Below are 54,490 nucleotides of genomic sequence, written 5' to 3' on the forward strand. Positions count from 1 at the left end.
GGAGCGGCGGCAGCGCTCGCAGGCGATCGCCGACGCGGCCTGGGCCGGGGACTGGCGCCCGGCGGCCGCCTACGTCGCCGAGCCCGGCGACCACTGGGACGAGCGGTGGTCGCGGCTGGACCTGCTGGCGGCGATCGCCGCCGACGGCGACGGCTGGCTGGGCGCCTGGCGCTCCGCCGAGCCCGGCAACTGCGACGCCGCCACCCTGGAGGCCAAGCTGATGGTGCGCCGCGCGTGGGAGGTGCGCGGCTCCGGCTACCGGCACGAGGTCGGCGACGACGCGATCGAGGCGTTCCGCGAACTGCTGCCCGCCGCGATCGAGGCGGCCCGCCGGGCGGCCCTGCTGGACCCGGCGAACCCGGGCCCGTGGGTGGTGATCGTGACGGCGGCGCGCGGGGCGCAGTTCACCCCGGAGCAGTTCCAGGAGGCCTGGCAGGAGCTGGTGAAGCGGGCCTGGTACCACTACGACGGCCACTGGCAGGCCCTGCAGTACTGGTGCGAGAAGTGGTTCGGCTCCCACCGGCAGATGCTGGCCTTCGCGGAGCGGGCCATGGACGCGGCCCCGCCCGGGAGTCCGCTCGGCGGGATCTACCTGCACGCCCTCGCCGAGCTGGAGGAGCGCCGCGGCATCGCCTCCACGATCGCGGCGGACAGGACCAAGTGGCGCATCGAGAACCTCGCCGCCCAGCTGCGGCAGGTCCGGCCGGACGACGAGCGGATCCCGCAACTGCGGCACCTGCTGGCGCACTTCGCCGGCGAGGTGGAGGCGTACGACGTCGCACTGGAGCAGTTCCGGGCGATCGGGCCGTGGTGCGGGGCACGGCCCTGGACCGCGCAGGACGACCCGGTGGCGGCGTTCGACCTGGCCCGCGCGCTGGCGGTGAAGCGGGCCGGGGCGCAGCCGCTGGCGGCCGAGCTGCGGCCGGCGAAGAACACCGGGGCGGGACAGGGGCGGTAGGCCGGGGAGGGGCGCTCCCCGCGTCGCGCCCCTCCCCGGCCTGCGGCGGCCCCGGACGGCTCAGGAGCTCTCGACCGGCAGGCCGGCCCCGGCCCAGTCCTGGATGCCCTCGCGGTACTTGCGGACGTCGGTGTAGCCGAGTGCGGTCAGCCGGTCGGCGACCTGGCCGCTGTTGGGGCAGGCCTCGTTGGAGCAGTAGGTGACGATGGCGGCGTCGCGGTCCGGGAGCAGCCCGGGCGCGAGGCGGTCGACGTCGGCCCGGACGAGCTCGATCGCGCCGGGCAGGTGCTGCTGGGCGTAGTAGTCGCCGCCGAGGGTGTCCACGACGGTGACGGAGCCGGCCTCGATGGCGGCGGCCAGTTCGTCCCGGGTGATGAGTGCGGTCATGCTGCGGCCTCCTGGGGCTGCGCAAGGATTCGGACTATAGTCCGCTTATGACCCAGGACAGTACCGGACCGCAGTCCGCTTACGCAATGCCCGCGCCGGTCCCGGACGGTCCCGTGCCGCTGGAGCTGCTGCGCACCCCGCCGCCCGTCGAGCGCGCCGACGCCGCCCGCAACCGGGCCGCCGTGCTGGAGGCGGCGGCGCGGCTGTTCGCCGAGCACGGGGTGGAGTCGGTCTCCATGGACCAGGTGGCCGCCGCGGCCGGCGTCGGCAAGGGCACCCTCTTCCGCCGCTTCGGTGACAAGGCCGGGCTCGGCGCGGCCCTGCTGGACGCGCGCGAGCGGGCGCTGCAGGACGCGGTCCTGCGCGGGCCGGCGCCGCTCGGGCCGGGGGCGCCGGACGCCCCGGCCGGGAGCGGCGCACGGCTGGCGGCGTTCGTCACCGCCTATCTGGACTACCTGCTGGAACACCTGGACCTGGTCCGGATGTCCGAGACGGCCGGCCGGGGCTCGCGCTACCGCATCGGCGCCTACCGGTTCTGGCACCGGCACGTCACGCTGCTGCTCGGCGCGGGCGGACACGGCGGGGATCCCGAGCACGACGCGCACGCCCTGCTGGCGGCCCTGGCGGCCGAGCACGTGTCCGCCCTGCTCCCGGAGCTGGGCGAGGAACGGATCCGGGCGGGAGCGCTGCGGCTCGCCGCCCGGCTGGTGTGAACGCCCGGCCGGTGCGGGCGTCCGGCGTCAGCTCTCCGGCCCGTACGCCCCGAAGCCGCGGCAGACCAGGCCGTCGCGGAAGGTCAGCGCCTCCGCGACGGCCACCCCGCGCTCGTTGCGGTAGTCGATCACGATCGTGTCGACCGAGACTCGCACCGAGTCCAGGGTGAAGTGCAGTTCGGGCAGCAGCCCCAGCGCCTTGCTCCAGTACGCGCGCAGCGCCTCCTTGCCGCGCACCTCCCCCGACGGGTCCCCGAGGAAGCTGACGACCCGGGGCGAGACGAAGACGACGTCGTCGGTGTAGTGCGCGAGAACGCCCTCCAGGTCGCGGGCGTTCCACACCGCCACCCACTCCTCGGCGAACCGCTGCGCGAAAGCATGATCGATGGTCATGCCGCCATCCTGCCCGCTACGGAGCCGGCTCGGGGAGGGGCCTCGGGGTCGCGGCCACGGCGCAGGGACAGCGCGTCGGCCGCGGCGTCCGGTACCAGTTCGAGCAACGGTTCACCGATCATGGGGGCATTCGATCACGGAGCGGCCGGCCCCGGTGGCCGGTCCGGAAATCCCCCGCGAGAATTCTCGGGCCGGCTGTCGAAACGGCCGCCGCCCGTTCGACGCAGGGGTGAGCGGCGGGGAGAGGCCCCGCCCGCACACCGACGAGGAGTGAGCCGCCATGCCGCGTTTCCTGTCACTGATCCGCATCAACGAGGAGCAGGCCTCCGAGTTCACGTCCGACCCCGGCTTCGAGGAGCGGATGGGGGCGCTGTTCGAGGAGATCACCAAGGCCGGGGTGATGCTGGACACCGCCGGGCTGCTGCCCACCGAGGAGGGCACCCGGCTGCTCTGGGAGGGCGGGAAGGTCAACTGCACCGACGGCCCGTTCACCGAGACCAAGGAGGTCGTGGGCGGCTACGCGCTGCTCCAGTGCAAGGACAAGGCGGAGGCCGTCGAGTGGACCCGGCGCTTCCTGGAGACCCACCCGGCGCACTGGACCTTGGGCGCCGAGCTGCGGCAGATCGACGACACCGCCACACCGCCGGAGGCGTGACCGCCGGGGCGGTGGTTTGCCGCCGCGGGCGGCGGCTGCTCTGATGGGTGATCGTGACGGAGCGCAACGCGGGAACGGCGGGGCCGGCGCGGGCGGCGGGGGCCGCGGAGACGGCCAGGACGGTCGAGACCGTCTTCCGGATCGAGTCGGCGCGGATCATCGCGGGGGTCGCCCGGATCGTGCGCGACGTCGGCATCGCCGAGGAACTGGCGCAGGACGCGCTGGTCGCCGCCCTGGAGCAGTGGCCCGGGTCGGGCGTCCCGGACCGTCCGGGCGCCTGGCTCATGGCCACCGCCAAGCACCGGGCGGTCGACCTGGTCCGCCGCCGGGAGACGTACGCGCGCAAGCTCGCCGAGGTCGGGCGGACGCTGGAGGACGTCCCGCCGCCGGAGCCGTCCGGGCCGGACGACATCGACGACGACCTGCTGCGGCTGATCTTCACCGTCTGCCACCCGGTGCTGCCCGCGCAGTCCCGGATCGCACTCACCCTGCGGCTGCTCGGCGGGCTGACCACGGCGGAGATCGCCCGGGCCGTCCTCTCCGCCGAGCCGGCCGTGGCCCAGCGGATCGTGCGCGCGAAACGGACCCTGGCGCAGGCCGGGATACCGTTCGAGGTCCCGTACGGGCAGGAGCGGGCGGCCCGGCTCTCCTCCGTGCTGGAGGTCATCTACCTGGTCTTCAACGAGGGCTACGCCGCGACCGCCGGGGACGACCTGCTGCGGCCCGCGCTCTGCGAGGACGCGCTGCGCCTGGCCCGGGTGCTGGCCGCGCTGATGCCCGGGGAGCCGGAGGCGCACGGGCTGGCGGCGCTGCTGGAGTTCCAGGCCTCCCGCACGGCCGCCCGCACCGGACCGGGGGGCGAGCCCGTCCTGCTCGCCGACCAGGACCGCACCCGCTGGGACCGGCTGCTGATCAGGCGCGGGCTCGCCGCCCTGCGCCGGGCGGGCACCGGCCCGTACTCCGTGCAGGCCGCGATCGCCGCCTGTCACGCCCGGGCCGTGCGGTACGAGGACACCGACTGGACGGCCATCGCCGCGCTCTACGGCCGGCTGATGGCGCTGACGCCCTCGCCGGTGGTGGAGCTCAACCGGGCCGTGGCACTGTCGATGGCCGAAGGGCCGGCGGTGGCGCTGGAGGTGGTCGACGCGCTGGCCGCGGAGCCGGCGCTGCGCGGCTACCACCTGCTGCCGAGCGTCCGGGGCGAGCTGCTGGCCCGGCTGGGGCGGGGCACCGAGGCGCGGGCGGAGTTCGAGCGGGCGGCGGGGCTCACCCGCAACGTCCGGGAGCGGGATCTGCTGCTCGCCAAGGCGGCGGAGGCGGCCGAGGCGGCAGCAGCCCGGACGGACGAGGGTCGGGATTCAGCGGGTTAGCGGCCCGGCGGGCCGGGGGATGCGGAGGATTCGAGGAGCGGGAGGGTCGAGGGGGTTTCGAGGGTGCTGATCGTTCGGAGCGTCCCGGACGTTCGGAGCGTTCAGGGCGTCCGGAGCGTTCAGGGCGTTCAGAGGGCGTCGTCGAGGCGCAGCCGGGCGCTGACCAGGCCGAGGCCGTCGGCGAGCACCGTCAGCTGCTCCCGGCTGAGCACGTCGATGAGCAGTTCGCGGACCAGGGCGACGTGCCCCGGGGCCGCCTCGCGCAGCATCTCGCCGCCCTGCTCGGTGAGTTCGGCGAAGACGCCGCGCACGTCGCTGGGACAGGAGCGGCGGCTGACCAGGCCCATCTTCTCCAGCTGGGTGACCTGGTAGGTCAGCCCGCTCTTGGAGGTGACCAGTTTGTCCGCCAGCTCGGTCATGCGCAGCGAGCCGGCCGGGGCGGCGGAGAGGTGGACGAGGATCTCGTACTGGGTGTGGGAGAGGCCCGATTCCTCCTTGAGCTGGCGTTCCAGGCGGCGGTTGAGGAGGTTGCTCGCGGTGACGAAACTCCGCCAGGCGGCCATCTCCTCCTCGTCGAGCCACCGGGGCTCGTGCGAAGAGGCGGCGGAGGGGGGCGCCGAAGGTGCGGACGAGGTGGAGGGCATGGGGTGATCGTACTCCCATTGTTCAAATTCGAACGAAGGTGTACGGTCGAAGCATTGGTGTTCAAATTTGAACTACCCCACCCGCCGAGGCCCGCCACCGAGGGCCGGAGGAGAAGAGCCGCCATGAGCACCGCCGCACCCGGGCGCATGCCCGCCCTCTACCTGTCGCACGGCGCGCCGCCGCTCGCCGACGACCCCGTCTGGCCCGGGGAGCTGGCCGCCTGGTCCGCCGGCCTCCCGCGCCCGAAGGCGATCCTGATGGTCTCCGCGCACTGGGAGGAGGCCCCGCTCGCGCTCGGCGCCGTCACCACCGTGCCGCTGGTCTACGACTTCTGGGGCTTCCCCGAGCACTACTACGGCGTCCAGTACGCCGCCCCCGGCGCACCGGAGCTCGCCGAGCGCGTGCGCAAGCTGCTTCGCGCCCCCGGTACGCCGGTCCAGGACATCCCCGACCGCGGGCTCGACCACGGCGCCTACGTCCCGCTGGTGGAGATGTTCCCGGAGGCGGACGTCCCGGTCCTCCAGGTCTCCATGCCGACCCTGGACCCGCAGCGGCTGCTGGAGATCGGCCGCCGGCTCGCCCCGCTGCGCGACGAGGGCGTCCTGATCGTCGGCAGCGGCTTCTTCACCCACAACCTGCGGGCGCTCAGCCGCGACGGCCGGGTGACCTCGGTGATGGCCGAGTTCGACGACTGGGGCCGGCGCGCCCTGGCGGCCCAGGACCTCGACGCCCTGCTCGACTTCGAGCAGAAGGCCCCGGCCGGCCGGCTCGCCCACCCGCGCACCGAGCACTTCGCCCCGCTGTTCGTCACGCTCGGCGCGGCGGAGCACGAGCTGGGCAGCCAGCGCTCGGTGATCGACGGGTTCTGGATGGGCCTGGCGAAGCGCTCGATCCAGATCGGCTGACGGCTGTCCGCCGACGGCTGACGGCCGGGGCCGGGGCCGGGGGCCGGCGGCAGCTGTTCAGAGCGCGCAGCAGGTGAAGCGCTCGCCGATGTGCTCGGGCTGTTCGATCTCGTCGACCAGCGCCACCGCGTAGTCCGGCACCGAGATCCGGCTCTCCCCCTCGGCGTCGGTGAGCAGCTGCTCCAGCCCCGTGCGGTAGCGGCCGGTGCGCGCCCCGGGACCGATGCGGGCGGCCGGGCTGAGCACCGTCCAGCGCACGTCGGTGACCGTCCGGTAGTACGCCAGGGCGTCGCCGTGCGCGTGCATGATCTGCAGGACCGCCTCCGGCAGGCCCGGGGCGTCCCAGACCCTGGTGCCGGGCGCGGTCTCCAGGCTGCCCGCGCCGCCGACCACGAGCAGCCGGGGCGCCTCGCCGCCGAGCCGGCGCAGCCCCTCCACCAGGCTCCTCGCGGCCGGTTCGATCAGCGCCAGGTGGCCCGGGCCGTCGCCGCCGCCCACCGCGCTCACCAGGGCGTCCTGCCCGGCGGCGACCCGGGCCACGTCCGCCGGGTCCAGCACGTCCCCGGCCTCGACGGACACCTCCCCCGGGTGGCGCGCGGCGTCGAACCGGGCGGGGTCGCGGACGACCGCCGCCACCCGGTGGCCGCGCACGGCGGCCTCCGTGACGACGGCGCTGCCGATGGTGCCGTGGGCGCCGAACACGGCGATCCTGGCCATGGGGTACCTGCCTGTTCTCCGGGAACCGGGTGCGGACGGGGCCGGGTGGGGATCCGGAGCCAGCAGTAGCACCCGGGGCGGGCAGGGCCCTGGCGGACACGCGGGAGCGGATGAGACGGTGGCCCGATGACCGACCGACCGTTGAACGGCGACGACGTCCGGGCCGCGCTCGGCGAGCTGACGGCCGTGCTGGGCCCGGCCGCGGCCGGGGCCGCCGGCGCCCGCTGGGACGCGCCCGCCGGACCGCTGGAGTGGAGCTGCTGGGAGACCGCCGCCCACATCGCCCACGACCTGCTCGCCTACGCCGGCCAGCTCGCCGCCCGGCCCGGTGACCGCTATCTGCCCATGGACCTGGCCGTGCGCCCGGAGGCCGGGCCCGCCGAGGTGCTCACCGTGGTCACGGCCTGCGCGCACCTGCTGGCCACCGCCCTGGACGCGGCGCCGCCCGGGCTTCGGGCGTACCACCACGGGCCGTGCGACCCGGCCGGTTTCGCCGCGATGGGCGTCACCGAGACCCTGCTGCACACCCATGACATCACCCTCGGGCTCGGTCTGGAGTGGCGGCCCCCGGAGCGGCTCACCGCGGCCGCGCTGGCCCGGCTCTTCCCCGACGCGCCGGCCGGGGACCCGGTGGACGTGCTGCTGTGGTGCACCGGCCGCGGGGAGCTCGACGGCCGCCCGCGCCGGACGTCGTGGAACTGGCGGGCGGCCGTCGGGTAGCGGCCGGGGTCAGGAGGTGGCGAGCCGCTCGGCGGCGCTGCGCTCGACGCAGAACTCGTTGCCCTCGATGTCCAGGAGGGTCGCCCAGCCCTTGCCGTCCGGGGTGCGGTGGTCCTCGGACAGCGTCGCGCCCAGGGCGAGGAGGCGCTCCACCTCCTCGTCCCGGGTGCGGTCCTGCGGCTGGAGGTCCAGGTGGACGCGGTTCTTGACGGTCTTGCCCTCGGGCACCCGGATGAAGAGCAGCGAGGCGCCCGCCGAGTCGACCAGCGCCTCCGGGTCCCCCGGGTTGTCGTCCTCGCCCAGGGTGCCGTCCAGGGCCTTCGCCCAGAACTGCGCCAGGGCGTAGGGGTCGGCGCAGTCGATCGTCACGTGTCGTACCAGAGAAGCCATGACGATCACTCTGACCAGGATCGCCGCCCCCGTCCAGTCGTTATCCGGCGGTCCCGGCCGGCCCGCCGGTCCCGGCGGGCCGGCTGTGCCAGTGGCCGTCGAGCGGGTAGCGCGGCGGGGCGGCCGGGACGAGGGCCTCGAACGGGTAACCCGCCTTCTCCGCCACCCGGCACGACGCCGCGTTGTCCCCCTCGTGGAAGAGGTCCAGCCGGAGCAGCCCGTCGGCGGCGAAGGTCTCCGCCGCCCAGGCGGTGAGCGCCGCCAGCGCGCGCGGGGCCACGCCCCGGCCGCGCGCGGCGGCGGCCGTCCAGTAGCCCACCTCGGAGCCGGCGCTGCCCGGGGCGCCGCGCTTGAGCACGACCTGGCCGACCAGCGCGCCCTCCTCCAGGACCGCGAAGGAGTACCGGCTGCCCTCCGCCCGGCCCCGCTCCTCGGCCGCCAGCCAGCGGGCGGCCTCGTCCGGGCCGGTCACCCGGTGGCGGACGTAGCGGCGCAGCACCGGGTCGCGGTGGACCTCGGCCAGGGCGCTCGCGTCCCGGGCCCGGAAGGGTCTCAGCAGCAGCCCCTCGGCGGCGGGCGCGGTCCTCACCGCAGGCCCTCCCAGCCCCAGCGCGGGGTGGGCCCCGGATCGCCGAGGCCGGTGCCGGCCGGGGAGGCGGAGACGTCCTCGGCGATCCTGGTGCCCCAGTCGAAGTACTCCAGGACGCGGGCCCGCAGCAGGTCGTCCGCGGGCAGTTCCTCGCGCACCGCCCCGGCCATCAGCTCCATCCAGCGCAGCCGCTGCTCCTCGGTGATCGCGAGGCCGAGGTGGACGCGGAGCAGCGCCTGGTGGCCGCCGAGGTCGGTGGTGAAGCGGTCCGGGCCGCCGAACACCTCGGCCAGCCAGACGGCGACGTGCTCGACGTGGGTGGGCGTGAACCGGGCGAAGACCGGCGCGAGCAGCGGGTCGGCGAGCACGCCCCGGTAGAAGGTGCGGCTCAGCCGTCTCAGGGCGTCCAGGCCCCCGATCGCGTCGTAGAGGCTGCCGGAGCGGTGGTCTGTCATCGGTGTCTCTCCCCCGTGGGCGGATCTCCTGCCCCCTTCCTAGCAGCGCGACGCCCGGCCCGCCCCCCGCGTGCCCCCTGTTCGCCGCCGGCTCACCAACCGGATCCGGCCCCTCCGCTCCGGGGCGGTCCCGGGCCCCGCGGCGGTGGCGAGCGCCTCCGCCCGGGTGACACCCCCGATCGGGGGTGTGCAGGGAGCGGCGGGCGGAGGACAGTGGGGCCCATGCAGATTCCACTCTCCGTGATGGACTTCCTCGACCGGGCCGAGCTGGTCTACGGCGACCGGGTCGGCATCGTCGACGAACCGGTGCAACCGGCCGAACCCTGGACCGGTCTGACGTACCGTCGGATCGCGCGGCTGGCGCGGGCGCAGGCGGCCGGGCTGGACCGGCTCGGCGTCGGCCCCGGTGAACGGGTCGCGATCGTCTCGCACAACTCGGCGCGGCTGCTGACCTCGCTGTTCGGCGTGAGCGGGCACGGCCGGGTGCTGGTGCCGGTGAACTTCCGGCTCAAGGCCGAGGAGGTGTCGTACATCGTCGAGCAGAGCGGCGCCTCGGTGCTGCTGGTCGACCCGGAGCTGGCCGAGCCGCTGGCCGGGGTGGTCGCCAAGCACAAGTTCGTGATCGGGTCGGACAGCGACGCGCTGCTGTACGACTTCGGGAACGCGCCGCGCCGGTACGCGATCGACGAGAACGACACCGCGACCATCAACTACACCAGCGGAACCACCGCCCGCCCCAAGGGCGTTGAGCTCACCCACCGCAACATCTGGCTGAACGCGACGCTGATGGCCCTGCACTTCGGGGCGAGCGACCGGGACGTCTACCTGCACACCCTGCCGATGTTCCACGCCAACGGCTGGGGCCTGCCGTTCTCGCTCACCGGGCTGGGCGCGCAGCACGTGGTGCTGCGGAAGGTGGACGGCGCCGAGATCCTGCGCCGGGTCGAGCGGCACGGGGTGACCTTCCTGTGCGGCGCGCCGGCGGTGGTGCAGATGGTGCTGGACGCGGCGGCCGAGTGGGACGGCCCGGTTCCCGGCCGGGACCGGGTGCGGATGGTGGTGGCGGGCGCGCCGCCGCCGACCTCGGTGGTGCAGCGGATGGAGTCCGAGCTCGGCTGGGAGTTCATGCAGATCTACGGCCTGACCGAGACCTCGCCGGTGGTGACGGTCAACCGCACCCGCGCCGAGTGGGACGACCTGCCCGCCGAGCAGCGGGCGGAGAAGCTGGTGCAGGCGGGCTCCCCGGCGATCGGCAACCAGGTGCGGGTGGACGAGCAGGGCGAGGTGCTGGTCCGCTCCAACGTCGTGCTGAACGGCTACTGGCAGCAGCCGGAGGCCACCGCCGAGGCGCTGCGGGACGGCTGGTTCCACACCGGCGACGGCGGCGTGCTGACCGACGGCTACCTCACCATCTCGGACCGGAAGAAGGACGTCATCATCAGCGGCGGGGAGAACGTCTCCTCGATCGAGGTGGAGGACTGCCTCTACGACCACCCGTCGGTGGCCGAGGTCGCGGTGATCGGCGTGCCGGACGCCAAGTGGGGCGAGACGGTCAAGGCGCTGGTGGTGCTGAAGCCGGGGGCGGAGACCGGCGAGGCGGACCTCATCGCGCACTGCAAGCAGCGGCTGGCCGGCTACAAGTCGCCCACCTCGGTGGAGTTCAGGGACGCGCTGCCGCGCACGACCACCGGGAAGCTGCAGAAGTTCCGGCTCCGCGAGCCGTACTGGTCGGGGCGCGAGCGCGGGGTCAACTGACCGGTGCGGTCCGGGGGTTCAGTCGAGCAGTCCGGACTCCCGGGCGGTGACGGCGAGTTCGGTGCGGTTGCGGACGCCGAGCTTGTGCATGGCGCTCTTCAGGTAGCCGGTCACCGTGTTGCAGGTCAGCCCGAGCTGGGCGGCGATCTCCGGGTTGGTCCGGCCGGTCGCCGCCCAGCGCAGCACCTCGTGCTCGCGCCGGGTGAGCGGGGTGAGCGGGGGTCTTCGCGCGGTGGCGGCGGTGGCGGCCGGGGTCCGGTGCCAGGCGGCGGCTCCGGCGAGGGCCCGGGTGGCGGCCTCGGCGAGCCTGGTCACCGCGGCGATCCGGACGTCCCCGAACGGGACCACCGCGCGCAGCGAGGCGTACACCACGCCGTGCACCGCGCCGTCGTGCAGCAGCGGCACGGTGAGCATCGCGTAGAGGTCCTCCGCGATGACGGCGGCGTCGTAGTGGTGCGAGATGGTGGTGTCGGCGCGGTAGTCGGGCGCCCAGCTGGGGGCCCGCTCGGCCAGCGCCCGCCCGCCGAGGCCGGTGCCGGCCGGCACCCGGAGGTCGTGCAGCAGGTCCGCCCTGGTGCCCGCCCAGTGCCGCAGCACCATGCCCTCCCCGCCGGCCCGGGCCACGCCCGGCTCGGGCACGCCGACCAGGCCGACGTCCGCGCCGCAGTCGGCGGTCACCCGGCGGGCGAGGTCGCCGAGCACCGCGTCGCGGACCAGCCCGGCGGCCCGGACGGCGAGGTCGTCCGGGGTCTCGGCGCTGCTCTTCGACGCGGTCGGGGCGGTCGTCATCGCGCGATTGTCACACGCGGTTCCGGTGGTGGGGAGGGGTCGCGAAGGTGTTCGGCGGGCGTGTCGCGCGCGGTCGTGCGGGGTCCCGGGCGGGCGCGGGCCGGGCGGCGTAGGGTGCGGGCGCGGGGTTACCGACGGGTCACCACCGAGACCTGCCGCACCTCGTCGTGGTTTCCGTTGTTTCCAAGGTTTCCGACCATTGCTCAAGGGGAGATCCATGGCCGATCCGAACGTTCCCGAAGGCGCGCCCGTCCTGGCCGGGCTGCTGGCCGACCTGCGGGCCGAGAGCGCGGTCCTGGACGGGCTGGTCGCCGCGCTGGAGCCGGCGGGTTGGGCGCTGGACACGCCCGCGCCCGGCTGGACGGTGGCGCACCAGATCGCCCACCTGGCCTGGACGGACGGCTGGTCGGAGCTGGCCGCCCGCGATCCGCAGGCCTTCGTCGCGGAGTCCGGCCGGGTCTTCGGCGAGCTGTCGGCGGCCGGGGCGGACCCGGTGGAGGACGGCGCGGCGCGCGGGGCGGCCGAGGAGCCGGCCGCGCTGCTGGCCCGCTGGCGGACCGGGCGGGAGCGGCTCGCGGCCGCGCTCGCGGCGGCGCCGGCCGACGCCCGGCTGCCCTGGCTGGGCCCGCCGATGAAGGCCGCGTCGATGGCCACCGCGCGGCTGATGGAGACCTGGGCGCACGGGCAGGACGTGGCGGACGCGCTCGGCGTCCGCCGGGAGCCGACGGCCCGCCTGCGGCACGTCGTGCACCTGGGGGTGCGGACGATCGGGTTCGCGTTCACGGTGCACGGGCTGCCCGCCCCGCAGGCCCCGGTGCGGGTGGAACTGACCGCGCCGGACGGCGGGTCGTGGACGTGGGGACCGGCCGGCGCGGCGGACCGGGTGACCGGTCCGGCCCTGGACTTCTGCCTGCTGGTCACCCGGCGCCGGCACCGGGACGACCTCGCGCTGAGCGCCGTCGGCGAGCTGGCGACGGCCTGGCTGCCGATCGCCCAGGCGTTCGCGGGCGCGCCCGGAGCGGGCCGGGAGGCCGGATCGTCGCTTTAGCGGATGATGCGCCGAATACGCCGGATCGCCCGGTAAACCACACGTTCCGGCGATGTACAGGGTTCGTCGGCGAATGGTGGACTTCGGGCATGAAGCGAATGAACCCGCTGCGTACCGCCCTCGCCGGAGCCGCCGCCCTGCTCGCCGTGGGCGCTCTCGCCGCCCCCGCCCAGGCCGCGTTCGGGCTGCCCGCCGGCCCGGCCGGGGTGTCCGCCCCGGCACACGTCCGGGCGGGGACGCCGGCCGCGCACCAGGTGGTCACCTTCGTCGAGGAGTACCGGCGGGCGGTGCTCGGCGAGAGCAACGAGACCCCGCGGGCCGTCCGCGAGCGCTATCTCGCCCCGCACCTGGAGTTCCGCCTCGACGCCTGGGCGCAGCAGCACGACGCCGATCCGGTGTTCCGGGCCCAGAACGTCCCGGCGGACTGGTCGGCCCAGCAGGTGAAGGAGGAGTACGGCTTCGCCTCGGTCCGGCTCACCGAGTTCTGGGGCGGCGGCGGCAGCCAGGAGGTCTGGTACACCGTCCGCCTGAGCGATCTGCGGATCGTCGAGCTGAACGACCAGCCCGCCTTCTGACCGGGCCCGCCGACGGGCCCGGTCCGCACGGACCCCGGCGCGGCGCAGGCACCCCCCACGACTGCGCCGCGCCGGTCGTCACTTCCCGCCGTCCCGCAGGAGCAGCAGCCCGGCGCCCCGCTCCAGGGCGCCCGCCGTCCAGGCCGGGAACAACTCGCCGACCAGCCACTCGACCTCCTCGGCCGCGTCCTCGTCGCCGCCCGGCAGGAGTCCGGGTTCCCGGTGGATCCGGCCGGGGTCGAACCCCGCGAGTTCGGCCCGGACGCGGTCCAGCCCGGGGCCGGCCGTGAAGGAGGGGAAGGGCCAGGGGTCGTCGTCCGGCGCCCCGGATCCCCACGGGAAGGGCCAGGGCCGCGCCCACAGGCCGGCGAGGGACGGCAGCCCCCAGGCCGCGAAGGAGTCCGCCAGTTCGTGCCAGCCCCGGCCGGGCAGCACCGCCGCGCCGAGGTAGTAGCCGGCGCCGGGCAGCAGCAGTTCCAGCAGCCAGGTGTAGCCGGCCGGACGGCAGCGGTCGAGCCGGCCGGCGGCGAGTTCCCGCAGGGCGGGCTCCACCTCGGCCGCTTCGGTGGCCCGGAGCAGGCGGCCGGCGGCCGTGAGCGGGCCGATCCGGCCGAGGGCGGCCCGGACGAACTCCTCGTCACCGGAACCGACCGTGCGCAGCAGGGCGTCGCCGTCGACCGCGAACGCCGAGAGGTACTGTTCAGCCATCGCGCCATTGTGGCGCGTCGTCATCTCCCGTGGCGCCCGGGGGCGTCAGGGCGCCGGTCTGGTCCAGGGAGCGACGCCGAGCGCGCGGGTGGTGCCGAGGTCGAGGTGGGCCGGGACGGTCAGCCGGGGGCGGCCGGGGATCGGGGCGATGTCGAGGAAGCGGCCGTCCTCGGGGCCCCGGTCGCCCGCCGTCACCGTGTTGCGCCAGAGCAGCCGGGACTCGGCGTACTCCTGGGGCTGGAGGATCAGCGGCACGGGAGTGGCGTCGAAGTCGTCCAGGGTGGCGATGCCGGCCGAGCCGCGTTTGACGGTGACGGCGAGCGGGGCGCGTTCGGCGTCGAGGACGCGGACGGCGGGGTGGCCCTTGAGGGCGTAGGGGCGGGTGCCGCAGTTGGTCAGCCGGACCGGCATCACCCGCAGTCCCGTCGCGGCATTGACCTCGCCGACGGTCAGCGCGACGCCCTCGGGGGAGCAGACGGGCGCGGGGGCGGCGGAGGCGGTGGGGGCCTCGGAGGCGGGCGTGACCGGGAGGAGCGCCTCACCGATGGTGCGCGCCGGTCCGGGCGCTCCCCCGCCCGCCCCGGTCGCCGGGGTGCTGCCGCAGCCGGCCGCCGCCAGGGCCCCGGCCGCGAGCAGCAGGCCGGCCCGCAGCGGTCGCGGCGTCCGGCGGGCCCCGTCCGGAGCGGCGGTCTGCGGCGACGGCGTCGAATCCATGGGGACGATCATGGCACGAACCGTTCCCCGCGCCCCCTCACAGCCCGATCCGCAACGGGGTGAGCCGGGTGGCGACCAGGTTGGTGGCGCCGCGGTCGCGTTCCACGTGCCCGTGCACCAGCAGCCCGGCCCGGTCGAGGGCGGTGCGGCGCTGGGACTCCCAGACCGGCCGGCTGCAGATCACATTGATCAGCCCGGTCTCGTCCTCCAGGCTGAGGAAGAGCACTCCGCCCGCCGTCGGCGGCCGCTGCCGGTGGGTGACCAGGCCGCCGACCACCACCGCCGTCCCCGCCGGCACGTCCGGGAGTTCGGCCGCCGAGCGGGCGCCGCCGCGCTCCAGACGGGCGCGCAGGTGCTGGAGCGGGTGGCTGGTCGCGGAGGCACCGGTGGCCCAGAGGTCGGCGATGGTCTCCTCGACCGGGGTCATCGCGGGCAGTTCCGGCGCCCCGGTGCCGGGCGTGGTGCCCGGGATGAGGTCCGCCGAGACGCCCGCGAACGCCCCGGCCGCCCAGAGCGCCTGCCGCCGGCCGAGCCCGAAGCAGCCGAACGCGCCCGCCGCGGCCAGCGCCTCCAGGCCCGGCGCGGGCAGACCGGTGCGGCGGGCGAAGTCCTCCAGGTCCGCGTACGGCTGCCCGGCCGCGATCGCCTCGGCCTGGGCGGCGCCGATGCCGCGCACGGTGTCCAGGCCGAGCCGGATCGCGGGCTGCGGCTTCCCGGCGGTGAGCGGCGGCGCGGGCGTCGGCCCCCGGTACGGCTCCAGGGTGGGCCCGGCGCCGCTGGCGTTGACGTCCACCCCGCGCACCCGCACGCCGTGCCGCCGGGCGTCCGAGATCAGGCTGAGCGGCGCGTAGAAGCCCATCGGCTGGTTGGCCAGCAGGGCGCAGGTGAAGGCCGCCGGGTAGTGGTACTTGAGCCAGGCGCTGGCGTACACCAGGTAGGCGAAGCTGATCGCGTGGCTCTCCGGGAAGCCGTAGTGGGAGAAGGCCTCGATCTTGGTGTAGACGTCCTGCGCCACCTCCTCCGGGATGCCGCGCTCGGCCATGCCGCCGAGCAGCCGCTCGCGCAGCCGGGCGACCCGCTCGTGCGAGCGCTTGGCGCCCATCGCCTGGCGCAGCCGGTCCGCCTCGGCGGGGGTGAAACCGGCGCAGTCGATGGCGAGTTGCATCATCTGCTCCTGGAACAGCGGCACCCCGAGGGTCTTGCCCAGCGCGTTCTCCATCAGCGGGTGCGGGCAGCCGGCCGGCTCCACCCCGGCGCGGCGGCGCAGGTACGGATGGACGGAGCCGCCCTGGATCGGTCCGGGCCGGATCAGCGCGACCTCCACCACCAGGTCGTAGAAGTGGTCCGGCTTGAGCCGGGGCAGGGTGGCCATCTGGGCGCGCGACTCGACCTGGAAGACGCCGACGGTGTCGGCCCGCCGCAGCATCGCGTACACGCCCGGGTCGTCGTCCGGGATGGTCGCGAGGTCGTAGTGCTCGCCGTGGTGCCGGGCGACCAGGTCGCAGGTGTCGTGCAGGGCGGCGAGCATGCCGAGGCCGAGCAGGTCGATCTTGACCAGTCCGGCGCCGGCCACCGACTCCTTGTCCCACTGCAGCACGGAGCGCCCCGGCATCCGCGCCCACTCGGTCGGGCAGATCTCCGCGATCGGCTCCCGGGTGAGCACCATGCCGCCCGAGTGGATGCCCAGGTGGCGCGGCAGGCCGTGGAGCTGTCCGGCGAGCGCGAGCACGTCGGCGGGGATGACGGCGTCCGCGCCGGGCGGCGAGCGGAAGTCGGCCTGCCGGCTGAACGCGTCCACCTGTCCCTGCGGGTAGCCGAGCACCCGGGCGGCGTCGCGCAGCGCCAGCCGGGGCCGGTAGGTGATCACATTGGCGACCTGGGCGGCGTGCTCGCGCCCGTAGCGGCGGTAGACGTACTGGATGACCTCCTCGCGGCGGCGGTTCTCGATGTCCAGGTCGATGTCCGGCGGTCCGTCGCGGGCGGTGGAGAGGAAGCGCTCGAAGAGCAGCTTGTAGTGCACCGGGTCGACGGCGGTGATCCCGAGGGCGTAGCAGACCGCCGAGTTGGCCGCCGAGCCGCGCCCCTGGCACCAGATGGACTCCCGGCGGCAGAAGTCGACGATGTCGTGGACGATCAGGAAGTAGCCGGCCAGGTCGAGTTCCTCGATGACGTCCAGCTCCCGGGCGAGCTGGCGGCGGGCCGGGCCGTTGCCGGGCCCGAACCGGGCCGGGCCGCCCTCGGCGACCAGGGCGCGCAGATGGCCGATCTCGGTGCGGCCGGGCGGGACGGGGTAGCCGGGCAGCTCCGGGTCCAGGGTCGCGAAGTCGAAGGCGCAGGCCCGGGCGAGGTCCACGGTGGCCTCGCGCACGCCCGGGAAGCGGGCCAGCCGGGCCGCCATCTCGCGGCCGGAGCGCAGATGGGCGGTGCCGGCGGCCTGCGTCCAGCCGGCCGCCTCGGCGAGGGTGCGGCGGTCGTGCAGGGCGGCCAGGCTCTGGGCGAGCCGGCCCTCGGCGGGGCTCGCGTGGTGGGCGTTGGTGGAGGCGACGGTGGTCAGGCGCAGCCGGGCGGCGAGCGCGGCGAGGGCGTCGTTGCGCGGGTCGTCGCCCGGGAGCCACTGGTGGACCAGCTCGACGTGGACGTTCTCGTGGCCGAACGCCTCGGTGAGGGTGCGCAGTCGGTGTTCGGGGTCGGCCGGACCGTGGCCGGCGGCGGCCAGGGCGGCGGGGACGCGGCCGAGGCGGCAGCCGGTGAGCACCGCCCAGTGGCCGCCGTGCGCGTCGGCCAGGGCGGCGAAGTCGTAGACCGGGTTCCCCTTGGCCCCGCCCGCGAGTTGGGCCGCGCCGATGACGGCGGAGAGCCGGCGGTAGCCCTCCGGGTCACGGGCCAGCACCAGCAGGTGCTCGACGCCGCCCTTCTCCTGGCGGAGCGTCAACTCCGCTCCGAAGACGGTGGCCACGCCCGTGCCGCGGGCCGCCTCGGCGAACCGGACCGCGCCGTAGAGGCCGTCGTGGTCGGTGAGGGCGAGGGCCTCGACGTCCAGCCGGGCGGCCTCGGCGACCAGCGCCTCGGGGTCGCTGGCGCCGTCGAGGAAGCTGAAGGCGGAGTGGACGTGCAGTTCGGCCCAGGCCGGTCCGGCGGGAGGCTGCCCGGCGGGCCGTTCGGCGGGGCCCCCGGCGGGATCGCCGGGCGCGCGCGGGTGCAGCGGAACGACGACGTCGCCGCCGTCGCCGGTCAGCCGGCGGTGCAGCTCGCTCCAGGGGAGGGAGGGGTGGCTGGTGAATCCCATCGGGGGTGGTGCCTTCGGTCTCTCGCTGGTCTCCTGCCCCCCTCGGACGGCCCGGCCGTCAGTCGTACCCGGCCTCCACGAACCAGGCACCCCCCTCCACCGTGAGCAGCAGCGCCCGCCCGTCCGCCACCGTCACCTGGAACCGGGCCCGGCGGCGGGCGCGCGCCTGGTCCCACCAGTACTCGACGGCCGGCCAGGGGCCGGTCCAGCCGTCCACCGCCAGCTCCCGCCCGCGCACCGCCACGGTGGCCGGCCGGGCCGACACCCCCGCCCTGCCGTCCACCGTCACCGGCCGCCCCTCGCCGTCCAGCACCGCCGCCGGCACCGGGACGCGGTGCACCACGGCCGGCCAGACGTCCCGCAGCCCGCCGATCCGCCCCGGCCAGGGCGCGTCGGCCGGGGCCGCCGGGTCGTACGGCTCGCCCCACGGCACCCGGACCGCCTGGTCCTCCGGCCCCCGGCCGCCGGCCGGCTCGATCCGGCGCAGCCCGGCGTGGCCGAGCACCGCCTGCACCCGGGCCACCGCGCGCTCCACCCGGTCGTCCGCCACCGCCTGCCCCCAGAGGGCGAGTTGGCGGCCCTGGTCGGGGGTGAGGTCGTCGGGGAGCAGGCGCAACGCGGTGAAGCCGCCCGGCTCGGGCGCCTGCGGGCCCCCGGCTCCGGCCCCGGGGCCGAAGGTGCCGGCGCTCTGCCAGGCCTGGAGCTGCCAGCGGACGCGTTCGGCGAGCGCCGTCGCCGAGAGCCGGCCCTCGTGCCGCCAGAGCCGGGCGACCGTCCGGCCGTCGGCGCACTCCACCTCGACGGCGACCCGCTGGCAGGTCAGCCCCGCCCCGGCGAGCCGCCGGTGCAGCCGCTCGGCCAGGGTGCGGGCGACGAACACCAGCGGTTCGGCGAGCGGCTCGGGCGGGTCGAAGCGCTGTTCGACGGAGAGGTCGGGCCCCCCGGTGCGCGGCACCAGCGGGCGCGGCTGCAGACCGCGGGCCAGCCGGTGCGCCACCGTGCCGGCCGGGCCGAAGCGGTCGGCCACCGACTCGGCGGGCAGCGCGGCGAACGCCCCGACCGTGGGCAGGCCCAGCCGGTCCAGCAGTCCGGCCAGGGCGGTGTCACCGAGCGCGGCCACCGGGTAGGGGGCGAGGAACTCCGCCGTGCGCCCGGCGGGGACGAGCACCCCGGCGCGGGCGGCGAGCACGGCGGCGAACAGGCCGTCGGCCACGCCGACCCGGCCGAGGGGCACCGGCGCGGCGGCGGCGGGCGCGGACCCGGGGGCGGGGGCCGGCGGGTAGGCGGGCGGGCGGGCGAAGCCGCCCCGGGCACCGTCCCGGGCGGGGGGCGCGGCGGCGAGCAGTTCGTCCACCCCGGCGGTCCGCCGCCGCCCGGCCCGCCCGGCGTCGGCGGGGTGCAGCGGGACGACCTCGGCCCGCTCCGCGTCCCCCCGCCCGGCAGCGTCGCGGCTCCCGGCCGGTTCCGCGTCCGCCGGATGCGCGTCCGCCGGGTGCGCCGGGTGCGCCCGGGCGGCGACGGCCGCCGCCGAGGCCGCCAGGGCGGCCGTGACCGCCCGCTGGACCTTCGCCGCCAGGGCCTCCTCCCCGCCGAAGTAGCGGGCCGGCCCCTTCACCGGGATCGCGCACAACCCCGGGCGCAGCACCTCCACCCGGGGGGTGAACGCCTCCACCGCCGCGACCACCGGTTCGAACCGCCGGACCTCCGCCTCCGGGTCGCGGTCGCGCAGTTCCAGCGCCGGGCAGAGCCGCTGGGCCAGCTTGAGCCGCTGGCCCTGCCGCACCCCGGCCGCCCGGGCCGCCGCCGAGCAGGCCAGCACCCGGCCGCCCTCGACCACCGCCACCGGGACGTCCGGGCCGTCGCCCTCCGCCGGGCGTTCGACGGCCGCCACCGGCCAGTCCGGACACCACACCACCAGCACCCGGGGGGTGACCGCGCCACCCGCCCCGGTGGTCCCGGCAACCTCGCCGCCGGTCATCTCACACCACCGCCATACGGTCGAGGCCCGCCCCGGCCCCCGACATCGCGCCCTCCCCCGGTACGTCCACGTCCACCGTCCCGGCGCCGGCCGTCTCCTCCACGGTCCGCACCGCGCCGTGCGCGTCCGGCAGCCAGAGCCGGGCCGTCCGCCCGCGTCCCGCCGAACCGCGCCCCTCGGCCACCACCTCCACCTGCCGTCCGGTGAGCCGCCCGTGCCCGTCCCCCAGCCCGAACCAGCGCCCGGAGCGCACGCCCAGCCGCAGTCCGGCCCCCGGCCACGGCCCGGCCACCAGCAGCACGCAGCCGCTGCGCCGCAGCACGGCGGCCAGCCGGGCGGCCAGGTTCGGCGGGACCGGGCCGTCCGGGCGCAGCATGATCAGTTCGACGGCGCCGGCCAGGACGGACACCACCTCGGCCCAGTGCGGCCCGGGGTCGTCGGCCACCAGCAGCCGCCGCAGGTCGAGCCCGTACCCGGCGGCCGCGGCCAGCCCGAGGTCCGGCAGCCCGACCGCCGCGGCCCAGCCGCCGTCGGTCTCCCGCACCCCGGCGGCCAGGGCGAGCAGCAGCCCGGCGTCCCCGCCCGCCACCGACACCGCCGCGCCCCGGCGCAGCCCGCCCTCCGGCAGCAGCCCGCTCAGCGCGGGCACCACCGGCAGCAGTCCCCGGCCGGGGGCAGCGGTCGAGGCCACCGGTCGGAGCGCGGGCTTCCGCTCGACGGTGGATTCGAAAACAGATTCGAAAACGGGCACACCCCCAGGATCGAACATCCGTTCGCAAAGATTCAAGTCCGAATCGTCCGCATCCGATCCGTCACTCTCCGCAATCCCCTCGGGGCGGGCGCGCTCTCGGCGGGCCCCGGCGGCCGAGGGCCGCCTGATGCTGCGTCACCATCCCGCTACGCCTAGGATGTCGATAGTCCGTTGAACGGAGCGTTGGCCGCGTGGGGGTTTCGGTGGCCACGACAAGCGGGTGTTTATGTCCGGCTGGCAGGGTCTGCCGGTGCGACCGAGGGCCGTCCGGCCCCGGCGGCGGTCGCGACGACGAAGACGAGGTCGAGGAGAATCATGCGTGGCACCACGCTCGGTGACCGCTACCGCTTGGACGAGTGGCTCGGGGGCGGCTCGATGGGCGACGTCTGGCTCGCCCGGGACCAGGTGCTCGACCGCCGGGTGGCCGTCAAGGTCCTGAAACCCGCGCTGCTGGACGAGCCCGGCTTCGCGGAGCGGTTCCACGACGAGGCCCGGGTGATGGCCCGGGTGCAACACCCGGGCATCGTCGGCGTGTACGACTTCGGCCCCGGCCGCACCACCGAGGACGTCCCCTCCTGGGGCGCGCCGGCCGGCCCCGCCGCCCGTCCGACCGCCTACCTGGTCATGGAGCTGATCGACGGCGAGCCGCTCAGCACCGTGATGGAACGGCGGGGCCCGCTGACCGTCCCGGAGGCGCTCGGCCTGGCGCTGGAGGTGCTGGGGGCGCTCCAGGCCGCGCACGAGGCCGGCATCGTCCACCGGGACATCAAGCCGGCCAACCTGATGGTGCGCGACGGCCATGTGGTCATCACCGACTTCGGCATCGCCCGCCCCGGCTGCGACCCCCGGCTCACCGTGCCCGGGATGGTGCTCGGCACCGCCGCCTACCAGGCGCCCGAACAGGCCTCCACCGGCACGGTCACCGCCTCGGCGGACCTGTACGCGCTCGGGGTGGTGCTCTACGAGTGTCTGACCGGGCGGCTGCCGTTCGAGGGCGAGACCGCCCTGGAGCTGATCCTCAAGCACCTGACCGACCCGGTGCCGCCGCTGCCGGCCGACGTCCCGGACGCGGTCCGGGCCCTGGTCGAACGGGCCCTGGCGAAGGACCCGGCGCTGCGCTGGCCGGACGCCGCCGCGATGGCCGCGGCCGTCCTGTCGGCCCTCGCCGGCGAACCGGCCGGAGGCCCGGCGGCCGGGCCCTCCTGGGCGGCGGTGGTCCGGTCGACCGGTGCACTGGCCGCGCTGCGGGCCACCGGGTCGGCGGCCCGGCCGGTGGTCCCGGCCCCCGCACCGGCCCCGGCCGGGGCGCCGCCGCGCCGTGCCGCCCGGTGGCGGGCGGCACTGTTCGGCAGCCGGCGCCGGACCCTGCTCACGGCGGGCGCGGCCGCGCTCTGCTGCGCCGTCACCGCCACCACGACCGTCGCGCTGCACCGGGAGGGAGGTGCGGCCGGTGTACGGGCGGCCGGCGCGGCGGCCTCCTCCGACCGGTCGGGCCCGCCGCTGACGGAGGCCGTCGGCCTGCTCCCCGACCCGGGTGCGCCGTCCCCCTCCCCCGGTGCGCCGACGCAGCCGGCGCTCCCCCCGCCGCCGGGGACGGCCGGGCCGGCCGTCCCCGGCGAGCCGCTGCCGGGTGCACCGCTGCCCGGGGCGGGCGGCCCGGCGGGCCCCGGCGGCACGACCAGCGGCACGGGCGGGGGCGCGAGCGGCGGTACGGGCGGCGCAACCGCCGGAGGCGCGGGCGGTGCGGCGGGCGGAACCGGCCGGGACGGCGCCGCGTCGAACGCCCCCGCCAACCCTCCGGGCGCCCCGGCCCCCGGCACCCCGGACACCCCCGCCGGCTCCACGCCCCAGGGCGGCGCCCCGGCCGCGCCGGGCGGCCCCGCACCGGCGCCCGGGCAGCCCTCGGCACCGGACGGCCCCGCCTACACGGCCGAGCCACCGCCGGGCGTCCCGGGGTACACCGCCACGCCACGGCGGACCGTGCCCCCGGCCCCGGACTACACCTACGCGCCCAAGCCGGCCTACACCGCCTCCCCGCCGCCGTACACCGCCTCCCCGCCCCCGCCCCCGCCGCCCGGCACCGTCCCGACGGACCCGCCCATCAAGCCCCCGACCCAGCCCGGCGGCACGCTGCCCACGCTCGCCCGGCTGTCCAACGGCGGGTCCGTGCTGTACGACCAGGCCTCGCTCAACCGGCCGGGCAACCCGGTGGTCCTCTCCCCGGACGACGGCGGCCCCGGTGGCGTCTGGCAGCTGGCCCCCTACGCGGACGGCGGGTACGCCCTCCTCAACGGCGCCACCGAGTACACCAAGGTGCTGAACCTGGAGGAGACCCGCGCACAGACGCAGCTGGCGTACCGGCCGGCACCCAACGCCACCCCGGCGAGCCAGGTCTGGTCGTTCTTCCCGGTGCCCGGGGGCTATGTGGTGACCGTCGCCCGGGACGCGAAGCGCTGCCTGTCCGCCGCCGGTCCGAACGCGCCCGCCACGGTCCGCGCCTGCGCGGGCTCCGCCGACCAGGTGTGGACGGTCTCCGCGGCCTGAGCCGGTGCGCGGTGCGGACGGCCGGGGCCCGCCGGCCGTCCGCACCCGTCCGGCGTCCGGGGCGCGCCGGACGCCGGACCTCCCGCGTCAGGCCGGAAGCCAGGACGGCCAGGACCGCCGGGCCGGGCCGGCCGGGTGGCCGTCGCCGAGCAGCGGCACCAGGCGCTCGGCCTCCGGCGCGCCGATCGGGGCCAGGATGCCGTGCGCCTCGGCCCAGCAGGCGCGGGCCCGGGCCGGGTCGTCCGGATGCCGGTCCGCCAGCGCGTCGCCGAGCGCGGCCAGGGCCAGGCCGCGGCCGCGGTGGTCCCCGTCCAGGGTCAGCGCCTCGACCGCGCGTTCCGCCGCCTCGACGGCCTCCGGGGCGCGACCGGCCGCGCGCAGCGACGCGCCGAGCCGCAGCAGGATCCGGCCGGTGCGCCGGTGGTCCTCCGGGCCGGTCAGGGCGAGGGCCGCCCGCCGGTGGGCGACCGCCTGGTCGTGCCAGCCGAGCTCGTGGGCGATCGAGCCGAGCGAGTCCCGGGCCCTGGCCTCCAGCTCGTGGTCGGCCAGGTCATGCCCGATCACCAGGGACTGGTCGACCACCCGGCCCGCCGCCCCGAACCGGCCCTGCCGGGCGAACGCCCCCGCCAGCTCCAGCAGTTCGACGGCCAGGGCACGCCGGTCACCGATCCGCTGCCAGACCGCGACCGCGGCCGAGAATCCGGCCACCGCCTCGTCCGGGCGGCCGAGTTGGACGAAGCAGGCGGCGAGCGAGCCGTGCGCGAGGGCGAGCAGCGGCTGCGGCAGCCCGTGCGCGGTGCACAGGTCGCGGGCCCGGAGCAGCTCGGTGAGGGCCGGGGCCGCGGAGCCGACCTCGGCCAGCAGCCGGCCGAGCACCAGCCGCGCGCGGGCCTCCGCCGTCCGGTCGCCCTCCCGCAGGGCCGCGTGCAGCAGGGCGTTGGCGGCGTGGCCGAGCGGCCGGGTGGCGTGCCCGGAGTCCGCCGACAGGCAGGCGCCCAGCAGGAGTTCGGCGAGCCGGTCGAGGCCGGGCGCCGCCCCCGGGGACCGGCCCCGGAGCGTCGCGCACTGGCGCACCAGCGCCCCGACGGCCACGTAGTCCCCGACGGCCGGGGAGGCGGCCGGCGCCGCGGGCGACCGGAGCGCGGCCGTCACCCCGGCGTGGTGGTGGTCCACCAGCCGGGCCAGCGCGGCCGCCCGCTCGTCGTCGGCCTCCGTGCGGCCGTCCGGGCCGTCCGGGCCGTTCACACCGTCCGGGCCCGGCCCGTCGACCCGCTGGGCGAAGGCCCGCAGCAGATCGTGGTAGCGGTAGCGGTCGGGGGTCGCCGAGAGCTCCAGCATCGAGCAGTCCACCAGGGACTCGGCCAGTGCCTCGGCCTCCGGCCCCGGCCGGTCCAGGACCGCCGCCACCTGCGCCGCCGAGAGGTCCGGCACCTCGGGAACGGCCAACAGCCGGAAGGCGCGCGCCTGTTCGGCGTCCAGCAGGTCGTACCCGAAGCGGAACGAGGAGTCGACCGCGAGATCCCCGCTGCGCAGCGCGTCCAACCGGTAGCGCTCGCCGCCCAGTTGTTCCACCAGCCGGGCGACGCTCCAGCCCGGGCGGCAGGCCAGCCGGGCCGCGAGGATCCGCACCGCCAGCGGCAACCGACCGCAGAGCCTGACGAGTTCACGGGCCGACGCGTCCTCCGCCGCCACCCGTTCGGCACCCACCACCCGGGTCAGCAGGGTGACCGCCTCCTCGGCGGGCAGCACCGGCAGTTCCGTGAAGCGGGCGTTGGGCAGCGCCCCGATCCGGGTCCGGCTGGTGACCAGGACGGCGCAGCCCGCGCCGCCCGGGAGCAGCGGCCGGACCTGCTCGGCGTCGCGCGCGTTGTCGAGCAGCACCAGGACCCGCCGCCCGGCGAGCAACGACCGGTAGCGGGCCGCCCGTTCGGCCGGTCCGGCCGGGATCGCCTCGCCGGGGACGCCGAAGGAGCGCAGGAAGACCGCCAGCGCCTCCTCGGGGCGGGTCGGGCGGCCGTCCGCGCCGTGCAGGTCGAGGTAGAGCCGGCCGTCCGGGAACTCCTCGGCGAGGCCGTGCGCGACATGCAGGGCGAGTGCGGTCTTGCCCACCCCGCCCATGCCCGCGACCGCCGCCACGGGCACGCAGCCCGGCTGCCGCAGGGCGGCCCGCACCGCCTGGACCTCGGCCGCCCGGCCGGTGAAGTCGGCGACGGCGGCGGGGAGCTGGTCGGGCCTGAGCAGGGCGGCCGGTTCCGGCCCGGCCGGTGGCAGGGGCTGCGCCGCCGGCTCCGGCCCGGGCGCCGCCAGGGTCTCGTCCGCCGCGAGGATCCGCCCCTGCAGATCGCGCAGCCCCGGGCCGGCGCCGACGCCCAGCTCGGTGCGCAGCCGGCGGTCCGCCGCCCGGTACACCTCCAGCGCGTCGGCCTGCCGCCCGGAGCGGTAGAGCGCGAGCATCAGCAGCTCCGAGAGCCGTTCGCGCAGCGGGTGCTCCTCGGCCAGGGCCGCCAGTTCGGCGACCGACTCGGCCCACCGGCCGCCCTCGACCTCCGCCTCCAGGCACGACTCCAGGACGGCGAGCCGGCGCTCCTCCCACTCCCGGCGCTGGCGCTGCACATAGGGCCCGGGCACCCCGGACATCGGCTCGCCGCGCCAGAGCGCCAGCGCCGTCCGCAGCACGGCCGCCGCCTCCGCGGGCCGCCCCTCGGCGCGCAGCGTCCGCGCCCGGGCCAGCAGCGTCTCGCACCGGGCGGTGTCCAGGCCGTCGGGCTCGGCCACCAGCAGGTAGCCGCCGCCGAGCGAGGTCAGCACGTCCGGCCCGAGGATCCGGCGCAGCCGGTGCACATAGGTGCGGATGACGCCGTGTGCGCTGGCCGGCGGGTCCTCGCCCCACAGGTCGTCGATCAGCTGGGCGCCCGACACCTGCCGGCCCGCCCGGAACAGCAGGGCGAGCAGCAGGCCCTGCTGCTGCGGCGAACCGAGCGCCAGCTCCCCGCCGTCCCGCAGGCCGCGCACCGGCCCCAGCACCTCGAACCGCAGCCCTCCCGACCGCGCCTCCCGGTCCACCGATCGACTCCCCCCGTGTCCGTACGACTCCCCCGTCCGCATGATAGCCACCGGCATTCCCGCTGCTCAGCTCAGGCGGAGCGGCGTCGCCGGGGCCGCCGCGGCGATGCTTGACTTCGAGCGGACTCCACCTCATAGCTTCGACGGCACGGCCCACCGCGGACGACCCGGGAACGGAGAACCCCCATGAGCACGGACAGCAGCAGCGACAGCACCGCCACCACGCGCGAGGAGCGATTCGAGCGCGGGTTGGCCGTGCTCACCTCCGTCGACGGCGAGGCCGGGCAGCGGGTGATCGACGCGCTCGCCGACATCCACCCCGAACTCGCCCACCAGGTGGTCGCCTGGGGCTTCGGCGAGATCTACAGCCGGCCCGGACTGTCGCCGCGCGACCGGCAGTTGGTCACCCTGGGCATGCTCACCGCGCTCGGCGGCTGCGAACCGCAGCTCGACGTGCACCTCAACGCCGCCCTCAACGTCGGCCTCACGCCCGCCGAGATCACCGAGGTCCTGCTGCACTCCGCCGCGTACTGCGGCTTCCCCAGGGCCCTGAACGCCACCTTCGTCGCCAAGAAGGTCTTCGGCGAGCGCGGCCTGCTGCCCGTGGAGGGGCGGTGAGCGCGCCGCACTCCCGGGCCCGAAAAGCCGGTGGACGGCGGGCACGGCGGCGGCAGACTGGCCGGCATGACCGATGAGACGCTCGAAGCGTTCAAGAAGGACCTGCTCGTCTATCTGCAGGACGCCCGGGACGCCCTGCTCTGGAAGCTCGAAGGACTGTCCGAGTACGACGTCCGCCGGCCGCTGACGCCGACCGGGACCAATCTGCTGGGACTCGTCAAGCACGTGACGGCGGCGGAGGCCCTGTACTTCGGGGAGACCTTCGGGCGGCCGTTCGACGCGCCCCGGCCGTGGATCACCGGGGACGCCGAGCCGAACTCCGACTTCTGGGCCACCCCGGAGGAGAGCCGGGAGCAGATCGTCGGCCGCTACCGCGCGGCCTGCGCGCACGCCGACGCCACGATCGCCGCGCTGCCGCTGGACGCGGCCGGCCGGGTGCCGTGGGGCGCGCGCGGCGAGGTGACGCTGCACCACGGCCTGGTCCACATGACCGCCGAGACCCAGCGGCACGCCGGACACGCCGACATCGTCCGCGAACTCGTCGACGGCACGACCGGCCAGCGGCGGGGCGGGGAGAACACGGCGCCCGGCGACGCGGCCTGGTGGGCCGGGCACCTGGCCCGCGTCGAGGACGCCGCGCGCGAGGCGGCGGCCGGGGCCGCGCGGCCGTCCGCTCAGGCGTAGTGGCGGGCGACGGCGGTGGCGGCGGCCGCGACGGCCGCACGCAGGCCGGGCGGGCCGAGCACCACGGCCTCCGGGCCCAGTCGCAGGAGGTCCCCGACGGCCACCGCCGTGTTCTCGACGGCGAGGTCCACCTCCACCCATCCGTCGGCCCCGGGCGGCCCGGCCGCGGCCACGGCCCGGGCACCGGCGGCGCCGAACTGCACCGGGAGCAGCTTCCGGGCCCGCGGGGAGACCCGCAGGCGGGCGGTCTGCTGGTGGAGGGCGGCGGTCAGCCGGCGGGCGGTCTCGGCCCAGTGGGCGGCCAGGTCGAAGCCGGCCGGGCGCTCGAAGGTCTCCTCGGCGACCTCGACGGCGAGCAGCCGGGAGACCCGGTAGGTGCGGACGGCCTGCTCGGGGGCGCCGGCGGCCGCCGCGCCGGCGACCAGGTACCAGATGCCGCCCTTGAGGACGAGGCCCAGCGGGTGCAGCTCCCGGTGCACCTCGCCGCGCCAGCGGCGGTAGTGGACGCGCAGCACCCGCTGCTCCCAGACCGCCCGCGCGACCGGGGCCAGGTGGGCGACCGGGTCGGCGTCGCGGAACCACGCCGGGGCGTCGAGGTGGAAGCGGTCCTGGACGCGGCGGGTGCGGTCGGCGAGTTCGGCGGGCAACGCCGCCTGGAGCTTGAGCTGGGCGGTGGTCAGCACCGCGCCGAGCCCGAGGTCGCGGGCCGGCCCCGGGGCGCCGGTGAGGAACAGCGCGTCGGCCTCGGCGTCGGTGAGGCCGGTGAGCCGGGTGCGGTAGCCGTCCATCAGCCGGTAGCCGCCCTCGGGGCCCCGGTCGGCCGTCACCGGCACCCCGGACGCGGCCAGCGCCTCGACGTCCCGGTAGACGGTGCGGACCGACACCTCCAGCTCGGCGGCGAGGTCCCCGGCGGTCATCCGGCCGCGGTTCTGGAGCAGGAGCAGCAGGGCGAGGAGCCGGTCGGCGCGCATGGACCTCATTCTGGCGCCCGTACCTGACAGGAGGTGTCAGGTACGGGCGTCAGAGTGATCACCCGGCGCGCGGCACACCCGCCGCACGCCGGCCCGCACCACCCGGAGGACGACCATGAACGCACCCACCACCGTCACCGGCGGCTTCGGCTACGCCGACTGGACGGAGACCACGATCGGGCCGGCGGAGACCCTGCCCCGGCTGGCCCGGGCCTCCGTCGTCAACACCTTCACCGGCGGCATCGAGGCGGCCGCGACCGTCTGCGAGTACGTCCTCGTCTATGCCACCGCGACGACCGGCGGCTTCACCGGCCTGCAGCGGTTCACCGGCCGGCTGGACGGCCGCGCCGGGGGCTTCGTCGTGGAGGAGCGCGGCACCTTCGAGGAGGACGGCAGCGTCCGCTGCACCTTCGAGGTGGTCCCCGGCAGCGCCACCGGCGAGCTCACCGGCCTGCGCGGCACCGGCGGCTACCACTACCGGCCCGGCGACTCCCCCGTCCCGTTCACCTTCACCTACGAGCTCGGCTGAGCCGCCCCCGCGGCCTCTCCTGCGGATCACGCCGCCCGCCCGGCGTGGTCCGGGAAGGGAGGGCCTACGCACGGCCGGTGAGCAGGGAGATCCGGACCTCCTCCGGGTAGCCGGCGGCGGTGGGCGGGGCGGGGAGGGCGGCGAGCAGCCGGGCGGCGAAGGCCGGCCGGTCGGCGTCGGAGGGGAGCTGCGGGGCGGGGATCGCGGAGTAGAGGGTGCCCAGGAGCCGGTCGGAGGTCAGGGCGTCCTCGTACGCGATCACCGTCTCCCGCACGTCCGTGAAGCCCGCCCCCGCCAGCTCGGCGGCGTAGCGCTCGCGTTCGGCGGCGCCGGTGCCGCAGGTGGCGGTGACCGGGCGGCCGAAGTGCTCCTCCAGCGCACCGCGCAGGGCCTGCGACCAGTCGGTGTCCTGGGCCCAGACCGGCGTGCCGTTGGCGATCACGGCGACCCCGCCGCCCGCGCGGGTGCGGGGGCGCAGGGCCCGGAAGAGCTCCTCGGAGCGCATCCAGTGCAGGGCGTTGCCGATCACGGTGAGGCCGAGCGGGCGGTCGCCGGGCAGCAGGTCCACGAGGGCGGGGACGTCCGCGTCGGTGCCGAGCAGCCACAGCGCGTTGCGCACGCCGGCCCGGTCGGCGGCGGCCCGGGCCCCGCGGAGCATGTCCGGTTCCGGGTCCAGACCGAGGACGGTCCGGACCCGGGCGGCGAGCGGCAGGGCGAGCTGGCCGGTGCCGCAGCCGAGGTCGAGCGCGAGGTCGCCGATGCCGGGGTGGGCGTCCAGGCCGAAGGTGCGGGCGAGGGTGTCGAAGACGGCCGGCGGACAGCCGCGGCGGTACTCGGCGTAGTAGGCGGCCACCTCGCCGGAGAAGTCCGGGAGGGCGGGGGCGGTGGAGGAGGTCATGGCCGGGTACCTGCCCACCCGGGCCGGGCGCAGTCCGCTGATCGCTGTGGGCGGACGGCCCGGGCGGGCAGGGGCCGGGCGGGCAGGGCCGGGGGCTCAGACCTCGACGGGCGGCTCGGACATGATCCGGCGCACCTCGACCGGCATGTCGAGGGGCCTGCCCTGCGGGCCGGGGGCGGCCGAGACCTTGGCCGCGATCTCGATCGCGCGCGGCTCGCCGGCGCAGTCCACGATCCACCAGCCGGCCAGCCACTCCTTGGTCTCCGCGAAGGGGCCGTCGCTGACCACCGGTACGCCGCCGCCGGCGCGCACGATCCGGGCGGTCTCCGGCGCGTCCAGGCCCTGGGCGTCGACGAGTTCGCCGGTGCCGTTGAGCTCGGCGTTGAGGTCCCGCATGTACTGGACGTGGACCCGGACGTCCTCGGCCGGCCACTCCTCGACCTTCGGGATGTCGAGGTCCTTCGAGCTGAACTGCATCAGCAGCATGTACTTCATCGGTGCGCTCCTCGTTCGTCCGGGGCTTTCACAGAGGGGTCGGAGCCGGCCGCGCGATCTCGACATCCCCGGCCCCGTCCGCGGGAAAAAGGTAGCGGCCGCGCCCGCGCACCCCCGGGAGCGACGGCGTTGACCGGCACCGGCCCCGTGCCTAGGTCCTCTCTTTCGGATCACGTCGGACGAGCGGGCGTCGTTGGAGTGCGTGCATCGGCGGTGCGGAGGAGGGAGTCCATGCGGAGCATCGGCGACCGACGACAAGCCGGCGAGGTGCGTGCTCCGGCGGCGACCGCCTGGCGTGATCCGAAAGAGAGGGCCTAGGGTCGGGATCCGTGCAGCGATACGACTGGCTGAAGACGATTCAGCGCATGGACCCGGAGACGCAGTTCACCGAGATCTACCGGATCAGCAGCTGGTACGAATTCCCCTGGGACTACGTCCAGTCACTCGGCTTCGCGCTCTACCGCACCTACGCCGTCCCCAGCATCGGCCGGCTGCTCGCCCGGACCGGCGAGTTCACCGGCCGCACCCAGAAGCGGTACGACGACACCCTGCTGATCCTGGAGGCGGTGGTCGAGCACGGCTTCGACTCCCCCCGGGGGCGCGAGGCGATCCGCCGGATGAACCGGATGCACCACCGGTACGACATCTCGAACGACGACTTCCGGTACGTGCTCGCCACCTTCGTGGTGACGCCCAAGCGCTGGATGGACGACTACGGCTGGCGCCGCCTCTCCGCGCACGAGATCCGGGCGGCGGTCAACTACTACCGCGAACTGGGCCGGCACATGGGCCTGAGCGGCATCCCGGAGACGTACGAGGAGTTCGAGCGGCTGCTCGACGACTACGAGCGCGAGCACTTCGCCTTCGACCCGGGCAGCCGGGCGGTCTCCGACGCGACGCTCGGCCTGATGGCCTCCTGGTACCCGCTGCCGGTGCGCCCGGCGATGCGGCTCTCCTCGGTCTGCCTGCTCGACGACCCGCTGCGCGAGGCCTTCGGCTACCCGGCCCCGCCGGCCGCGGTGCGGAGCGCCGTGCGCGCGGGGATGCGGCTGCGCGGGCGCTTCGTGCGGCTGCTGCCGCCGCGCCGCCGGCCGCACCTCGCGCGGGACGGGCGGCAGGTGCGCAGCTACCCCGGCTATCCGCACGGCTACCGGATCAGCGACCTGGGGACCTTCGAGGGCGAGGACTCCTCCTCCGGCGGCTGCCCGTTCCCGCACTCCCCGGCGGCCGCCGACGGGGCCCGGGGCGTGGACGGGGACGGCGGCTGAGGCGCGGCGATCAGGCCGGCCAGCAGCCGCAGCCCCGCCTCGGAGGGCGAACCCGGCTCGGCGGTGTACACGGCCACCCGCTGGCCCTCGTCCTTCGGCAGCGCCAGGTACTCGGTGGTCAGCTCCAGCCGGCCGACCAGCGGGTGCCGGTACGCCCGGTGGTCGGTCCCGTTGCAGAGCACCGAGTGGGTGGCCCACAGCTTCGCGAACTCCTCGCTCGCCAGGCTCAGTTCGCCGACCAGGGCGGCCAGCTGCGGCGCGCCCGGGTAGTGGCCGGCGATCAACCGCAGGTCGGCGACCGCGGTGCGGGCCTTGCTCGGCCAGTCCTCGAACAGTTCGCGCACATGCGGGTCGAGGAACAGCAGCCGGGCGAGGTTGGGGCGGTCGGCGGGCCGCTCCGGGGCGGCCGGGTCGAGGTGTCCGGCCAGCAGGGCGTGGGCGAGCGGGTTCCAGGCCAGGATGTCGAAGAACCGCCCGATCACCAGCACCGGGGCGCAGCCGAGCGAGTCGACCAGCACCCGCACCGACGGGCGCACCCGCTCGGGCCGCAGCGTGCAGTGCCGCGGCCGGGGCACCGGACGGGCCAGCGCGTAGAGGTGGGCGCGTTCGGTGGCGTCCAGGCGCAGCACCCGGGCGACCGCGTCCAGGACGGCGTCCGAGGCGTTCGGGCTCAGCCCCTGTTCGAGCCGTGTGTAGTACCCGGCGCTCACCCCGGCCAGCTGCGCCAGCTCCTCGCGGCGCAGCCCGGGGACGCGGCGCCGGCCACCGAACGTCGGCAGCCCGACGTCCTCCGGGCGCAGTGCGGCCCGCCGGGAACGGAGGAAGGCGCCGAGTTCGCGGTGGGGCGCCGGGGCGTCCTGCGATGGGGTCATGGCGTCCAGTGTCCCCCGGGCGCACGGGTGTTGCCTGCACCTGGCGGGTGTAGGCACAGCGGATGCCTGGCAGCCGGGCGGCGTCCGGCGCAGGCTGCTCGTCATGACCACCGACGACACCCGCACCCTTGTCCTGCTCGCCCACCCCGATCTGGCGGCCTCCAGGGTCAACGCGGCCCTGGCCGAGGCCGCCCGCAGCGTCCCGTCCGTCACCGTCCACGACCTGTACGCCGCCTACCCGCGCTCCCGGCGGGCGGGCGCGCCGGCGACGCCGGTCGACGCCGCGTCCGAGCAGAAGCTGCTCACCGCCCACGAGCACGTGGTGCTCCAGTTCCCCCTGCAGTGGTACTCCTCGCCCCCGCTGCTGAAGGAGTGGCTGGACGAGGTGCTCACGGAGGGCTTCGCGTACGGCCCGGGCGGCGAGGCGCTGCGCGGCAGGTCGCTGCTGGTGGCCACCTCGACGGGCGGTCCCGCCGCCGCGTACCACCCGGGCGGCAGGGGGCACCGGGCGCTGGCGGACCTGCTCCTGCCCTACGCCGCCACCGCCAACCTCCTCGGGATGGACTACCGGCCGCCGTTCGCCGTCCACGACGCCCGCGGTCTGAGCGGCCCCGAGCTCGCCCGCCACGTGGACCGCTACCGGGAGCTGCTGGCCGCCGGCTGACCCGCCGGAGCCGCCCGCGAACTCCGCCGTCCCGGCCGTACGGGGGCCGGTCGGGACGGCGGGCCCTGCGGTGCGCCGCCCGCGGCGCGGCCCGCACGTGCCCCGGCGGCCGCGCCCTACGCGACGGACGCCCCGGTGAGGTGGCGCAGCAGCGGGCCCGGGTCGTGGCTGCCGCAGGCGGTGCGGACGGCGGCGTCGTGGGCGGCGGCGAGGGCGTCGAGGCGGGCGAGGCGGGCGTGGCCGAGCCGGGAGAGGTGCGCGGTGATGCGGCGGCGGTCCTGCTCGTCCTGGCGGCGGTAGACCCAGCCGGCCTCGGTGAGGGCGTCGACGATCCGGCTGAGGCTGGCCTGCGGGATGACCAGGGCCTGGGCGAGTTCGCCCATCGAGCGGCCGGTGCCCTCGGTGAGGGCGCGCATCACGCGCCACTGGTCGAGGGTGCAGCCCTCGGCCTCCAGACGGCCGGCGAGGTCGCGGGCGAGGCGGCGCTGGGCGATCGTGAGCAGCTCGATCAGCAGGGGCTGGTCGGTGGCGACGGCGTCGGGGGTGATGGCTGGTGGTGTCATGGCCGTGTCTCTTCTCCCCGTCGCTGGTCCTGGTCGCCGGTCCTGGTCGCCGGCTCCGGGCGCCACGCCCTCGTTTGGCCGGATCGGCTGGCCATGACGATACTCGCAAGCGATGAGCGCCGATGTGAAGCTGCTGGAGCCGCTCGACGCGCGGTACTTCCCCCGGGAGGCGCCGGCGCTGCGGGTGGGCCTGGTCGTGCCGCAGTCCGGGCCGCTCGGCCTGACCGGGCCGTCGGCACTGGACGGAGCGCTGCTGGCCGCGCACGAGGTGAACGCGGGCGGCGGGGTGCGCGGACTGCCGCTGGAACTGGTGCTGGTGGACGGCGGCGGCACGCCGGCGGCGGTGGCCCGGGAGGTGGCGCTGCTGCTGGACGCCGGGGCGGTGGACGCGGTGGCGGGCTGCCACTCCAGCGATGTGCACCGGGCCGTGGAGACGGTGACCACCGGGCGGACCGCGTACGTGTACACGCCGCCGCACGAGGGCGGGAACCGGCTGCCGGGCGTGTTCTGCACCGGGGCGGACCCGGCGCGGCAGCTGGCGGGCGCGGTGGAGCGGCTCACCGAACGGCACCGGCTGCGCCGCTGGGCGCTGGTCGGCAACGACTACATCTGGCCGCACGCGATGCACCGGACGGCCGGGGCGGCGGTGGCCCGGGCCGGGGCGCGGGTGGTGCTGGAGCGGCACCTGCCGTTCGGCACCGCGGAGCGGGCGCTGGAGCCGCTGCTGGACGCGCTGCGCGCCGAGCGGGCGGACGCGCTGCTGCTGAGCCTGATCGGCGCCGACCTGGTGCGGTTCAAGCGGGCGCTGCGCCGCAGCGGGCTGGACCGGCGGCTGGTGCGGCTGTCCGGGGCACTGGAGGAGAACGGCCTGCTCGCGTACGGCGGGGACGGCACCGGCACGCTGTACGCCTCGATGCCGTCGTTCGCGTCCCTCACGGAGGAGCGGCGGGTGCGGCTGGCGGAGCAGCACCGGGCGGTGTTCGGGCCGTACGCCCCGGTGCTGGACGCCTACGCGGTCGGGTTGTACGACGGGCTGCACCTGCTGGCGGCGCTGGCGGCGAGCGGGGACCTGGTCGCGGACGACGGGCTGGGGCGGGCGGCGGCGCGGCTGCTGCGCGGGGACGGCGCGGCGGTGCGGCGGGCCTGGGCGCGGGCACCGCTGGGGCCGGCCCGGGACGGGGTGCACCTGGCGCGGGCGGAGGGGCTCGGGTTCACCGTCCTGTCGTAGGCCCGGGGGCCCGGCCGGGGGCGCCCCGGCACCGCGGTCCGGTGTTCGGCATGCGGACGGGATCCACAAAACCCTTCCATTTGGAAATAGCGGGCTCTAGTGTCTCCCCACCACCTCGGGTCGCCCCGCCACGGGTCGTCACGGAAGAGAGCCCCCACATGCCCGAAGCACCCCCCTCCCCCGCCGGCATCGAGAGCTACGGCTACAAGCAGGAACTGCGCCGCTCCCTGCGCTTCACCGACCTGCTGGTCTACGGCCTGGTCTTCATGGTGCCGATCGCCCCCTTCGGCATCTTCGGCAGCGTCTTCCAGGGTTCGGGCGGCATGGTCGCCCTGGCCTACGTGCTCGGGATGGTGGCGATGATGTTCACCGCCCTGTCCTACGCACAGATGTCCCGGGCCTTCCCGATGGCCGGTTCGGTCTACACCTACGCCGGCCGCGGCATCGCGGCACCGGTCGGCTTCCTGTCCGGCTGGATGATCCTGCTGGACTACGTGCTCGTTCCCGGCCTGCTCTACCTGATCGCCGGCGTGGCGATGAACTCGCTGGTCCCGGCGGTGCCGGTGTGGCTCTGGCTGGTCGGCTTCGTGCTGCTGAACACCGCCGTCAACTACCTCGGCGTCGAGATGACCTCCAAGGTCAACAAGGCGATGCTGATCGGCGAGCTCGTGGTGCTGGTGGTGTTCATCGCCTTCGGCGTGGCCGCGCTGGCCTCCGGCAAGGGCCGCGGCTTCGACTTCACCCCGGTCTACAACTCCCAGACGTTCTCCTGGAGCCTGGTCTTCGGCGCGGTGTCGGTGGCGGTGCTGAGCTTCCTCGGCTTCGACGGCATCTCCACCCTCTCGGAGGAGAACCGGGACTCCGCCAAGGCCATCGGCCGGTCGATGATCGCCGCGCTGCTGCTGGCCGGCTCGCTGTTCATCGCGCAGACCTGGATCGCCTCGCTGCTCGTCCCGGACCCGGACGCGCTGATCGCCGACGGCGACCCCGACGGCACCGCCTTCTACGACGCGGCCCGGGTCGCCGCCGGCGGCTGGCTCGCCACCGTCACCGCCGCCGCGACCGCCGTGGCCTGGGGCTTCGCCAACTCCCTGGTCGCCCAGGCGGCCACCTCGCGGCTGCTGTTCGCGATGGCCCGCGACCGCCAGCTGCCCGCGTTCCTCGCCAAGGTCCACCCGCGCCACCGCGTCCCGGTGAACGCGACCCTGCTGACGGCGGGCGTCTCGCTGGTCCTCGGCCTCTACACCGCCTCGCGCGAGGACGGCATCACCCTGCTGTCCACCCTGGTCAACTTCGGCGCGCTGACCACCTTCCTCGTCCTGCACGTGTCCGTCGTGGTGCACTACGTGTTCCGCCGCCGCAGCCGCGACTGGTGGCGCCACCTCATCGCCCCGGTGACCGGGTTCGCGATCCTCGCGTACGTGGTCGTGAACGCGGACATCGCCGCCCAGCGGCTCGGCTTCGTCTGGCTGGCGATCGGCGGACTCGTCCTGACCGGGCTGCTGCTCTCCGGCCGCCGCCCGAACCTGGCGGCGGTGGCCGCCGACGCCGCGCCCGACACCGCGCCCGGCACCACGCCCGACGCCGCTTCCGCCCCCGCTTCCGCCCCCGGCAAGGAGAACCCGTGAGCCTGCCCGACGTCGTCTCCCTCTCGCCCGAGCCCGCCGACTACGCCTACACCTTCGGCGGACGCGAACCCCTGGTGACCGTCCAGCCCGGCACGATCGTCGAGCTGACCACCGAGGACTGCTTCGGCGGCCGGGTCCGCGGCTTCGCCGACCTGCCGAGCGCGGTCTGCGAGTTCCCCTACCTCAACCCGGTCACCGGCCCCATCGCGGTGGCCGGCGCCGAACCCGGCGACACCCTGGCCGTGCACTTCGTGGAGATCACCCCGGCCCGCGACTGGGGCATCTCCAGCACCTTCCCGCACTTCGGCGCGCTCACCACCACCCACAGCACGGCGATGCTGCACGCCCCGCTGGAGGAGCGGGTCTGGGTGTACGAGCTGGACGTCGCGGCCGGCGTCTGCCGGTTCCGCGCCCGCAACAGCGACTTCACCACCGAACTCCGGCTGGACCCGATGCACGGCACGGTCGGCGTCGCCCCGGCCGGCGGCGAGACCCTGATGTCGATCACCCCCGGCGCCCACGGCGGCAACCTCGACACCCCCGAGATGCGGGCCGGCACCACCGCCTACTTCGGCGTCAACGTGCCCGGCGGGCTGCTCGCCATCGGCGACGGCCACGCCCGCCAGGGCGAGGGCGAGGTCTGCGGGACGGCGGTGGAGACCGCGATGCGCACCACGGTGGTGGTCGACCTGATCAAGGGCGGCGGACCGGCCTGGCCCCGGCTGGAGAGCGACCACCACCTGATCTCCACCGGCTCGGCCCGCCCGCTGGAGGACGCCTTCCGGATCAGCCAGCACGACCTCGTCCACTGGAGCGGCGAACTGCTGGGCCTGGACCTCCTGGACGCCTACCAACTGGTCAGCCAGGCCGGCCTGGCCCCCGCGGCCAACGTGTGCGACACCAACTACACGATGGTCGCCAAGCTGCCGAAGTCCGTCCTGGGCCGCACCCGGGCCTACGACGGCCTGCACGACCGCCTCCGGGAGACCGCCGCGACCTACCTGCGGGGGCGTTGAAGAGGAATCAGGTTCCCTGCACAACGGTGTTCTGACTGGCGGTGAGCAGCCACCGGCCGTTCTCCTTCGCCATGACGTACAGCGGGCTGCCCTCCTCCCCGATCTGCCTGCCGTCGCCGTCGAGGTAGCGCTGGCGCACCTTGACGGCGGCGACGTCGGGGCGGAGGAAGAGCACGTGCACCACCTCGTAGGTGGCCGTGCTGCCGGTGCCGGCGAAGGTCCCGGGCAGCACCTCGCGGGTGAACCGCGCGATCTCCTCCCGCCCGCGCAGCAGCAGACCGTGCGCGGTGGTCCAGATCGCGTCCTCGCGGAACAGGCCGATGAACTCCTCGGTGAGCTCGTTGACCTGTGCGTGCTGGACGGTGGCGACCACCTGCCGGACGGCGGCGATCTCGGCCTCGACGGACCCGGCGTTCATGAGGGCGTTCGTGGTGGGGTTCATGCGGCCATGATGGAAGTTCACGTCCGCTTGAGGTCAAGGCCCGGCGCCCCACGGGCTTGAGGTTGCCGCAGCGGCAGCCCCTACCGTCGTCACCGGGGCCGGAGGGACCGGCCCCGGTGGGACACGTGAGGGGGAGCGGATGGCTGCCTGGCCGATCGAGGAGGTCGCCCGGATGTCCGGGGTGACGGCCCGGACGCTGCGGCACTACGACGAGATCGCGCTGCTGCCGCCCGCCCGGACCGGCGCCAACGGACACCGCTACTACGGGGAGCCGGAGCTGCTGCGGCTCCAGCAGATCCTCGTGCTGCGGGCGCTCGGCCTGGGGCTGTCCGAGATCGGCCGCGTGCTGGCCGCCCAGGTGGACGAGCTGGAGGCGCTGCGCGGCCACCACCGGCGGCTGCTCGCCGAGCGCGACCGCCTCGACGAGCTGGCCGCGACGGTCGCCCGCACGATCACCGATCTGGAGCGATCCAGGAAGGACGGTACGCCGATGACCGCGATCAACCGGCCGGAGAACCTGTTCGAAGGGGTCCGGCCCGCCGACTACGAGGAGGACCTGCGCGCGTTCCCGGAGCTGGCCGAGGCCGGCGGGCGGGCCCTGGCGGCGATGACGCCGCAGGAGATCGAGGCGGGGCAGCGCGAGCGCACCGCGCTGATGATCGGGCTCGCCGAGCTGATGGCCGCCGGGCTGCCGGCCGACGCCCCGCAGGTGCGGGCCGCGATCGCCGCGCAGTACCGCGCGCTCACCGCCGTGCAGCCGGTGTCCGCCGCGGAGTTCCGGGCGATGGGGCGCGCCTGCGTGGAGAACGAGCCGTGGCGGGCGGCGTACGAGTCGATCGCCCCGGGGCTGGCCGCGTACCAGCGGGACGCGATCGAGGCGTACGCGGCGACACTGCCGACCACGTTCGCCCACCCGCAGCCGAACGGGTGATCTAGGCTGGTGGGGTGCTCCTTCTCGTTCGCCGCCGCCACGTGGACCTGCTCCGCGTGACCAGCATGTCCTGTCGACGCTCCGGCTGACCCTCGTACCCCTCACCCTCAGCGCGGCCCGCAGCGGCCGCGTCCCCCCTCCCGGCCCCGGGCACACCCGCCGCTCCAGGCGCGTCCCCGGCGTTCCCGGTCACCACCGGAGCCGGCCGGGACGAGACCCAGCGGATGTCACCCATGACGCAGCAGTACCCCACCAGCCCCGCCGATGCCCCCGCCGACGCCCCCTCCGACGCCCTTCCGGTGATCGACCTCTCGCTCGCCGGCGGCAGCCCGGCGGACCGCACCCGCCTGCACGACGAACTGCGGACCGCGGCCACCGGCGTCGGCTTCTTCCAGCTCGTCGGCCACGGGGTCACCCCGGCCGAGACGACCGCCCTGACCGAGGCCATGCGCGCCTTCTTCGCCCTCCCCGAGGCCGACCGCCTCGCCGTCGCCAACCTGCACTCCCCGCACTACCGCGGCTACACCCGCACCGGAGACGAGCGCACCGGCGGCAGCCGGGACTGGCGCGACCAGCTCGACATCGGCGCCGAGCGGCCCCCGCACGTGCCCGCCCCCGGCGAGCCGCCGTACTGGTGGCTGGAGGGCCCCAACCAGTGGCCCGCCGCCCTCCCCGAGCTGCGCGAGGCCGCCCTCGCCTGGATCGACCGGCTCGGCGCGGTGGCCCGCACGCTGCTGCACGAACTCCTCGCCTCGATCGGCGCCCGCCCCGATTTCTACGACCCCGCCTTCGCGGGCCGGCCCCACCTGCGGCTCAAGCTGGTCCGCTACCCGGGCACCGCCCCCGACGGCGCCGGTCAGGGCGTCGGCGCGCACAAGGACTACGGCTTCATCACCCTGCTCCTCCAGGACACCGTCGGCGGCCTCCAGGTGCAGCGCCCGGACGGCTCCTTCCTGGACGTCCCGCCGCTGGAGGGCGCCTTCGTCGTCAACCTCGGCGAACTCCTGGAGGTCGCCACCGACGGCTACCTCAAGGCCACCAGCCACCGCGTGGTCAGCCCGCCCGGCGCCCGCGAGCGCTTCTCCGTCCCGTTCTTCTACAACCCCCGCCTCGACGCCCACATCGAGCCGCTGGACTTCCCGCTCGCCCACCACGCCCCCGGCGCCACCCAGGATCCCGCCAACCCCCTCTACGCCGACTTCGGCTTCAACGAGTGGAAGGGCTACACCCGCGCCCACCCCGAAGTCACCCGCCGCCACCACCCCGACCTCGCCGCCTGAGGCCCCTCGGGCCGCCCGAGGCCACAAGCGCGCACACGGGCCCGCGCTCCCCACCGGAGCGCGGGCCCTTCCACGTCCGGAAGCCGTGGACCCGGTGGGACAGCGGTGTCACACTAGTGGTGTCACAGTGGTGGTGCTACACGTCGGGAGGCGGGGGTGGAGGTGCGGCTGACGGTGGACGAGTTGGCGGCGCGGGCGGGGGTGACGGTCCGGACGGTGCGGTTCTACGGGACGAAGGGCCTGCTGCCGCCGCCGGTGCTGGGGGCGCGGCGGGTGGGGTGGTACGGGGCGGAGCACCTGGACCGGCTGGGGCTGATCGAGGAGTTGCAGCGACAGGGGCTGACGCTGGCCGCGATCGAGCGGTACCTGGCGCGGCTGCCGCAGGGGACCACGCCGCTGGACCTCGCGATCCACCGGGCGCTGGTGGCGTCGTGGACGCCGGAGGCGCCGCAGGAGGCGGGCCGGGCGGAGGTGGAGCGGCGGGCCGGGCGGCGGCTGTCGGAGGAGCAGGTGGACCGGCTGGCCGCGATGGGGGCGCTGGAGCGGACGGCGGATCCCGAGGTGTTCCGGCTGGACCCGGGGCTGCTGCCGCTGGGGGTGCGGATCCTGGACGTGCCGATCCCGCTGGAGACGCTGGTGGCGGCGCGGGCGGTGGTGGTGGAGCACAGCCGGGCGACGGCGCGGGAGTTGCAGCGGCTGTTCCGGGAGACGGTGTGGAAGCCGTACCGGGAGAGCGAGCCGACGCCGGACGACGTGCAGCGGATGAAGGCGCTCACCGACCACATCCAGCCGATGGTGGCGCAGGCGCTGGTCACCGCGTTCCAGCGCTCGCTGCGGGAGGAGCTGAACGAGGGGTCGGGCGGGGCGGCGGCGCAGGAGGAGCGGGCCGCCCCGCCCGAGCGGTGATCAGTCGGTGAAGGTGCGGCCCTCGGCGGCGATCCGCTCCAGCAGGGCGGGCGGCGCGAACCGCTCCCCGTACGCGGCGGCGAGCTCGCGGGCGCGGGCCGCGAAGCCGGCCGGGCCGCCCGGGTAGCCGTTGATGTACTGGAGGACGCCCCCGGTCCAGGCCGGGAAGCCGATGCCGAGGATGGAGCCGACGTTGGCGTCCGCCACCGAGGTGAGCACGCCCTCCTCCAGGCAGCGCACCGAGTCCAGCGCCTCGCTGAACAGCATGCGCTCCTTGAGGTCCTCGAACGGGACGGCGGCGTCCGCGCGGGTGAAGTGCTCGCGCAGACCCGGCCAGAGGCGGCCGCGCGCCCCGTTCTCGTCGTACTCGTAGAAGCCGGCGCCGCCGCTGCGGCCGGGGCGGCCGAACTCGTCGACCATCCGGTCCACCACCGCGTCCGCCGGGTGGGCGGTCCACTCGCCGCCGGCCGCCTCGACGGCGCGCCGGTACTCGTCACGGATCCTGCGCGGCAGGGTGAGGGTCAGCTCGTCGAGCAGCGCGAGCACCTTGGCCGGGTAGCCGGCCTGGGCGGCGGCCTGCTCGACGCTGGCCGGCTCGACGCCCTCGCCGATCATGGCGACGCCTTCGTTGATGAACTGGCCGATCACCCGCGAGGTGAAGAAGCCGCGCGAGTCGTTGACGACGATCGGCGTCCTGTTGATCTGCCGGACCAGGTCGAAGGCCCGGGCCAGCGCCTCGTCCCCGGTCCCCGGGCCGCGGATGATCTCCACCAGCCGCATCCGGTCGACCGGCGAGAAGAAGTGCAGGCCGATGAAGTCGGCGGTGCGCTCCACGCCCTCGGCGAGCAGGCCGATCGGCAGGGTGGAGGTGTTGGAGCAGAGCAGGGCGTCGGGCGCGACGACGCCCTCGATCTCCTGGAACACCTTGTGCTTCAGCTCCGGGTCCTCGAAGACCGCCTCGATGACCACGTCGCAGCCGGCCAGGTCGGCGGCCTCGGCGGTGGGGGTGATCCGGGCGAGCAGGGCGTCGCGCTGCGCCGCGGTGCGCCGCCCGCGCGCCACCGCCTTCGCCAACAGGCCCTCGGAGTAGGCCTTTCCGCGCTCGGCGGCCTCGACGGTGACGTCCTTGAGCAGCACCTCGATGCCGGCCTCGGCGCAGGCGTGGGCGATGCCGGCACCCATCATCCCGGCGCCGAGCACCGCGACCTTGCGGGCCGTCCGCCGCTCCACCGAAGCGGGCCTGCCGGCCCCGGAGTTGACGGCCTGGAGGTCGAAGAAGAGCGCCTGGATCATGTTCTTGCTGGTCTGCCCGCAGGCCAGCTCGGTGAAGTAGCGCGCCTCGATCACCATCGCGGTGTCGATGTCCACCTGGGCGCTCTCGACGGCGGCGGCGAGCACGTTGCGCGGCGCCGGGTAGGGGGCGCCGCCCAGCTGCTTGCGCAGGTTGGCGGGGAAGGCGGGCAGGTTGGCGGCGAGGGCCGGGGTGCTGGGGGTGCCGCCGGGGATCTTGTGGCCCTTGACGTCCCAGGGCTGGACGGGGGCCGGGTTGGCCTCGATCCAGGCCCGCGCCCGGGCCGACAACTCCTCGGGGGTGTCGACGAGTTCGTGGACCAGTCCGTGTTCGAGGGCCTGCGCCGGGCGGTACTGGCGGCCCTGCAGCAGGAACTTCAGCAGGGCGTCGGTGATGCCGAACAGCCGGACGGTGCGGACGATTCCGCCGCCGCCGGGCAGCAGACCGAGGGTGACCTCGGGCAGGCCGATCCGGCTCGCGGGGGTGTTCAGGGCGATCCGGTGGTGGCAGGCGAGGGCCAGCTCCAGGCCGCCGCCGAGCGCGCTGCCGTTGACCGCGGCGACCACCGGCCTGCCGATGGTCTCCAGGGTGCGCAGGGCGCGCTTGATCCGCATCGACTTCTCGAAGACGGCGGCCGCGTCCTCGGGGCGGGCCGCGGAGAGCATCCGCAGGTCACCGCCGGCGAAGAAGGTCTTCTTGGCGGAGGTGACGACCACGCCGCGCAGTCCGCCGGCGGCGGCGAGGCCGGCCAGGCGGGCGACGACGGCCTCGAAGTCGGCGGTGAACGCCTCGTTCATGGTGTTGACGGACTGGGCGGGGTCGTCGAGGACGAGGGTGACCACGCCGTCCTGGTCCTGCTCCCAGCGGATGGTGGTGGTGTCGCTCATGGGTTCGGCTCTCCGGAGGAGGTGGGGAGGAGGACGGGGTCAGACGCGCTCGACGACGGTGGCGATGCCCATGCCGCCGCCCACGCACAGGGTGGCCAGGCCGTAGCGCAGCTCGCGCCGCTCCAGTTCGTCGACGAGGGTGCCGATCAGCATCGCGCCGGTGGCGCCGAGCGGGTGGCCGAGGGCGATCGCGCCGCCGTTGACGTTCACCTGCTCCGGGGAGAAGCCCATCTCGCGGATGAAGCGCAGCGCGACGGCGGCGAAGGCCTCGTTGATCTCGACCAGGTCGATGTCGGCGGCGCTCAGCCCGGCCTTCGCGAGTGCCTTGCGGGTGGCGGGCGCGGGGCCGGTGAGCATGATGGTCGGCTCGGAGCCGGAGACGGCGGCGGAGACGATCCGGGCGCGCGGCCGCAGCCCGTAGCGCTCGCCGGTCTCGCGGTTGCCGATGGCGACCAGCGCGGCGCCGTCGACGATGCCGGAGGAGTTGCCGGCGTGGTGGACGTGGTCGATCGCCTCCACCCAGTGGTACTTCTGCAGGGCGACGGCGTCGAAGCCGCCGGCCTCGCCGATCGCGGCGAAGGAGGGCTTGAGGCCGGCGAGCGTCTCCACGGTGGTGCCGGGGCGGATGAACTCGTCGCGCTCCAGCACGACCAGGCCGCTGCGGTCGCGGACCGGGACCACCGAGCGGTCGAACAGGCCGTCGGCCTGGGCCTTGGCGGCACGGGCCTGGGACTCGGCGGCGAACGCGTCGACGTCGGTGCGCGAGAAGCCCTCGATGGTGGCGATGAGGTCGGCGCCGATGCCCTGCGGCACGAAGTCGGTCTCGTAGGCCGTCATCGGGTCGGCGAACCAGGCACCGCCGTCCGAGGCCATCTTCACCCGGGACATCGACTCGACGCCGCCGGCCAGGACGAGGTCCTCCCAGCCGGAACGGACCTTGGCGGCGGCCAGGTTGACGGCCTCCAGGCCGGAGGCGCAGAAGCGGTTCTCCTGGACGCCGGCAACGGTGTCCGGCAGTCCGGCGGCGATGGCGGCGATCCGGGCGATGTCGGAGCCCTGGTCGCCGACCGGGCTGACCACGCCGAGCACGATGTCGTCAATCGCCGCCGGGTCGAGGTCCGGGAAGCGGCGGCGGATCTCGTGGATCAGGCCGACGACCAGGTCGATCGGCTTGGTGCCGTGCAGGGAGCCGGTGGCCTTGCCCCGGCCGCGCGGGGTTCGGATCGCGTCGTAGACGTACGCTTCGGTGGTCACGGTGGGGAGCCTTTCGGGGCGGGGGGTGACGGCGGGGCCGGGTGGCGGGGATCAGTCGAGGAGGGAGCGGCCCACGATCTCCTTCATGATCTCGGTGGTGCCGCCGTAGATGGTCTGGATGCGACCGTCGGTGAACGCCCGGGCGACCGGGTACTCAGCCATGTAGCCGTAGCCGCCGTGGAGTTGGAGACAGCGGTCGGCGGTGCGCTTCTGCAGCTCGGTGGCCCACCACTTGGCCATCGAGGCGTCCGCCGGGGTGAGCGCGTAGCGATTGTGCTCGGTGATGCAGCGGTCGACGAAGGTGCGGGTGACCGCGCACTCGGTGGCCAGTTCGGCGATCTCGAAGCGGACGTGCTGGAGCTTGGCCAGCGGCCGGCCGAACGCCTCGCGCTGCTTGACGTGGGCGGTGGTGAGCTCGACCAGGTGCTCGGCCCCGGCGATCGCGGAGGCGGCGATGGTGAGCCGCTCCTGGGCGAGGTTGCGCATCAGGTACAGGAAGCCCTGGTCGAGCTCGCCGAGCAGGTTCTCCTTCGGGACGCGGACGTCGTGGAAGAACAACTCGGCGGTGTCCTGGGCCTTCTGGCCGATCTTGTCGAGGTTGCGGCCGCGCTCGAAGCCGGGCGTGCCGCGCTCGACGACCAGCAGGCCGAGGCCGTGCGCGCCGCCCTCGGGGGTGGTGCGGGCGACCACGACGACCAGGTCGGCGAGGATGCCGTTGGAGATGAACGTCTTGGCGCCGTTGAGCAGGAAGTGGTCCCCCCGGTCGACCGCCCGGGTGCGGATGCCCTGGAGGTCGGAGCCGGTGCCGGGCTCGGTCATCGCGATGGCGGTGATCAGCTCGCCGGTGCAGAACCCGGGCAGCCAGCGGCGCTTCTGCTCCTCGGTGGCGAGCGAGGTGAGGTAGGGGCCGATGATGTCGTTATGCAGGCCGAGCGCCAGGCCGGAGGCGCCGGCCCGGGCGAACTCCTCGGCCAGCACGGCGGCGTAGCGGAAGTCGGCGGTGCCACCGCCGCCGTACTCCTCGGGGACGGCGAGGCCGAGCAGGCCCTGCCGGCCGGCGGCCAGCCAGGCCTCGCGGTCGACGATGCCGGCCTTCTCCCACCGGTCGTAGTACGGCAGCACCTCCTTGGCGAGGAAGGACCGGACGGTGGCCCGGAAGTCCTCGTGCTCGTCGGTGAAGAGGTCGCGTTGCACGGCAGGCTCCTTGGCGAGGTGGGGGCGTTCAGGCGGTCGGCGGCGCGGACGGCGGGTCCAGCCCGGGCACGCCCCAGTCGGCGGCCACCTCGGCGGCGTCGGCGCCCGGCCGGGCGGGCGGGCGGCGCAGCGCGCCGGGGGTGAGGGAGAACCGCGGGGCGGGAGCGGGCTGGGTGACGCCGTCCGCCTCGACGTACGTCCCCCGGCTCGCCAGGTGCGGATGGCGATGGGCCTGACGCATCGTCAGCACCGGCTCCACGCAGGCGTCGGAGCCCGCGAAGACGGCCTCCCAGGCGGCGCGCGGGCGGGTGGCGAAGCGCGCGGCGATCGCGGCCCGCAGCTCGGGCCAGCGGGCGGTGTCCCACTGGCCGGGCGCGTCCGGGCCGAGCTCCAGCAGCCGGGCGAACTCGGCGTAGAACTGCGGCTCCAGGGCGCCCACCGCGAGGTGGCCGCCGTCGGCGGCCGGGTAGACGGCGTAGAACGGCGCGCCGCCGTCGAGCAGGTTCACGCCGCGCCGGTCCTGCCACCGCCCGCCCGCCAGCAGGCCCTGGAGGACGGCGGTGAGGTGGGCGGCGCCGTCGACGACGGCGGCGTCGACGACCTGGCCGGCGCCGGTGGCGCGGGCGTGGTGCAGGGCGGCGAGCAGGCCGACCACCAGGTAGAGCGAGCCTCCGGCGTAGTCGCCGAGCAGGTTGGCGGGGATCGCGGGCGGCCCCTCGGCGGCGCCCGGGGCGCCCGCGGCGTCGGGGGTGGGGGCGGGGGCGACGAGGCCGAGGGCACCCGAGACCGCCGTGTACCCGATGTCGTGCCCGGCCCGGGCGGCCAGCGGCCCGTCCTGCCCCCAGCCGGTCATCCGCCCGTACACCAGCGCGGGGTTGCGGGCCAGGCAGGCCCCGGGCCCGACGCCGAGGCGCTCGGCGACGCCGGGCCGGTAGCCCTCGATCAGCAGATCGGCGCGGGCGGCCAGGTCGAGCACCAGGCCGGGCCCGCCGGGGGCCTTGAGGTCGACGACCACCGAGCGCTTGTTGCGGCCCGCGACGTCATGGGCCGGGTCGATGCCCAGCGGCGGGGGTTCGGGCCGGTCGACCCGGACGACGTCGGCGCCGAGGTCGCCCAGCAGCATCGCGGCGAACGGCCCCGGGCCGATCCCGGCGAGCTCCACGACGCGCACGCCGGCCAGCGGTCCGCCGCGCGCGCCGTTCCCGCCACCGGCCCCGTCACGTTCGGACGCCACTGCCCCTCCGGGGTCGACGAAGTCTGACAGTGAAGCTGTCACACTCGCGATAATAGGGAAGCGACCGTTCAGTAACAAGACCTCTCCCCCGTGCCGTGGCCCCGGGCGCCCGCCGCGCGCCCGGGGCCACGGAGGGCGCCTCGGTGCGTCTGCACGGCGCTCACCGCCGCCGCCAAGGCGATCGGCCGCGAGCCGATCGTCCCCCAGCCGCCCCTCCTCCCCGAGGACCCCCGCCTCCCCCTCCGGTTCCCCCCGGCGGGGGAGGCGGATCGGGTCGCCGGAGGACGTGCGGGCGGGCGGGGGCGCGGGAGCGTGGGGGCATGACCTCGACGCTTCCGCTCCTGTCCACGGCCCCGGCCGCCGCTCCGTCCGCACCCGCGCCCGTCGGCCGGGTGCGGACGGCGGCGGCCGCGGTGGCCGTCGCCGCGACCGTTCCCTACCTCACCCTCAAACTGCTCTGGCTCACCGGTCACCCGGTCGGGGCCGGGGACCCCGCTGCCATGGACGACCTGTGGCTCCTCAACCTGCTCACCGTCGGCATGGACGCCATCGCCGTCGTCCTGGCGCTGGCGTTCGTCCGGCCGTGGGGGCGGCGGGCGCCCGCCGGGCTGCTGGCCTTCCCGATGTGGGTCGCGACCGGGCTGCTCGGCACCCTGCTGGTCGCGCTTCCGCTCCTCCTGCTCTCCACCCTGGTCCTCGGCCCCGAGGCGGCGGGCAGCGAGAACGCCGAGGGGCCGAGCGGCTGGGTGTTCACCCTCGTCTACGGCGGCTTCGCCGTCCAGGGACTGGCGCTGATCACCGGGTTCCTGCGGTACGCGCGGGAGCGCTGGGCCGGGCTGCTGGGCCGCGACCGGATCGGCGACCTGCCGCACTCCCCCACGCTGAGCACCCAGCGGGCCTTCGCCTGCGTCGCCGCGCTGCTCGCCACCGGGATCGCGGCGGCCCGGCTGTCCTGGGCCTTCGGCGCGACGGCCGGGCTGCCGGTGGCGTGGCAGGAGGAGCGCGGCCGGAGCGTGGCGGTCATGGACGCGGTGACGGCCGCGATGGCGGTGGCCGCGGTGGTGGCGCTGCTGGTGCTGGTGTTCCGGCGCCGGCCGGGGTGGCGGCTGCGCGGGCCGCTCGCGCTGGTGTGGACCGCCGGAGGGTCGGTGTTCGCCTGGGGCGCCTGGCAGTTGGTGACGTTCGGGACGACCGTCACGGCCTCCGCCGACCCGCGCGAGGCGGTGCCGGGGCTGCTGCCGCTGGTGGAGGCGGTGCAGGTGGTGACCGGGCTGCTGGTGCTGGCCGTGGGCGCGGTCGCGCTGGCGGAGCGGGCGGCGGCGGGAGCCGTCCCGGACACCGCCTGGGCCGCGACGACGAGCCTGCCGGCCGGGGACGCTGACGTAGAGTCGGCGGAGTGATCACGGGGGCGGGCCGGGAGCCGGAGGGGAGCGGCGGCAGCGCGCTGCGGCGGGCGGCGGGTGCGCTGCTGGGGCGGCGGGCCCGGCTGCGCTGGGTGCACCTGGTGCTCGGCGGGGCGCTGCTGATGCCGTACTGGATGCTGTCGACGGTCGCGCTGGGCGCGCTGGATCCGCGCAAGGGCTCGTTGCTGCAGGTCCTGCTCCACTTCGCCGCGCTCGGCGCCTCGCTCCCGATGGCCGCCGTCACCGCCCTGGTCCCGACCGTCCGGGCGCTGGAGGGTGCGGCGGCCCTGGCCCTGTGCGCGCCCCGCCGGGCGGCGGAGGTGGTCACCGGCCCGGCGCGGTCCTGGGCGGCACGGCGGCGGACGGCCGGGTGGTTCGTGCTGCACCTGCTGTTCGGCGGCGTCGTCAGCGGGATGACGCTGGCCGGGGTGCCGTTCGCGGTGGTGCTGATCCTGCGGCCGACCGGCTTCGAGGACGCGGTGCGGTTCTGGGAGGAGCGCGGCGTGCCCGGCGGGCTGCCCGGTCCGGTGCTGGGCGCGGCGCTGCTGGCCCTGATCGCCGGCACCAGTGCCGGTCTCGGCGCGCTGCTGGCGCGGTGGGCACCGGTGCTGCTCGGCCCGACCCCGGACGAGCGGCTGGCCACCGCCGAACGGCGGGCCGCCGTGCTCGCCCAGCGCAACCGGCTGGCCCGTGAACTGCACGACTCGGTCGGCCACGCGTTGAGCGCCGTCGGCATCCAGGCCTCGGCCGCCGCCCGGGTGCTGCGCACCGACCCGGAGTTCGCGGCGCAGGCGCTGGCCGCCATCGAGGAGACCGCGCGCGGCGCCGTCGCCGAACTGGACGCGGTGCTGGGGCTGCTGCGCGAGGAGGACGGCGACGCGGCGGGGCCCGCCGGACCGACCCTCGCCGGGCTGGACGACCTGCTGCGGCAGCTGGCCCGCACCGGGCTGGCGGTGGAGGCCGCACTGGCCCCCGGCCTGGACCGGCTGCCCGCCGCGTTCTCCCGCGAGGCGTACCGGATCGTCCAGGAGGGCCTGACCAATGTGCTGCGGCACGCCGGCCCGGCCGGCCCCGGACCGGCCCGGCTGCGGGTCGCCCCGGCCGGCGGGCGGCTGGAGATCGAACTGACCAACCCGCTCGGCCGGGCACGGCCCAGCCGGCCCGGTGGCGGACGCGGGCTGCGCGGGATCGGCGAGCGCGCGGCGGCGCTGCACGGCGGCTGCGAGGCCGGGCCGGCGGACGACGGGACGACATGGCGGCTGGCCGTCTGGCTGCCGGTGGGAGGAGAGCGTTGAACGGCAACGGGAGCGGGAGCACGGGCGGGAGCGTGGACGGGGGCGTCGCGGACGGTCCGGGCGGTGTGGCGGGCGGGCCGGTCCGGGTGGTGATCGCCGACGACGAGCGGCTGGTCCGCACGGGGCTGCGGGTGGTGATCGACGCCGAGCCGGACCTCACCGTGGTCGGCGAGGCGGCCGACGGCGCCGAGGTGGTGCCGCTGGTGCGCGCGCTGCGGCCGGACGTGGTGCTGATGGACGTGCGGATGCCGGGGATCGACGGCATCCGGGCCACCGAGCAGCTGGTCGCCGGGATGGCCGTACCGCCCCGGATCCTGGTGGTCACCACCTTCGAGCACGACGACCACGTGTACGACGCGCTGCGGGCGGGGGCGGCCGGCTTCCTGCTGAAGCGGGCACGGGCCGAGGAGATGGTGCAGGCGGTGCGGCTGATCGCGCGCGGCGACTCGCTGCTGTTCCCGGCGGCGGTGCGCGATCTGGCCCTGCGGTACGCGGCGCCGCCCGGACGGACCTCCCGTCCGGCGCCGGAACGCGGCCCGGTCGGGCGGCTCACCGAGCGGGAGGGGCAGGTGCTGCGGCTGATGGCGGCCGGGCTCAGCAACGGGGAGATCGCCGCGAGACTGGTGCTCAGCCAGGAGACGGTGAAGACGCACGTGGGCGGCGTCCTGGCCAAACTGGGGGCGCGGGACCGCACCCAGGCGGTGATCGCGGCGTACGAGTCGGGGTTCGTGCTGCCGGGCTGACGGGGCCCTGGGCGGGCGGCGAGGCGGGGGCGTGCGGGCGACAGGGGTGGGCGGCGGCCGGCCGGTCCCGCTCAGATCCGCCAGGACCGGATCCGGTCGGCCGCCGCGAAGACGTCCGCCCGCCCCTCGGCGATGTCCCTGGCCAGCTCCACCAGCGCCCCGTACGGCGGGTCGATGCCCTCCCCGGCCGCGTGCATGTACGCCGCCGTCGTCATGCAGGCGTACAGGTTGTTGCGCACCGGAAGCGGCCGCAGCAGCACGATCGTGTGCATCAGGGTGGCCGCGCACCAGGCCGGATCCGCGTCGTGGCCGAGCTGTGCGGTGTTCACCCGGTGCCGGGCGACGGCCGCCTGAAGCGCCGAGTAGTCCCGCACGCTGAGGTCCTCCGGCGAGGCCAGCTCCTGGACGTCGAGCAGCCAGCGCAGATCGACCCGCAGCAGCATCATCGCGGCACCCCGGTCGCCCGTCCCTCCCCGCGCCGCCCCGCTCAGGCGGCCGGCGCGTCCTCCGGGAACTCCCGGTCGAACTCCTCGCGGTGGGCGTTCCAGAAGGCCACCGCGTGGGAGACGAACACCCGGCGCTGCTGCTCCCGCACACTCAGGTCGTGCACATACGCCTTGACACTCTTGCCGTCGGCGGCCGCCGCCTCGCGGATCGCGGCGAGCTCGTGCTCCGTGTACTCGATGTTGAGTGCTGGCATGGCGCCGATGGTACTGGAGCGCACGGGAGTTGGACACCGAGTCGGTGACCCCGACGCCGCCGCGGCCGGGTGTACGCCGCCGGTCGGAGCCCGGTGCGCCCGGCGTACCTCCGTGGTCCCGGTGCGGACCGCTCCGCAGGCTGACGTGCGGCGGCTCCCCCGGTCCGTACCGTCAACCCGTGGGCGGCGGAGGGGTTCCGCGGGGGAGGCCCGGACCTGGAGACGACAGGGGACGGCATGGGTATCGAACGACGGAGGCCGGTGGCCCGGGCGGCGGCGATCACGGCGGTCGCGCTCGCGGTCACGGCGGGCACGGCCGGCGCGGCGGGAGCGGCGGGCGCCGCGGCGGACGGGGACGGCCCGGCGCAACGGCCGGGCGTCAACCGGCTGGAGGGCGTCTGGCAGGCGGACGGTTACGGCACGATCGCGGAGATCCACGGCACCACCCTCACCACCTACGACGTGACCCGGATCAGTTGCACCCCGGGGTTCATCGTCGCCGCGCAGGTCGGCGCGGCCGCGCCCGGGGGCGCCGTACGGTACGGCCGGCCCGGCACGGGGTACGGCGAGCTGACCGTCACGCCCCGGGGGCGCGACCGGGCCGTGTACAAGGAGGACAGCGCCGCCGGGGCCAAGAACCTCTCCCGGCTGCCCGGCGGGCTGCCGGCCCGGTGCACCCGGCCGGCGCCGCAGGACGCCCTCGCGGTGTTCGACCGGTTCTGGGCGACCTTCGAGGAGAACTACCCCTTCTTCGCCGCCAAGGGCGTCGACTGGAAGGCCCGGGGCGCGCAGGCGCGGGCGGCCATCACCCCGGCGACCGACACCACCGCGCTCGCGGGGATCATCACGGGCCTGCTCGAACCGCTCGGCGACGCGCACACCTTCCTCGGCCGCAAGGCGGCCGACGGCGGCTACGACCTGGTCTTCGGCGGCCTGCGCCCGGGCACCCGGGAGCCCGACGACCGGCTGCGGGAGCAGGCGGCCCGGGCGGTCGCCGCCCAACTCCTCGCCCCGGAGCAGACCTTCGGCCGTGGCCGGCTGGGCGTCGGCGAACTGCCGGGCGGCCTCGGCTACCTCCGGGTGAGCGGCTTCGACGGGTACGTCGCCGACGGCCCGTACCAGGCCCACGCGGCCGAGCTGGACCGGGCGCTGGACGTCCTGCTCGCCCACCCCGAGCGGCTGAACGGTCTGGTGATCGACCTCCGGCTGAACGGCGGCGGCTCGGACGAGCTGGGTCTGCGGATCGCCTCCCGGCTCACCGACCGGCCCTTCCTCGCCTACCGCAAGGTGGCGCGCAACGACCCGGCCGACCCGACCGCCTTCACCCGGCCCCAGCCGGTGACCGTCCGCCCCGCCGCCGGGGCGGCCCGCTACACCGGGCCGGTCGCCCTGCTCACCGCCGGCTCGACGGTGAGCGCGGGCGAGACCTTCACCCAGGCGATGGCGGAACGGCGCCCGGCGCCGGTGCAGATCGGCGAGAACACCCAGGGCGTCTTCTCCGACGTCATGTTCAAACCGATCTCCGACGAGCTGCTCACCGGCCTGCCGAACGAGAAGTTCCTCACCCGCGACGGCAGCACCTTCGACGGCCCGGGCATCCCCCCGGACGTCCGCACCCCGGTCTTCACGGAGGAGGAGCTGGCCGGCCTGAAGGACTCCGCCCTGACCGAGGCCCGCAGGATCCTCGGTGCCGAGCACTGACCGGCGGGGACCGGCCCGCGCCGCGACCGTCCTCGCCCTCGCCCTCGCGGTGGCGGCGGGTCCGGCCGCACCCGCCCTCGCCTCCGGGGGCGCCGGCGCCCGGCTCGACGGGGTCTGGCGGATGGACGGGTACGGCACCCTGCTCAGCGTCTCCGGCACGCACCTCGCCTCCTACGACCTCACCAGGAACAGCTGCACCCCCGGGCTGGCGTCCGCCGAGCAGTTCGGCGCGCCCCTGCCCGGCGGCGCCGTCCGCTACGGCGCCCCCGGAACGCCCTTGGGCCAGTTCACCATCACCCCGCGCGGACGCCACCGGGCCGTGTACGCGAAGGACGCGGCCACCGGCACCCGGGCGCTGGAACGCCTGCCCGGCGGGCTGCCGGCGCGGTGCGCACTGCCGGTCTCCGACGAACCCCTCGCGGTGTTCGACAGGTTCTGGGACAGCTTCGAGGAGAACTACCCCTTCTTCGCCGCCAAGGGCGTCGACTGGCACGCCGCACGGGCGGCGTACCGGCCGACGGTCACGGCGGAGAACCTGGTGGACACGATCACCGCCATGGTCCAACCGCTCCAGGACTCGCACGTGGCCCTTCTGCGCGCCGATCCCGCCGGCGGGTACACCACCTTCTTCCGGGCGATGCGGGAGGGCACCGTGGCACCGACCCCGCAGCTGCTGAGCACCGTGCTGCCGCCGGTCCGCGCCCAGCTGACCGCCCCCGAGCAGCCGTTCGCGAACGGCATCCTCGGTGTCGGCGAACTCCCGGACGGCATCGGCTACCTCCGGGTGAGCGCGTTCAGTGACTACGTCGGCGGGGGCGGCCAGCAGGAGCAGGAGGCCGAGCTGGAGCGGGCCGTCGACGCCCTGCTCGACCGGCCCCGCGCCGCACCGCTGCGCGGGGTGGTGATCGACGTCCGGGTGAACGCCGGCGGCTCGGACGCGCTGGCCGTCCGGCTCGCCTCCCGGTTCACCGACCGGCCGTACCAGGCCTACCGGAAGGTGGCCCGCAACGACCCGGCCGACCCGACCGCCTTCACCCGGCCCCAGCCGGTGACCGTCCGCCCCGCCGCCGGGGCGAGCCGCTTCACCGGGCCCGTGGCGCTGCTGACCTCGGGATCCACGGTGAGCGCCGGCGAGACCTTCACCCAGGCGCTGATGGGCCGCAGCCCGCACATCACCCGGATCGGCGAGAACACCCAGGGCGTCTTCTCCGACCAGCTGCCCCGGCGGCTCTCCCCGGACCTCGTCCTGCTCCTGCCGAACGAGGAGTTCCTCACCCCGGCCGGCACCACCTTCGACGGACCGGGCATCCCGCCGGACGTCCGCACCCCGGTCTTCACGGAGGAGGAGCTGGCCGGGCTGAAGGACTCCGCCCTGACCGAGGCCCGGCGGCTGCTCGCCGCCGGGGCCGGCCCCCGCTGAGCCGTCACGGCGTCACATCGGGTCCACCGCCCTCAGCTCGCCGTCCAGCTCCAGCCAGCGGGTGACGCCCAGGCCGCGCAGGAACGGCAGGTCGTGGCTGGCGACGATCAGCGCACCCCGGTACGCGGCCAGCGCCTGGGTGAGCTGACGGACACTGGCCAGGTCGAGGTTGTTGGTCGGCTCGTCGAGCAGCAGCAGCTGCGGCGGCGGGTCGGCCAGCAGCAGCGCGGCCAGGGTGGCGCGGAACCGCTCCCCGCCGGAGAGCGT

The 54,490-nt window shown here is 75.9% G+C and carries 52 protein-coding genes and 1 pseudogene (2 of these 53 only partly in view); 26 read left to right on the forward strand and 27 right to left on the reverse strand.

Annotated elements, in window-relative coordinates; translation table 11 throughout:
• Positions 1–958 carry the 3' portion of a hypothetical protein gene (locus ACF1AK_RS29125; protein WP_391501810.1) on the forward strand. 170 nt of this gene lie to the left of the window's left edge, so the window shows 958 of its 1,128 coding nt (coding positions 171–1,128); its start codon lies off the left edge, out of view; the stop codon is at positions 956–958.
• A 60-nt stretch (positions 959–1,018) separates the two neighbouring features.
• Here ACF1AK_RS29125 and ACF1AK_RS29130 read toward each other — a convergent pair whose 3' ends face one another.
• Positions 1,019–1,345, reverse strand: coding sequence for a rhodanese-like domain-containing protein (locus ACF1AK_RS29130; protein WP_391501811.1), 327 nt, complete (start codon positions 1,343–1,345; stop codon positions 1,019–1,021).
• A 47-nt stretch (positions 1,346–1,392) separates the two neighbouring features.
• Here ACF1AK_RS29130 and ACF1AK_RS29135 point away from each other — a divergent pair, with 47 nt between their 5' ends.
• On the forward strand, positions 1,393–2,058 hold the full coding sequence (locus ACF1AK_RS29135; protein ID WP_391501812.1) for a TetR/AcrR family transcriptional regulator: 666 nt from the start codon (positions 1,393–1,395) through the stop codon (positions 2,056–2,058).
• A 27-nt stretch (positions 2,059–2,085) separates the two neighbouring features.
• Here ACF1AK_RS29135 and ACF1AK_RS29140 read toward each other — a convergent pair whose 3' ends face one another.
• Complete coding sequence (locus tag ACF1AK_RS29140; protein ID WP_391501813.1) at positions 2,086–2,451, reverse strand: nuclear transport factor 2 family protein; 366 nt, start codon at positions 2,449–2,451, stop codon at positions 2,086–2,088.
• Between the two features lie 280 nt (positions 2,452–2,731).
• On the opposite strand from ACF1AK_RS29140, the gene ACF1AK_RS29145 reads away from it, so the two are divergent.
• Together ACF1AK_RS29145 and ACF1AK_RS29150 are read left to right on the forward strand one after the other, a co-directional pair.
• Entirely contained in the window at positions 2,732–3,106 is a 375-nt protein-coding gene (locus ACF1AK_RS29145) for a YciI family protein (protein ID WP_391501814.1), read from the forward strand.
• Between the two features lie 53 nt (positions 3,107–3,159).
• Complete coding sequence (locus ACF1AK_RS29150; protein ID WP_391501815.1) at positions 3,160–4,476, forward strand: RNA polymerase sigma factor; 1,317 nt, start codon at positions 3,160–3,162, stop codon at positions 4,474–4,476.
• Positions 4,477–4,604: 128 nt separating this feature from the next.
• On the opposite strand, the gene ACF1AK_RS29155 is transcribed toward ACF1AK_RS29150, so the two are convergent.
• The gene (locus ACF1AK_RS29155) at positions 4,605–5,120 is read right to left on the reverse strand and encodes a MarR family winged helix-turn-helix transcriptional regulator (RefSeq protein WP_391501816.1); all 516 of its coding nucleotides are present in this window, start codon (positions 5,118–5,120) and stop codon (positions 4,605–4,607) included.
• Positions 5,121–5,243: 123 nt separating this feature from the next.
• On the opposite strand from ACF1AK_RS29155, the gene ACF1AK_RS29160 reads away from it, so the two are divergent.
• Positions 5,244–6,026, forward strand: coding sequence for a dioxygenase (locus ACF1AK_RS29160; RefSeq protein ID WP_391501817.1), 783 nt, complete (start codon positions 5,244–5,246; stop codon positions 6,024–6,026).
• A 57-nt stretch (positions 6,027–6,083) separates the two neighbouring features.
• Here the strand turns inward: ACF1AK_RS29160 and ACF1AK_RS29165 are convergent, their stop codons facing one another.
• Complete coding sequence (locus ACF1AK_RS29165) at positions 6,084–6,743, reverse strand: NAD(P)-dependent oxidoreductase (RefSeq protein WP_391501818.1); 660 nt, start codon at positions 6,741–6,743, stop codon at positions 6,084–6,086.
• A 126-nt stretch (positions 6,744–6,869) separates the two neighbouring features.
• On the opposite strand from ACF1AK_RS29165, the gene ACF1AK_RS29170 reads away from it, so the two are divergent.
• A complete protein-coding gene (locus tag ACF1AK_RS29170; protein ID WP_391501819.1) occupies positions 6,870–7,463 on the forward strand; it encodes a maleylpyruvate isomerase N-terminal domain-containing protein in 594 nt (197 codons plus the stop codon).
• Positions 7,464–7,472: 9 nt separating this feature from the next.
• Here ACF1AK_RS29170 and ACF1AK_RS29175 read toward each other — a convergent pair whose 3' ends face one another.
• From ACF1AK_RS29175 to ACF1AK_RS29185, 3 genes are read right to left on the reverse strand one after another with little or no spacing between them, the layout of a single operon-like run.
• Positions 7,473–7,853: a VOC family protein gene (locus ACF1AK_RS29175; protein WP_391501820.1), complete on the reverse strand. Its 381-nt coding sequence runs from the start codon at positions 7,851–7,853 to the stop codon at positions 7,473–7,475.
• Positions 7,854–7,893: 40 nt separating this feature from the next.
• The gene (locus tag ACF1AK_RS29180; protein ID WP_391501821.1) at positions 7,894–8,442 is read right to left on the reverse strand and encodes a GNAT family N-acetyltransferase; all 549 of its coding nucleotides are present in this window, start codon (positions 8,440–8,442) and stop codon (positions 7,894–7,896) included.
• Positions 8,439–8,897 carry a group II truncated hemoglobin gene (locus ACF1AK_RS29185; RefSeq protein ID WP_391501822.1) on the reverse strand — a complete coding sequence of 153 codons (459 nt, stop codon included), beginning with the start codon at positions 8,895–8,897 and terminating at the stop codon, positions 8,439–8,441. Before ACF1AK_RS29185 ends, ACF1AK_RS29180 begins: the two co-directional genes overlap by 4 nt.
• Before the next feature lie 222 nt (positions 8,898–9,119).
• On the opposite strand from ACF1AK_RS29185, the gene ACF1AK_RS29190 reads away from it, so the two are divergent.
• Positions 9,120–10,652, forward strand: coding sequence for an AMP-binding protein (locus ACF1AK_RS29190; RefSeq protein WP_391501823.1), 1,533 nt, complete (start codon positions 9,120–9,122; stop codon positions 10,650–10,652).
• An 18-nt stretch (positions 10,653–10,670) separates the two neighbouring features.
• Here the strand turns inward: ACF1AK_RS29190 and ACF1AK_RS29195 are convergent, their stop codons facing one another.
• Complete coding sequence (locus tag ACF1AK_RS29195; RefSeq protein WP_391501824.1) at positions 10,671–11,441, reverse strand: LuxR C-terminal-related transcriptional regulator; 771 nt, start codon at positions 11,439–11,441, stop codon at positions 10,671–10,673.
• A 217-nt stretch (positions 11,442–11,658) separates the two neighbouring features.
• Here ACF1AK_RS29195 and ACF1AK_RS29200 point away from each other — a divergent pair, with 217 nt between their 5' ends.
• Both ACF1AK_RS29200 and ACF1AK_RS29205 read left to right on the forward strand, forming a co-directional pair.
• The gene (locus tag ACF1AK_RS29200; RefSeq protein WP_391501825.1) at positions 11,659–12,489 is read left to right on the forward strand and encodes a TIGR03084 family metal-binding protein; all 831 of its coding nucleotides are present in this window, start codon (positions 11,659–11,661) and stop codon (positions 12,487–12,489) included.
• Between the two features lie 89 nt (positions 12,490–12,578).
• Positions 12,579–13,064: a hypothetical protein gene (locus ACF1AK_RS29205; RefSeq protein ID WP_391501826.1), complete on the forward strand. Its 486-nt coding sequence runs from the start codon at positions 12,579–12,581 to the stop codon at positions 13,062–13,064.
• Between the two features lie 78 nt (positions 13,065–13,142).
• Here ACF1AK_RS29205 and ACF1AK_RS29210 read toward each other — a convergent pair whose 3' ends face one another.
• Genes ACF1AK_RS29210 through ACF1AK_RS29230 form a run of 5 tightly spaced genes read right to left on the reverse strand, consistent with a single transcriptional unit; the run spans position 13,143 to position 20,441 of the window.
• Positions 13,143–13,772, reverse strand: a complete 630-nt coding sequence (locus ACF1AK_RS29210; RefSeq protein WP_391501827.1) for a hypothetical protein — start codon at positions 13,770–13,772, stop codon at positions 13,143–13,145.
• A 45-nt stretch (positions 13,773–13,817) separates the two neighbouring features.
• Entirely contained in the window at positions 13,818–14,486 is a 669-nt protein-coding gene (locus ACF1AK_RS29215; protein WP_391501828.1) for a DUF4232 domain-containing protein, read from the reverse strand.
• 37 nt (positions 14,487–14,523) lie between these two features.
• Entirely contained in the window at positions 14,524–17,772 is a 3,249-nt protein-coding gene (locus ACF1AK_RS29220; RefSeq protein WP_391501829.1) for an error-prone DNA polymerase, read from the reverse strand.
• Positions 17,773–17,830: 58 nt separating this feature from the next.
• Entirely contained in the window at positions 17,831–19,750 is a 1,920-nt protein-coding gene (locus tag ACF1AK_RS29225) for a hypothetical protein (protein WP_391501830.1), read from the reverse strand.
• A 1-nt stretch (position 19,751) separates the two neighbouring features.
• On the reverse strand, positions 19,752–20,441 hold the full coding sequence (locus ACF1AK_RS29230; RefSeq protein WP_391501831.1) for a hypothetical protein: 690 nt from the start codon (positions 20,439–20,441) through the stop codon (positions 19,752–19,754).
• 375 nt (positions 20,442–20,816) lie between these two features.
• Here ACF1AK_RS29230 and ACF1AK_RS29235 point away from each other — a divergent pair, with 375 nt between their 5' ends.
• Positions 20,817–23,045 (forward strand): serine/threonine protein kinase, encoded by a 2,229-nt coding sequence (locus ACF1AK_RS29235; protein WP_391501832.1) that lies wholly within the window; start codon positions 20,817–20,819, stop codon positions 23,043–23,045.
• Between the two features lie 87 nt (positions 23,046–23,132).
• Here ACF1AK_RS29235 and ACF1AK_RS29240 read toward each other — a convergent pair whose 3' ends face one another.
• Positions 23,133–26,108, reverse strand: coding sequence for a BTAD domain-containing putative transcriptional regulator (locus ACF1AK_RS29240; protein ID WP_391501833.1), 2,976 nt, complete (start codon positions 26,106–26,108; stop codon positions 23,133–23,135).
• Positions 26,109–26,294: 186 nt separating this feature from the next.
• On the opposite strand from ACF1AK_RS29240, the gene ACF1AK_RS29245 reads away from it, so the two are divergent.
• Positions 26,295–26,726, forward strand: a complete 432-nt coding sequence (locus ACF1AK_RS29245) for a carboxymuconolactone decarboxylase family protein (protein ID WP_391501834.1) — start codon at positions 26,295–26,297, stop codon at positions 26,724–26,726.
• 66 nt (positions 26,727–26,792) lie between these two features.
• On the forward strand, positions 26,793–27,410 hold the full coding sequence (locus ACF1AK_RS29250; protein ID WP_391501835.1) for a DinB family protein: 618 nt from the start codon (positions 26,793–26,795) through the stop codon (positions 27,408–27,410).
• Here the strand turns inward: ACF1AK_RS29250 and ACF1AK_RS29255 are convergent.
• Positions 27,401–28,381, reverse strand: a complete 981-nt coding sequence (locus ACF1AK_RS29255) for a helix-turn-helix transcriptional regulator (protein ID WP_391501836.1) — start codon at positions 28,379–28,381, stop codon at positions 27,401–27,403. The genes ACF1AK_RS29250 and ACF1AK_RS29255 overlap by 10 nt on opposite strands.
• Positions 28,382–28,496: 115 nt before the next feature.
• On the opposite strand from ACF1AK_RS29255, the gene ACF1AK_RS29260 reads away from it, so the two are divergent.
• Complete coding sequence (locus ACF1AK_RS29260; protein ID WP_391501837.1) at positions 28,497–28,910, forward strand: DUF3224 domain-containing protein; 414 nt, start codon at positions 28,497–28,499, stop codon at positions 28,908–28,910.
• A gap of 64 nt (positions 28,911–28,974) precedes the next feature.
• Here ACF1AK_RS29260 and ACF1AK_RS29265 read toward each other — a convergent pair whose 3' ends face one another.
• Positions 28,975–29,808 carry a class I SAM-dependent methyltransferase gene (locus ACF1AK_RS29265; protein ID WP_391501838.1) on the reverse strand — a complete coding sequence of 278 codons (834 nt, stop codon included), beginning with the start codon at positions 29,806–29,808 and terminating at the stop codon, positions 28,975–28,977.
• 96 nt (positions 29,809–29,904) lie between these two features.
• Complete coding sequence (locus ACF1AK_RS29270; protein WP_391501839.1) at positions 29,905–30,303, reverse strand: YciI family protein; 399 nt, start codon at positions 30,301–30,303, stop codon at positions 29,905–29,907.
• Positions 30,304–30,632: 329 nt separating this feature from the next.
• Here ACF1AK_RS29270 and ACF1AK_RS29275 point away from each other — a divergent pair, with 329 nt between their 5' ends.
• Positions 30,633–31,571: an oxygenase MpaB family protein gene (locus ACF1AK_RS29275; protein ID WP_391501840.1), complete on the forward strand. Its 939-nt coding sequence runs from the start codon at positions 30,633–30,635 to the stop codon at positions 31,569–31,571.
• Here ACF1AK_RS29275 and ACF1AK_RS29280 read toward each other — a convergent pair.
• Positions 31,550–32,443: pseudogene (locus tag ACF1AK_RS29280) on the reverse strand (helix-turn-helix transcriptional regulator); the annotation flags it as partial. The gene ACF1AK_RS29275 and the pseudogene ACF1AK_RS29280 overlap by 22 nt on opposite strands.
• A 103-nt stretch (positions 32,444–32,546) precedes the next feature.
• Between ACF1AK_RS29280 and ACF1AK_RS29285 the strand changes: the two are divergent.
• Entirely contained in the window at positions 32,547–33,107 is a 561-nt protein-coding gene (locus ACF1AK_RS29285; RefSeq protein ID WP_391501841.1) for an NAD(P)H-dependent oxidoreductase, read from the forward strand.
• A gap of 116 nt (positions 33,108–33,223) precedes the next feature.
• Here the strand turns inward: ACF1AK_RS29285 and ACF1AK_RS29290 are convergent, their stop codons facing one another.
• Positions 33,224–33,670 (reverse strand): MarR family winged helix-turn-helix transcriptional regulator, encoded by a 447-nt coding sequence (locus tag ACF1AK_RS29290; RefSeq protein WP_391501842.1) that lies wholly within the window; start codon positions 33,668–33,670, stop codon positions 33,224–33,226.
• 112 nt (positions 33,671–33,782) lie between these two features.
• Here ACF1AK_RS29290 and ACF1AK_RS29295 point away from each other — a divergent pair, with 112 nt between their 5' ends.
• The 3 genes from ACF1AK_RS29295 to ACF1AK_RS29305 all read left to right on the forward strand — a co-directional run bounded on the left by ACF1AK_RS29295 (position 33,783) and on the right by ACF1AK_RS29305 (position 37,542).
• A complete protein-coding gene (locus tag ACF1AK_RS29295; RefSeq protein ID WP_391501843.1) occupies positions 33,783–34,898 on the forward strand; it encodes an ABC transporter substrate-binding protein in 1,116 nt (371 codons plus the stop codon).
• A gap of 158 nt (positions 34,899–35,056) precedes the next feature.
• Positions 35,057–36,526: an APC family permease gene (locus ACF1AK_RS29300; RefSeq protein WP_391501844.1), complete on the forward strand. Its 1,470-nt coding sequence runs from the start codon at positions 35,057–35,059 to the stop codon at positions 36,524–36,526.
• Positions 36,523–37,542 carry an acetamidase/formamidase family protein gene (locus ACF1AK_RS29305; RefSeq protein ID WP_391501845.1) on the forward strand — a complete coding sequence of 340 codons (1,020 nt, stop codon included), beginning with the start codon at positions 36,523–36,525 and terminating at the stop codon, positions 37,540–37,542. The genes ACF1AK_RS29300 and ACF1AK_RS29305 overlap by 4 nt, the downstream gene beginning before the upstream one ends.
• 7 nt (positions 37,543–37,549) lie before the next feature.
• On the opposite strand, the gene ACF1AK_RS29310 is transcribed toward ACF1AK_RS29305, so the two are convergent.
• Complete coding sequence (locus tag ACF1AK_RS29310) at positions 37,550–37,984, reverse strand: SgcJ/EcaC family oxidoreductase (RefSeq protein WP_391501846.1); 435 nt, start codon at positions 37,982–37,984, stop codon at positions 37,550–37,552.
• Between the two features lie 139 nt (positions 37,985–38,123).
• Between ACF1AK_RS29310 and ACF1AK_RS29315 the strand changes: the two genes are divergently transcribed.
• The 3 genes from ACF1AK_RS29315 (at position 38,124) to ACF1AK_RS29325 (ending at position 41,101) form a co-directional block, all read left to right on the forward strand.
• On the forward strand, positions 38,124–38,915 hold the full coding sequence (locus ACF1AK_RS29315; RefSeq protein ID WP_391501847.1) for a MerR family transcriptional regulator: 792 nt from the start codon (positions 38,124–38,126) through the stop codon (positions 38,913–38,915).
• Positions 38,916–39,148: 233 nt separating this feature from the next.
• Positions 39,149–40,195, forward strand: a complete 1,047-nt coding sequence (locus tag ACF1AK_RS29320; RefSeq protein ID WP_391501848.1) for an isopenicillin N synthase family dioxygenase — start codon at positions 39,149–39,151, stop codon at positions 40,193–40,195.
• Between the two features lie 156 nt (positions 40,196–40,351).
• On the forward strand, positions 40,352–41,101 hold the full coding sequence (locus ACF1AK_RS29325) for a MerR family transcriptional regulator (RefSeq protein WP_391501849.1): 750 nt from the start codon (positions 40,352–40,354) through the stop codon (positions 41,099–41,101).
• Here the strand turns inward: ACF1AK_RS29325 and ACF1AK_RS29330 are convergent, their stop codons facing one another.
• The 4 genes from ACF1AK_RS29330 to ACF1AK_RS29345 are packed head-to-tail and all read right to left on the reverse strand — an operon-like array spanning position 41,102 to position 46,961.
• Positions 41,102–43,279 carry a 3-hydroxyacyl-CoA dehydrogenase NAD-binding domain-containing protein gene (locus tag ACF1AK_RS29330; protein ID WP_391501850.1) on the reverse strand — a complete coding sequence of 726 codons (2,178 nt, stop codon included), beginning with the start codon at positions 43,277–43,279 and terminating at the stop codon, positions 41,102–41,104.
• Between the two features lie 39 nt (positions 43,280–43,318).
• Positions 43,319–44,533 carry an acetyl-CoA C-acetyltransferase gene (locus tag ACF1AK_RS29335; RefSeq protein WP_391501851.1) on the reverse strand — a complete coding sequence of 405 codons (1,215 nt, stop codon included), beginning with the start codon at positions 44,531–44,533 and terminating at the stop codon, positions 43,319–43,321.
• 51 nt (positions 44,534–44,584) lie between these two features.
• A complete protein-coding gene (locus ACF1AK_RS29340) occupies positions 44,585–45,727 on the reverse strand; it encodes an acyl-CoA dehydrogenase family protein (RefSeq protein WP_391501852.1) in 1,143 nt (380 codons plus the stop codon).
• A gap of 28 nt (positions 45,728–45,755) precedes the next feature.
• Positions 45,756–46,961, reverse strand: coding sequence for a CaiB/BaiF CoA transferase family protein (locus ACF1AK_RS29345; RefSeq protein ID WP_391501853.1), 1,206 nt, complete (start codon positions 46,959–46,961; stop codon positions 45,756–45,758).
• Between the two features lie 320 nt (positions 46,962–47,281).
• On the opposite strand from ACF1AK_RS29345, the gene ACF1AK_RS29350 reads away from it, so the two are divergent.
• Genes ACF1AK_RS29350 through ACF1AK_RS29360 form a run of 3 tightly spaced genes read left to right on the forward strand, consistent with a single transcriptional unit; the run spans position 47,282 to position 50,402 of the window.
• Positions 47,282–48,361: a hypothetical protein gene (locus ACF1AK_RS29350; protein WP_391501854.1), complete on the forward strand. Its 1,080-nt coding sequence runs from the start codon at positions 47,282–47,284 to the stop codon at positions 48,359–48,361.
• Positions 48,358–49,659, forward strand: a complete 1,302-nt coding sequence (locus tag ACF1AK_RS29355; protein ID WP_391501855.1) for a sensor histidine kinase — start codon at positions 48,358–48,360, stop codon at positions 49,657–49,659. Before ACF1AK_RS29350 ends, ACF1AK_RS29355 begins: the two co-directional genes overlap by 4 nt.
• Positions 49,660–49,691: 32 nt before the next feature.
• Positions 49,692–50,402, forward strand: coding sequence for a response regulator (locus ACF1AK_RS29360; RefSeq protein WP_391501880.1), 711 nt, complete (start codon positions 49,692–49,694; stop codon positions 50,400–50,402).
• A 71-nt stretch (positions 50,403–50,473) separates the two neighbouring features.
• Here the strand turns inward: ACF1AK_RS29360 and ACF1AK_RS29365 are convergent, their stop codons facing one another.
• Together ACF1AK_RS29365 and ACF1AK_RS29370 are read right to left on the reverse strand one after the other, a co-directional pair.
• A complete protein-coding gene (locus ACF1AK_RS29365; RefSeq protein WP_380294661.1) occupies positions 50,474–50,845 on the reverse strand; it encodes a toxin Doc in 372 nt (123 codons plus the stop codon).
• A 44-nt stretch (positions 50,846–50,889) separates the two neighbouring features.
• On the reverse strand, positions 50,890–51,102 hold the full coding sequence (locus ACF1AK_RS29370) for a hypothetical protein (RefSeq protein ID WP_344322900.1): 213 nt from the start codon (positions 51,100–51,102) through the stop codon (positions 50,890–50,892).
• Between the two features lie 237 nt (positions 51,103–51,339).
• Between ACF1AK_RS29370 and ACF1AK_RS29375 the strand changes: the two genes are divergently transcribed.
• A complete protein-coding gene (locus tag ACF1AK_RS29375) occupies positions 51,340–52,803 on the forward strand; it encodes a S41 family peptidase (RefSeq protein WP_391501856.1) in 1,464 nt (487 codons plus the stop codon).
• The gene (locus ACF1AK_RS29380) at positions 52,790–54,223 is read left to right on the forward strand and encodes a S41 family peptidase (protein ID WP_391501857.1); all 1,434 of its coding nucleotides are present in this window, start codon (positions 52,790–52,792) and stop codon (positions 54,221–54,223) included. Before ACF1AK_RS29375 ends, ACF1AK_RS29380 begins: the two co-directional genes overlap by 14 nt.
• Positions 54,224–54,235: 12 nt before the next feature.
• Here ACF1AK_RS29380 and ACF1AK_RS29385 read toward each other — a convergent pair whose 3' ends face one another.
• Positions 54,236–54,490: the end of an ABC-F family ATP-binding cassette domain-containing protein gene (locus ACF1AK_RS29385; protein WP_391501858.1), read on the reverse strand. It continues 1,353 nt past the right edge of the window; only the last 255 of its 1,608 coding nucleotides appear in the window; its start codon lies beyond the right edge, outside the window; its stop codon occupies positions 54,236–54,238.

The sequence above is a fragment of the Kitasatospora sp. NPDC015120 genome, assembly GCF_043080305.1.
Taxonomy (GTDB): Bacteria; Actinomycetota; Actinomycetes; order Streptomycetales; family Streptomycetaceae; genus Kitasatospora.

What these genes read in the sequence shown, in the direction of transcription:
- ACF1AK_RS29130 (WP_391501811.1), bottom strand. Translation starts at nt 1,345, where the DNA reads ATGACCGCACTCATCACCCGGGACGAACTGGCCGCCGCCATCGAGGCC.
- ACF1AK_RS29135 (WP_391501812.1), top strand. Translation starts at nt 1,393, where the DNA reads ATGACCCAGGACAGTACCGGACCGCAGTCCGCTTACGCAATGCCCGCG.
- ACF1AK_RS29140 (WP_391501813.1), bottom strand. Translation starts at nt 2,451, where the DNA reads ATGACCATCGATCATGCTTTCGCGCAGCGGTTCGCCGAGGAGTGGGTG.
- ACF1AK_RS29145 (WP_391501814.1), top strand. Translation starts at nt 2,732, where the DNA reads ATGCCGCGTTTCCTGTCACTGATCCGCATCAACGAGGAGCAGGCCTCC.
- ACF1AK_RS29155 (WP_391501816.1), bottom strand. Translation starts at nt 5,120, where the DNA reads ATGCCCTCCACCTCGTCCGCACCTTCGGCGCCCCCCTCCGCCGCCTCT.
- ACF1AK_RS29160 (WP_391501817.1), top strand. Translation starts at nt 5,244, where the DNA reads ATGAGCACCGCCGCACCCGGGCGCATGCCCGCCCTCTACCTGTCGCAC.
- ACF1AK_RS29165 (WP_391501818.1), bottom strand. Translation starts at nt 6,743, where the DNA reads ATGGCCAGGATCGCCGTGTTCGGCGCCCACGGCACCATCGGCAGCGCC.
- ACF1AK_RS29170 (WP_391501819.1), top strand. Translation starts at nt 6,870, where the DNA reads ATGACCGACCGACCGTTGAACGGCGACGACGTCCGGGCCGCGCTCGGC.
- ACF1AK_RS29175 (WP_391501820.1), bottom strand. Translation starts at nt 7,853, where the DNA reads ATGGCTTCTCTGGTACGACACGTGACGATCGACTGCGCCGACCCCTAC.
- ACF1AK_RS29185 (WP_391501822.1), bottom strand. Translation starts at nt 8,897, where the DNA reads ATGACAGACCACCGCTCCGGCAGCCTCTACGACGCGATCGGGGGCCTG.
- ACF1AK_RS29190 (WP_391501823.1), top strand. Translation starts at nt 9,120, where the DNA reads ATGCAGATTCCACTCTCCGTGATGGACTTCCTCGACCGGGCCGAGCTG.
- ACF1AK_RS29195 (WP_391501824.1), bottom strand. Translation starts at nt 11,441, where the DNA reads ATGACGACCGCCCCGACCGCGTCGAAGAGCAGCGCCGAGACCCCGGAC.
- ACF1AK_RS29200 (WP_391501825.1), top strand. Translation starts at nt 11,659, where the DNA reads ATGGCCGATCCGAACGTTCCCGAAGGCGCGCCCGTCCTGGCCGGGCTG.
- ACF1AK_RS29205 (WP_391501826.1), top strand. Translation starts at nt 12,579, where the DNA reads ATGAAGCGAATGAACCCGCTGCGTACCGCCCTCGCCGGAGCCGCCGCC.
- ACF1AK_RS29210 (WP_391501827.1), bottom strand. Translation starts at nt 13,772, where the DNA reads ATGGCTGAACAGTACCTCTCGGCGTTCGCGGTCGACGGCGACGCCCTG.
- ACF1AK_RS29215 (WP_391501828.1), bottom strand. Translation starts at nt 14,486, where the DNA reads ATGGATTCGACGCCGTCGCCGCAGACCGCCGCTCCGGACGGGGCCCGC.
- ACF1AK_RS29220 (WP_391501829.1), bottom strand. Translation starts at nt 17,772, where the DNA reads ATGGGATTCACCAGCCACCCCTCCCTCCCCTGGAGCGAGCTGCACCGC.
- ACF1AK_RS29225 (WP_391501830.1), bottom strand. Translation starts at nt 19,750, where the DNA reads ATGACCGGCGGCGAGGTTGCCGGGACCACCGGGGCGGGTGGCGCGGTC.
- ACF1AK_RS29235 (WP_391501832.1), top strand. Translation starts at nt 20,817, where the DNA reads ATGCGTGGCACCACGCTCGGTGACCGCTACCGCTTGGACGAGTGGCTC.
- ACF1AK_RS29245 (WP_391501834.1), top strand. Translation starts at nt 26,295, where the DNA reads ATGAGCACGGACAGCAGCAGCGACAGCACCGCCACCACGCGCGAGGAG.
- ACF1AK_RS29250 (WP_391501835.1), top strand. Translation starts at nt 26,793, where the DNA reads ATGACCGATGAGACGCTCGAAGCGTTCAAGAAGGACCTGCTCGTCTAT.
- ACF1AK_RS29255 (WP_391501836.1), bottom strand. Translation starts at nt 28,381, where the DNA reads ATGCGCGCCGACCGGCTCCTCGCCCTGCTGCTCCTGCTCCAGAACCGC.
- ACF1AK_RS29260 (WP_391501837.1), top strand. Translation starts at nt 28,497, where the DNA reads ATGAACGCACCCACCACCGTCACCGGCGGCTTCGGCTACGCCGACTGG.
- ACF1AK_RS29265 (WP_391501838.1), bottom strand. Translation starts at nt 29,808, where the DNA reads ATGACCTCCTCCACCGCCCCCGCCCTCCCGGACTTCTCCGGCGAGGTG.
- ACF1AK_RS29270 (WP_391501839.1), bottom strand. Translation starts at nt 30,303, where the DNA reads ATGAAGTACATGCTGCTGATGCAGTTCAGCTCGAAGGACCTCGACATC.
- ACF1AK_RS29285 (WP_391501841.1), top strand. Translation starts at nt 32,547, where the DNA reads ATGACCACCGACGACACCCGCACCCTTGTCCTGCTCGCCCACCCCGAT.
- ACF1AK_RS29290 (WP_391501842.1), bottom strand. Translation starts at nt 33,670, where the DNA reads ATGACACCACCAGCCATCACCCCCGACGCCGTCGCCACCGACCAGCCC.
- ACF1AK_RS29295 (WP_391501843.1), top strand. Translation starts at nt 33,783, where the DNA reads ATGAGCGCCGATGTGAAGCTGCTGGAGCCGCTCGACGCGCGGTACTTC.
- ACF1AK_RS29300 (WP_391501844.1), top strand. Translation starts at nt 35,057, where the DNA reads ATGCCCGAAGCACCCCCCTCCCCCGCCGGCATCGAGAGCTACGGCTAC.
- ACF1AK_RS29310 (WP_391501846.1), bottom strand. Translation starts at nt 37,984, where the DNA reads ATGAACCCCACCACGAACGCCCTCATGAACGCCGGGTCCGTCGAGGCC.
- ACF1AK_RS29315 (WP_391501847.1), top strand. Translation starts at nt 38,124, where the DNA reads ATGGCTGCCTGGCCGATCGAGGAGGTCGCCCGGATGTCCGGGGTGACG.
- ACF1AK_RS29320 (WP_391501848.1), top strand. Translation starts at nt 39,149, where the DNA reads ATGACGCAGCAGTACCCCACCAGCCCCGCCGATGCCCCCGCCGACGCC.
- ACF1AK_RS29330 (WP_391501850.1), bottom strand. Translation starts at nt 43,279, where the DNA reads ATGAGCGACACCACCACCATCCGCTGGGAGCAGGACCAGGACGGCGTG.
- ACF1AK_RS29350 (WP_391501854.1), top strand. Translation starts at nt 47,282, where the DNA reads ATGACCTCGACGCTTCCGCTCCTGTCCACGGCCCCGGCCGCCGCTCCG.
- ACF1AK_RS29365 (WP_380294661.1), bottom strand. Translation starts at nt 50,845, where the DNA reads ATGCTGCTGCGGGTCGATCTGCGCTGGCTGCTCGACGTCCAGGAGCTG.
- ACF1AK_RS29370 (WP_344322900.1), bottom strand. Translation starts at nt 51,102, where the DNA reads ATGCCAGCACTCAACATCGAGTACACGGAGCACGAGCTCGCCGCGATC.
- ACF1AK_RS29375 (WP_391501856.1), top strand. Translation starts at nt 51,340, where the DNA reads ATGGGTATCGAACGACGGAGGCCGGTGGCCCGGGCGGCGGCGATCACG.